Origin of the sequence: Mycobacterium sp. TY814, assembly GCF_030755175.1 — a bacterium.
Lineage (GTDB): Bacteria > Actinomycetota > Actinomycetes > Mycobacteriales > Mycobacteriaceae > Mycobacterium.
In genome coordinates, this window is record NZ_JAUFRY010000005.1 from 173,015 (window position 1) to 230,685 (window position 57,671).

General features: G+C 66.5%; 37 protein-coding genes, 1 tRNA gene and 4 pseudogenes (2 of these 42 running past the window's edge). 13 read left to right on the forward strand and 29 right to left on the reverse strand.

The features are described 5' to 3' along the window. The 5 genes in view from QXH22_RS28815 to QXH22_RS28835 are tightly spaced (at most 43 nt apart) and all read right to left on the reverse strand, a layout consistent with a single transcriptional unit that may run on beyond the window. On the reverse strand, positions 1-1,699 hold the 5' portion of the coding sequence (locus QXH22_RS28815) for an MMPL family transporter (RefSeq protein WP_306240621.1). 524 nt of this gene lie to the left of the window's left edge; the window shows 1,699 of its 2,223 coding nt (coding positions 1-1,699); it begins with the start codon at positions 1,697-1,699; its stop codon lies off the left edge, out of view. A 13-nt stretch (positions 1,700-1,712) separates the two neighbouring features. Then, a complete protein-coding gene (locus QXH22_RS28820) occupies positions 1,713-2,774 on the reverse strand; it encodes an IS630 family transposase (RefSeq protein ID WP_306275894.1) in 1,062 nt (353 codons plus the stop codon). Positions 2,775-2,817: 43 nt separating this feature from the next. Continuing rightward, a complete protein-coding gene (locus QXH22_RS28825; RefSeq protein ID WP_306277696.1) occupies positions 2,818-4,530 on the reverse strand; it encodes an ABC transporter ATP-binding protein in 1,713 nt (570 codons plus the stop codon). Continuing rightward, on the reverse strand, positions 4,524-25,841 hold the full coding sequence (locus QXH22_RS28830; protein WP_306277697.1) for a non-ribosomal peptide synthase/polyketide synthase: 21,318 nt from the start codon (positions 25,839-25,841) through the stop codon (positions 4,524-4,526). Before QXH22_RS28830 ends, QXH22_RS28825 begins: the two co-directional genes overlap by 7 nt. A gap of 30 nt (positions 25,842-25,871) precedes the next feature. Next, positions 25,872-26,096, reverse strand: coding sequence for an MbtH family protein (locus QXH22_RS28835; RefSeq protein ID WP_306240625.1), 225 nt, complete (start codon positions 26,094-26,096; stop codon positions 25,872-25,874). 460 nt (positions 26,097-26,556) lie between these two features. On the opposite strand from QXH22_RS28835, the pseudogene QXH22_RS28840 reads away from it, so the two are divergent. The 3 genes and pseudogenes from QXH22_RS28840 to QXH22_RS28850 all read left to right on the forward strand — a co-directional run. Beyond that, a pseudogene (locus QXH22_RS28840) lies at positions 26,557-26,751 on the forward strand (succinic semialdehyde dehydrogenase); the annotation flags it as partial. Positions 26,752-26,769: 18 nt separating this feature from the next. After that, positions 26,770-27,750 (forward strand): TIGR03617 family F420-dependent LLM class oxidoreductase, encoded by a 981-nt coding sequence (locus tag QXH22_RS28845; RefSeq protein ID WP_306277747.1) that lies wholly within the window; start codon positions 26,770-26,772, stop codon positions 27,748-27,750. Between the two features lie 94 nt (positions 27,751-27,844). Beyond that, positions 27,845-28,594 carry an aldehyde dehydrogenase family protein gene (locus tag QXH22_RS28850; RefSeq protein ID WP_306277698.1) on the forward strand — a complete coding sequence of 250 codons (750 nt, stop codon included), beginning with the start codon at positions 27,845-27,847 and terminating at the stop codon, positions 28,592-28,594. Positions 28,595-28,974: 380 nt separating this feature from the next. Here QXH22_RS28850 and QXH22_RS28855 read toward each other — a convergent pair. After that, positions 28,975-29,733, reverse strand: a pseudogene (locus tag QXH22_RS28855) (AMP-binding protein); the annotation flags it as partial. 124 nt (positions 29,734-29,857) lie between these two features. Between QXH22_RS28855 and QXH22_RS28860 the strand changes: the two are divergent. From QXH22_RS28860 to QXH22_RS28870, 3 genes and pseudogenes are all read left to right on the forward strand, one after another. Then, positions 29,858-30,961 (forward strand): annotated as a pseudogene (locus QXH22_RS28860) (long-chain fatty acid--CoA ligase); the annotation flags it as partial. Positions 30,962-31,060: 99 nt separating this feature from the next. Continuing rightward, a complete protein-coding gene (locus QXH22_RS28865; protein ID WP_306277699.1) occupies positions 31,061-32,194 on the forward strand; it encodes a hypothetical protein in 1,134 nt (377 codons plus the stop codon). A gap of 123 nt (positions 32,195-32,317) precedes the next feature. Beyond that, positions 32,318-32,968, forward strand: a pseudogene (locus tag QXH22_RS28870) (dienelactone hydrolase family protein); the annotation flags it as partial. Here the strand turns inward: QXH22_RS28870 and QXH22_RS28875 are convergent. From QXH22_RS28875 to QXH22_RS28910, 8 genes are all read right to left on the reverse strand, one after another. Next, entirely contained in the window at positions 32,965-33,435 is a 471-nt protein-coding gene (locus tag QXH22_RS28875) for a hydrogenase maturation protease (RefSeq protein WP_306277700.1), read from the reverse strand. The pseudogene QXH22_RS28870 and the gene QXH22_RS28875 overlap by 4 nt on opposite strands. Next, complete coding sequence (locus tag QXH22_RS28880; protein WP_306277701.1) at positions 33,432-34,724, reverse strand: Ni/Fe hydrogenase subunit alpha; 1,293 nt, start codon at positions 34,722-34,724, stop codon at positions 33,432-33,434. Before QXH22_RS28880 ends, QXH22_RS28875 begins: the two co-directional genes overlap by 4 nt. Further along, the gene (locus QXH22_RS28885; protein WP_306240653.1) at positions 34,721-35,479 is read right to left on the reverse strand and encodes an oxidoreductase; all 759 of its coding nucleotides are present in this window, start codon (positions 35,477-35,479) and stop codon (positions 34,721-34,723) included. Before QXH22_RS28885 ends, QXH22_RS28880 begins: the two co-directional genes overlap by 4 nt. Beyond that, on the reverse strand, positions 35,480-36,331 hold the full coding sequence (locus tag QXH22_RS28890; RefSeq protein WP_306277702.1) for an FAD/NAD(P)-binding protein: 852 nt from the start codon (positions 36,329-36,331) through the stop codon (positions 35,480-35,482). Then, on the reverse strand, positions 36,324-37,448 hold the full coding sequence (locus QXH22_RS28895) for a 4Fe-4S dicluster domain-containing protein (RefSeq protein ID WP_306277703.1): 1,125 nt from the start codon (positions 37,446-37,448) through the stop codon (positions 36,324-36,326). Before QXH22_RS28895 ends, QXH22_RS28890 begins: the two co-directional genes overlap by 8 nt. 64 nt (positions 37,449-37,512) lie before the next feature. Further along, positions 37,513-38,505, reverse strand: coding sequence for an NAD(P)H nitroreductase (locus tag QXH22_RS28900; protein WP_306277704.1), 993 nt, complete (start codon positions 38,503-38,505; stop codon positions 37,513-37,515). A gap of 107 nt (positions 38,506-38,612) precedes the next feature. Next, a complete protein-coding gene (locus QXH22_RS28905; RefSeq protein WP_306240657.1) occupies positions 38,613-38,906 on the reverse strand; it encodes a hypothetical protein in 294 nt (97 codons plus the stop codon). A 160-nt stretch (positions 38,907-39,066) separates the two neighbouring features. Then, entirely contained in the window at positions 39,067-40,212 is a 1,146-nt protein-coding gene (locus QXH22_RS28910; protein ID WP_306277705.1) for a cation:proton antiporter, read from the reverse strand. A gap of 106 nt (positions 40,213-40,318) precedes the next feature. Here QXH22_RS28910 and QXH22_RS28915 point away from each other — a divergent pair, with 106 nt between their 5' ends. The 3 genes from QXH22_RS28915 (at position 40,319) to QXH22_RS28925 (ending at position 42,370) form a co-directional block, all read left to right on the forward strand. Continuing rightward, positions 40,319-40,783 (forward strand): TSUP family transporter, encoded by a 465-nt coding sequence (locus QXH22_RS28915; protein ID WP_306240659.1) that lies wholly within the window; start codon positions 40,319-40,321, stop codon positions 40,781-40,783. 113 nt (positions 40,784-40,896) lie between these two features. Further along, entirely contained in the window at positions 40,897-42,048 is a 1,152-nt protein-coding gene (locus QXH22_RS28920) for a sensor domain-containing diguanylate cyclase (protein WP_306240660.1), read from the forward strand. 70 nt (positions 42,049-42,118) lie between these two features. After that, positions 42,119-42,370 (forward strand): hypothetical protein, encoded by a 252-nt coding sequence (locus QXH22_RS28925; RefSeq protein WP_306240661.1) that lies wholly within the window; start codon positions 42,119-42,121, stop codon positions 42,368-42,370. A 101-nt stretch (positions 42,371-42,471) separates the two neighbouring features. Here the strand turns inward: QXH22_RS28925 and QXH22_RS28930 are convergent, their stop codons facing one another. From QXH22_RS28930 to QXH22_RS28940, 3 genes are all read right to left on the reverse strand, one after another. Beyond that, on the reverse strand, positions 42,472-42,819 hold the full coding sequence (locus QXH22_RS28930) for a WhiB family transcriptional regulator (protein WP_371934350.1): 348 nt from the start codon (positions 42,817-42,819) through the stop codon (positions 42,472-42,474). 488 nt (positions 42,820-43,307) lie between these two features. Next, on the reverse strand, positions 43,308-43,796 hold the full coding sequence (locus QXH22_RS28935; RefSeq protein WP_306277748.1) for a pyridoxamine 5'-phosphate oxidase family protein: 489 nt from the start codon (positions 43,794-43,796) through the stop codon (positions 43,308-43,310). 97 nt (positions 43,797-43,893) lie between these two features. Continuing rightward, entirely contained in the window at positions 43,894-44,400 is a 507-nt protein-coding gene (locus QXH22_RS28940) for a hypothetical protein (RefSeq protein WP_306240662.1), read from the reverse strand. Between the two features lie 385 nt (positions 44,401-44,785). Here QXH22_RS28940 and QXH22_RS28945 point away from each other — a divergent pair, with 385 nt between their 5' ends. After that, the gene (locus QXH22_RS28945; protein WP_306240663.1) at positions 44,786-44,944 is read left to right on the forward strand and encodes a hypothetical protein; all 159 of its coding nucleotides are present in this window, start codon (positions 44,786-44,788) and stop codon (positions 44,942-44,944) included. A gap of 10 nt (positions 44,945-44,954) precedes the next feature. Here the strand turns inward: QXH22_RS28945 and QXH22_RS28950 are convergent, their stop codons facing one another. The 4 genes from QXH22_RS28950 to QXH22_RS28965 all read right to left on the reverse strand — a co-directional run bounded on the left by QXH22_RS28950 (position 44,955) and on the right by QXH22_RS28965 (position 49,773). Further along, a complete protein-coding gene (locus tag QXH22_RS28950) occupies positions 44,955-45,746 on the reverse strand; it encodes an SDR family oxidoreductase (protein ID WP_306240664.1) in 792 nt (263 codons plus the stop codon). Between the two features lie 92 nt (positions 45,747-45,838). After that, the gene (locus QXH22_RS28955; protein WP_306277706.1) at positions 45,839-46,912 is read right to left on the reverse strand and encodes a DUF2993 domain-containing protein; all 1,074 of its coding nucleotides are present in this window, start codon (positions 46,910-46,912) and stop codon (positions 45,839-45,841) included. Between the two features lie 53 nt (positions 46,913-46,965). Further along, the gene (locus QXH22_RS28960; protein ID WP_306240666.1) at positions 46,966-47,922 is read right to left on the reverse strand and encodes a glycoside hydrolase family 16 protein; all 957 of its coding nucleotides are present in this window, start codon (positions 47,920-47,922) and stop codon (positions 46,966-46,968) included. A 201-nt stretch (positions 47,923-48,123) separates the two neighbouring features. Then, positions 48,124-49,773 carry an SWIM zinc finger domain-containing protein gene (locus QXH22_RS28965; RefSeq protein WP_306277707.1) on the reverse strand — a complete coding sequence of 550 codons (1,650 nt, stop codon included), beginning with the start codon at positions 49,771-49,773 and terminating at the stop codon, positions 48,124-48,126. Positions 49,774-49,779: 6 nt separating this feature from the next. Here QXH22_RS28965 and QXH22_RS28970 point away from each other — a divergent pair, with 6 nt between their 5' ends. The 3 genes from QXH22_RS28970 (at position 49,780) to QXH22_RS28980 (ending at position 52,590) form a co-directional block, all read left to right on the forward strand. Continuing rightward, positions 49,780-50,802, forward strand: a complete 1,023-nt coding sequence (locus tag QXH22_RS28970; RefSeq protein WP_306277708.1) for a plasmid pRiA4b ORF-3 family protein — start codon at positions 49,780-49,782, stop codon at positions 50,800-50,802. Between the two features lie 89 nt (positions 50,803-50,891). Then, a complete protein-coding gene (locus QXH22_RS28975; protein ID WP_065140125.1) occupies positions 50,892-52,127 on the forward strand; it encodes an IS256-like element IS1512 family transposase in 1,236 nt (411 codons plus the stop codon). Between the two features lie 70 nt (positions 52,128-52,197). After that, entirely contained in the window at positions 52,198-52,590 is a 393-nt protein-coding gene (locus QXH22_RS28980; protein ID WP_306277709.1) for a hypothetical protein, read from the forward strand. A 398-nt stretch (positions 52,591-52,988) separates the two neighbouring features. On the opposite strand, the gene QXH22_RS28985 is transcribed toward QXH22_RS28980, so the two are convergent. The 8 genes from QXH22_RS28985 to QXH22_RS29020 form a co-directional block, all read right to left on the reverse strand. Next, positions 52,989-53,062, reverse strand: a tRNA-Pro gene (locus tag QXH22_RS28985). Between the two features lie 62 nt (positions 53,063-53,124). Continuing rightward, on the reverse strand, positions 53,125-53,592 hold the full coding sequence (locus QXH22_RS28990) for a lipocalin-like domain-containing protein (protein ID WP_306277710.1): 468 nt from the start codon (positions 53,590-53,592) through the stop codon (positions 53,125-53,127). Positions 53,593-53,605: 13 nt separating this feature from the next. After that, positions 53,606-54,376 carry an IclR family transcriptional regulator gene (locus tag QXH22_RS28995; protein ID WP_306244216.1) on the reverse strand — a complete coding sequence of 257 codons (771 nt, stop codon included), beginning with the start codon at positions 54,374-54,376 and terminating at the stop codon, positions 53,606-53,608. A 5-nt stretch (positions 54,377-54,381) separates the two neighbouring features. Beyond that, the gene (locus QXH22_RS29000) at positions 54,382-55,212 is read right to left on the reverse strand and encodes a 3-keto-5-aminohexanoate cleavage protein (protein ID WP_306240670.1); all 831 of its coding nucleotides are present in this window, start codon (positions 55,210-55,212) and stop codon (positions 54,382-54,384) included. Next, positions 55,209-55,559: a cupin domain-containing protein gene (locus QXH22_RS29005; RefSeq protein WP_306240671.1), complete on the reverse strand. Its 351-nt coding sequence runs from the start codon at positions 55,557-55,559 to the stop codon at positions 55,209-55,211. Before QXH22_RS29005 ends, QXH22_RS29000 begins: the two co-directional genes overlap by 4 nt. A gap of 2 nt (positions 55,560-55,561) precedes the next feature. Beyond that, complete coding sequence (locus tag QXH22_RS29010) at positions 55,562-56,392, reverse strand: cyclase family protein (RefSeq protein WP_306240672.1); 831 nt, start codon at positions 56,390-56,392, stop codon at positions 55,562-55,564. A gap of 2 nt (positions 56,393-56,394) precedes the next feature. After that, entirely contained in the window at positions 56,395-57,303 is a 909-nt protein-coding gene (locus QXH22_RS29015; RefSeq protein ID WP_306277711.1) for a 3-hydroxyacyl-CoA dehydrogenase family protein, read from the reverse strand. Further along, positions 57,297-57,671, reverse strand: partial view of an SDR family NAD(P)-dependent oxidoreductase gene (locus QXH22_RS29020; RefSeq protein ID WP_306240675.1) — the final stretch only. It continues 426 nt past the right edge of the window; the window shows 375 of its 801 coding nt (coding positions 427-801); its start codon lies off the right edge, out of view — the gene reads right to left on this strand; its stop codon occupies positions 57,297-57,299. The genes QXH22_RS29015 and QXH22_RS29020 overlap by 7 nt, the downstream gene beginning before the upstream one ends.

Below are 57,671 nucleotides of genomic sequence, written 5' to 3' on the forward strand. Positions count from 1 at the left end.
GCACCGCGCTGCCGGTCAGCAGGAATACCAGGGTCAGGGTGATGACGGCGATGAGCGTCAGCACCACGGGCAGCCGGGAGGCGATCGCGTGCACACTGTCTCGATTGCTCTGTGCCACACCAGTAAGCCACGCCGGTCGGCCCCTCGGCGTCACCACGGCATGCAGCCGGTCCAGCTGCGTGGTGGAGGCGCTGGTGTACAGGGGTGCGGTGGTGCCGACAGTGAGGAATGCGCTGCCGTCCCTGAGTCCGTAGGCCGCCGAGGGTGGGCCGAACCGCCGGCCGTCGACGAACGTGCCGCCAAGCCACGACACCCACTTCACCTCGGGCACCCGCGAGAGCTCGGCAGCGTACGAATCCAGTTCGGCCGCAGACAGATTGGCGACGTCCGGCAAAACGACGGTGACGTCGGGCACACCCCGGTCCGGGAAGTCGCTGCGCAGCAGGTCGCCCACCTGGCGCGCCGAGGCCGAGGGGGGCAGGATCCGGTCGTCCGCGAAGCCCCAGCGCGCGCGGTGAAACGGTGAGCCCAGCAACAGCAGCAGGGCGATGACCGCCAATCCGAGGGGCAGCGCGTGGCGCATCACCATTTTGGACCAGTCGTACCAGGTCCGCCGCTGCCGTGACCCGCTTCGGCCGGCTGTCCCCCAGAAGATCCGGCGCAGCATCGGGCGGACATCCCAGGAATCTAGCCGGCGATCAAGCAGCACAATGGCCGCCGGCGTCACGGTGATCGCTGCCGCTGCGGCGAAGGCCACCACCGCTGTTCCGGCGTAGGCGAAGGATTTCAGGAAGTAGGGCGGGAAGAGCACCATTGTCGACATGGACAATGCCACCGTCATCGCCGAGAACAACACGGTGCGTCCGGCGGTGGCCATCGTGCGGCGCAGCGCGGCCTCCCGGGTCCCGCCGTCGGCCAGTTCGTCCCGGAATCGGCTGAGGATCAGCAGGGTGTAGTCGACGGCCAGCGCCATGCCCATCGCGACCGAAAGGTTCAGCGCGAAAATCGAGACGTCGGTGAACAGTGCGATGGCACGCAGGCTGGCGAGTGATCCCAGGATCGCGAACACGCCGACGGCGACCGGCAGCGCCGCCGCGACCAGCCCGCCGAACACCCAGACCAGCACCAGGAAGCTCAGTGGCAGCGCCACCGATTCCATCAGGAACAGATCTTGCTGAGTCTGCGCGTTCACCTGCCAGGCGACTGCGGCGTCACCGCCGGCCCGCACGGTCACCCCGTCGCGGTCGTGGACAAGTTCGTCGGACAGCCGCATCGCGTTCTGCTGGGCCTTGCCCTCACCGCCGCCGATGGCAGCCACGATCAGCCCAGTCTTACCGTCTTTGCCGAAGAACGCCGGGGCCGCTTCGGGCGGCGCGGTCCACCCTGATTGCACCTCACGCACGTCCGGCGAACTCTTCAGCTGCCGAACAAGATCGGTGCCGAGCGCTTTGGCCTGTGGTCCGTTGGCGCCGCCCGGTGAGGTTAGGGCGATCACCAGCGTCGTGTCACCCTGGCCGAACTTCTGTGACAGCAAAGCGCCGGCCCTGGATGATTCGGAACCGGGATCGGTTCCGCCACCACCCGAGAGGTGCTTGATCACCGGGACGCCGAAGATGGCGGCGCCGACGACGATCAGCAGCGCCGCCGCGATGACCCGCCTCGGAAAGGCGATGGCGAGGTGGCTTATCCGATCCAGCACGGCGATCCCTCCCCTAGTGTCCCGCGTCTGAAGTTTGTTTACGGGCGTGGGGCAGGATTTCGTCGGCGGTCTTGGTCCACGTGAACGGGTGGCAGCGTTGGTTCCAGCCGTCGATGAATGCGCTGATGGCCGTCATGAGTTCTTTGACGCTGTTGAAGGAACCGCGCCGGATCGCCTGGCGGGTGATGATCGAGAAGAACACCTCGACCAGGTTCAGCCAGGAACCCGAGGTCGGGGTGAAATGCAGTGTCACGCGGGGATTCTTGACCAGCCACGTGTTGATGTCGTCGTGTTTGTGGGTGTGGTAGTTGTCGCAGACCACATGCAGTTGCCGGCGGGGGTAGGCCCGCGCGACGGTCTTGAGGAAGGCGAGGAACTCGGCCTTGCCGTGGCGCTCATAGCAGCGGTCGGTGATTTTTCCGGTCGCGATCTCAAGGGCGGCGAACAACGTCGCGGTGCCGTTGCGCTGGTAGTCATGTGTCGCCTTCTCCGGCAGCCCGGGACGCAGCGGCAGAATCGGCTGGGTCCGGTTGAGTGCCTGAATCTGGGACTTTTCGTCCACACACAACACGATCGCCTTGGCCGGCGGATTCAGATACAGCCCGATGATGTCGCGCACCTTGGCTTCCAACTCGGGGTCGGTGGAGAACTTGAACGTCTCACGGCGCCACGGCTTGACCCCGTAGCGCCGCCACGCCCTGGCTACCGTGGCATCCCCGATGTTGAGGTGGCGACCCAGCAGTCGACTCGACCAGTGTGTGACCGCCAACGACTCCGGTGGCGGGTCCAAGGTGGCGGCGATGATCGCGGCGTCATCGACGGTCTTGGGTCGCCCACTGCGCTCCTCATCATCGAGGCCACTGATCCCGTTGGTGGCGAACCGATCCCGCCACTTGATCACCGTTGGACGTGACACCCCAATCAGGCGAGCCGCCGCGGAGGTCCCCGCACCATCGGCGACCGCCAGCACGATACGGGCCCGCTCAACATGTCCAGCAGGGGCAGTCGAGGACCGCGTCCACGACTCCAACGTCGCACGATCTTCAGAACTGATCACCAGCGCAGATGACGGCATACCCCATCATCCCACACTGTAAACTAATTAATGACGCACGACACTAGTGCCGCACGAGTTCGTGTTCGACCAGTTCGCGGTAGACGGGCGTGCACATCAGTTCGGCATGTGTTCCGGTGGCCTGGATGCGGCCCTGTTGCAGAACGAGGATCTGCCCGGCGTTGGTGACGGTGGAAAGGCGGTGGGCTACCACGAGAATGCTGCGCCGGCCGCGCGCATGCAGCAGATTGGCCATGATGTCGTATTCATTGGCGCGGTCGAGATGCGAGGTCGGTTCGTCCATCAGGATGAGCTCAGAACGCGAGAGTAATGCCCTGGCCAGGGCCAGTCGCTGACGTTGCCCACCGGACAGGCTGCGGCCGCGTTCCAGCACCGGGGTGTCGAGTTGTTCTGGCAGACCGGCGATTTCGTCGGCGATGCTCGCCTGCCGCAGCACCCGCCACAGGTCTTCGTCGGCGGCCCCGGGGTCGGCGATGAGCAGGTTGTCGCGAATGGTGCCGTGCAGAACCGGCGCATCCTGCTCCAGGAGACCGAGCCGGCCGCGCAGGTCGCGCAGCGGCATGGTGCGGATGTCCTCGCCTTCCCACCGGACCGTCCCGGCGTCCGGGTCGTGAAAGCGGCACAGCAGCGCAAGGATCGTCGATTTTCCGGCGCCGGAAGGACCGACCAGCGCCGTGATCTCATCTCGTCGCAGGGTGAAGGAAACATCGTCGAGCACGCTTGCGCCCGGGCCGTAGGAGAACGAGACGTGGTCGAATTCGACCAGCGGAGCCGCGGCGCGATCCGGCCGCGTTGTGGCAGCGGCACTCTCGGACGGTGCCGGCGGGTCGCCTTCGGGCAGATCGCGCAGGGTGGCGACGAGATGTTGGTAAGCACCCGCCGCCGTGCGGAAGGTGGCGAGGGCGGCGAAGCCGGCCGTGATGGGAAAGACCGCGTACATGGCGAAGGCGAACAGGCTGACGAAGTGACCCACGGACAGCCCGCCGCCGGCCACCCGGCGTCCGTCGATGACCATGATCGTCAGAAAGGAAGCGGTGACACCCAACCGGATTGCCAAGATGTTGATGGCGGTGGACGATGCCACCCGAACGCCGGCCCGGTAGGCGGCCGCGGCGCTGAGGCCGATGAAGTTCACTTCGCGGTCTTCGGCGCCGAAGAGCTTGACGGTGCGGGCCGCGCCCAGCACCCGGTCCAGCCCGGCCGTGTAGTCACCAAGCGCCACTTGGCGGTTCAATGAGTCACGCTGAATCCGGGACAGAAACGGGCTGCCCGCACCGAACGCGACCGTCATGATCCCGACCACCACACACAAGGTGAGCGCATCGATCGAGAGCATCAGGACGCTCGCGCCCAGCAGCGTCAGGATTCCGAATGCGATGTCGCCCACGGCGCGTGGCATGTCACGTAGCTGGCCGGCGTCGCTGGCGCCGCGGGCCAGCAACTCACCGGTGCGGCCGCGGTCGAGCAGGCCGATCGGCAGGCGCACCACGTGATCGGTGAATTCGGCGCGCAAACGCAGCACGATCTTTTCGCCGGTGCGGTCCAGCCGGAAGTGCCCCAGGCCTTCCAGCGCGAGCTGGCACACCAGGATCACCAGCACCGTCAGCGCGGCGGGCACGTTCAAGGCGCCCGCCGTCACGTTGTCTACGAGCCGGCCCACCAGCAACGGTTGCCAGAGGATCAGGGCCGTCGCGGCGCACAGCAGCGTCATGCTCATCGTTATCGAGACCCAGTGCGGCCGTAGCAGAGTCAGCATGGCGATGCCTCCGGGCCGAGCAATCCGAGTACCTGGAGGTCGGTCGCGTATTTGACGATGACCGGCGGGGAGATGTGCGGAATGTCCGGGTTGTTCTTGTCGGGACCGATCTTGGCTTCCCGTACTGCGGCGCGGAATCGATCGGTCGGCGCGTATGACCCGGACGTCGGTCCGAGCGGCCTGATCGTGCCCGGATCACCCGTCGGCAGCATCGGCAGCACGGAATGCCGGCGCAGCTTGTCCGGCAGCGCATGCAGCCGCGCCTCGAATTGCCGCAGCCACTCCCGGAAGTCGGTGATCCGCCGCAGCGGGTACCCGGCCTCGACAAGCCAGTCCACATATTCGTCGAGTCCGATGCCGTCGTCGTGCGGATTCATCACGTGGTAGGTCTGGAAACCGCCTGCACCGGAGTCGACGATCAGCGCACCGAGGGTCGTGATCGCTTCGGCTACGAATGTGACCGGCAGTCCGTCGAAGTGGGCGCGCTGCCGGTTGCCGTCGGGGTCGGTCGGGTAGAACGATGCCGGCGCGATGCCGGTCGATACCAGGCTCAGCACCATCCGGCTGAACGTGTCCGACAGGTTGAGCTGGCCCGTATACGTGGTGTCCGCCAGGATCATGCCGCAGCGGAATACCGCGACCGGAAGCCCACAGAGGTCGTTGGCTTCGCGCAACAGCACCTCGGCGGCCCACTTGCTGTTGCCGTAGCCGTTGGCCGGTTCGGCGGAAATGGTGCGGCTGGGGCTGACGGCCCGGATATCGGCGTCTTCGGTGAATTCTGTTGGTTCGACCTGTCTGCCCACGTCGGCGGTGGACACATAGGCGAAGGCCTTGAGCTTGGTCGTGACCGCCAGCCTGATGAGTTCTGCGGTACCAATAACATTCGGCCCGAACAGCTCCCGGTAGGGCAGTGCGCCGTTGACCACCGCCGCCGAATCCACGATGAGGTCAACGGTGTCCGCCAGGCGCTGCCAGACGTGCCGGTCCAGTCCGAAGTCGACCTCGGACTTGTCTGCGGCGATGACCTCCAGATGGTCGGCCGCCAACTCTTGGTAGAACCGCAGCAGGTGGGGATCCCCGCTGTCGAAGACCTCGTCCAACCGCCGTCGCGCGTCCTGGTCGGATTCACCGCGCACCAGGCAGATCAGTTTGCCGTCTTTGAGCTCCAGCTGCTGCAGCCACTCCAAAACCAGGTAACGCCCGACGAAACCGGTCGCGCCGGTCAGCAGGACGGTCCGCACCTCGGCGCTCGGACCGGGCAGGGCCGGCGCCGCATTCAGGGTGGACGCGTCGATGAACTTGTCCAGAGTCAAATCGCGCGCGTATACCTTGGTGACGGCCTGACCGTGTACGGCCGCGTAGCGCGGATCGGCTGTGGCGCCGTCGCCTACCAGCCGGCTCAACCCTTCGACCGTGGGCGTATCGAACAGGCTGCGCACCGCGAGCTCGACGTTGAGGGCGTTGTTGATCGCCGCGATCACCCGCATCGCGGAGATGCTGTCCCCGCCCAGGTCGAAGAACGATTCGTCGACGCCGACCCGTTGCAGGCCGAGTACTTCGGCGTAGCAGCGCGCCAGGATCTCCTCCAGCGGGGTGACGGGGGCGCGGTAACGGGCGGTGTCGTGGTAGCTCGGCGCCGGGAGTGCCCGAGTGTCGAGCTTCCCGTTCACCGTCAACGGAATTTCATCGACAGCCAGTACAGCGGCGGGAACCAGGTACGACGGCAGTCGGCCGGCCAGATCGGCGCGGGCGCGCGCCGGATCCGCCGTTCCGGTCAGGTACGCCACCAGGCGCCTGTCGCCGGGCCGGTCTTCGCGGACGGTCACCGCCGCGCATGCGACGCCCTCAAGAGCAGCCAGCGCCGCCTGGACTTCGCCGAGTTCGATGCGGTAACCACGGATCTTGACCTGCTCGTCGGCGCGCCCGACATAACGCAACTGCCCCTGGGCGTCCCAGAAGGCGAGGTCTCCGGTGCGGTACATCCGGGTTCCGTTGCCGCCGAAGGGGCATGCCACAAACCGCGACGCGCTCAGGTCCGGCCGGCGCCAATATCCCACGGCGACTCCCTGTCCGGCGATGTAGAGCTCCCCCACCACGCCGGCGGGCACCGGACGCAACCGTTCGTCCAGCACGAACAGCGCCGCTCCCGGCACGGGCGTGCCGATCGGTGGCGCGCCCGCTCGCAGCGGGGCGCTCCTCGCCGCGTCGACCGTGGTCTCGGTCGGGCCATAGGCGTTGATCATCAACCTTCCGGGCGCCCAACGATCCACCACCGCGGGCGGGCAGGCTTCGCCACCGACAACCAGCGCCATGTTCTCCAGGCCCTCCGGCGAAAGCATCTGGGCCGCAGACGGACTCAGATCGAGGACGCTGACACGTTCGGAAGCCAGCACAGTGTGGAAGTCAGCCGGTGATGCCATCACGTCCTCGGGGACCACCACCAAGCGGGCGCCGCGCAGCAATGCACCCCAGATCTCCCATACCGACACGTCGAAGGCATAGGAGTGACATTGCGCCCAGACCCCGCCACGGGGTAACGCCTCGTCCAGTGAGGCTGCCAGTTGCACGACGTTGTGATGAGTGACGGCAACGCCTTTGGGTATCCCGGTGGTGCCCGAGGTGTAGATGACATACGCGATGTCCTGCGCCGAGGGTGCGGGCAGGGCGGTGCCGGGATAGGCGGCGGTGCCCGGATCTTCGACGTCGAGGACCCTCAGGTCGTAGGCCTCGAGCCGGCCGGCATGCGCTTTGGTGACGGCGGCGATCGGGTCGGCGTCCTTGATCATGAACTCAACCCGCGCCTCGGGCAGCGAGGGATCGATCGGCAGATACGCGGCGCCGGTTTTGAGCACCGCCGCTATCGCCACGATCGCTTCACTGCAGCGGGCGAAGAGCAGTGCCACACAGGTGCCCGGCGCTGCGCCGTGTTCGGCGAGCCGGTGTGCCAATCGATTTGAGGCTTCATCGAGTTCTTCATAGGTCATCGACCGCCCGTTGCAGGTCACCGCTTCGGCGGTCGGCGTGCGTGCGACCTGGGCGGCCAGGGCTGCCGGGATTGACATCGTCGCGACGACGGGCTGGCCTGACGCGGGGTGGTTTCCCCACGCGCTGAGCCGGATCCGCTCCGCGGCGTCGAGCAGAGATATCGACGACAGCCGCGCGGCGGGCGCGGCGGTCATGACCTCGAGAACCCGCTGCAGCCGCTGGACGAGCACTTCGATGCCAGCCGGGTCGAACACATCGGTACGGAATTCCACCGATCCGCCGATCCCCGCCGGTTCGGTTCCGCCGGTGAATCGCTCGGCAAGAGAGAACGCCAGATCCATTCGGGCAGTGTGTGTTTCGATCGAAAGGGGCTCAGCCTGCAGGTCTCCGAGGGCAGCGGACGGCAGCACATTGTTCTGCCAGGCCATCAGCACCTGAATCAGCGGGTGATGGGTCAGCGATCTGGCGGGGTTGAGCCGCTCCACCAGCAGCTCGAAGGGCACGTCCTGGTGGTCGTAGGCGGCCAGGCTGCGCTCGCGAACCTGGCTCAGCAGCTCGCCGATTGTCGGGTCGCCGTCAAGGTCAACCCGCAACACCAGGGTGTTGACGAAGCATCCCACCACGTCGTCGAGCGCCGGGTCACTGCGGCCGGCGATCGGAAACCCGATCGCCACATCGGAACTCGCGCTGAGCTTGGCCAGCAACACCGCCAGGGCCGCCTGCACCACCATGAACCCCGTTGCGTTGTGCATGCGGGCGAGATCGCGCACCCGCCGGTGCAGTGGCGCCGGCCAGTCCACCGCCACACTGGCGCCCCGGTAATCAGCAACCGCCGGGTAGGGCCGATCGGTGGGCAACTGAATCCGCTCCGGCAGGCCGGCCAGCGAACGCTCCCAGAATCTGAGCTGCTCGGCCAGCCTGCTTGCGGGGTCCGCCGGGTCGCCGAGGCAGTGTTGTTGCCACAGGGTGTAATCGGCGTACTGCACCGGCAGCTCCGCCCACTGCGGCGGCTGCTGCGCACAGCGGGCCGCGTAGGCCAGCCCGAGGTCGCGAGCCATCGGCGCCACCGACCAGCCGTCCCCCGCGATATGGTGCACCACGATCGTGAGCACGTGCTCGTCCGGTGCTACCGCGAAAAGCTGTGCCCTGATCGGTATCTCGGTGGTGAGGTCGAAAGCGTGCCGTCCCGCCGCTTCGATGGCCCCGGCAAGCTGCCGGGCCGACCATGCCGTCGCATCGACGGTGCGCCAGGCCAGGTCGGCCTTGTCCACCGGCACGATTACCTGCCGCGGTACACCATCAGACGTCGCGAACACCGTGCGCAGGCTCTCCTGCCGGGCGAGCACGTCCACGAACGCCGCGCCCAACGCGTCCGTGTCCAGCTTTCCATGCAGCCGCAATGCCAGGGGGATGTTGTATACCGCTGAGGGACCATGGAATTGGTGCAGGAACCACAACCGGTTCTGGGCAAAAGACACGGGAATCTCCGCGGGTCGCTCGACCGCAACCAGCGGCTCCCGCCCGGCGCCAGCCGAACCGACGCGCGCGGCCAACTGGGCGACGGTCGGCGACTCGAACACCGCCCGCACGGTCAGCCCGGCATCGAGGGCGGCGTTGACCGCAGCGACCAGACGCATCGCCGACAGCGAATCCCCGCCCAGATCGAAGAACGACTCCTCCACGCCGATCTGCGGCAGTCCCAGTACCTGAGCATGAATGCCGGCCAGGATCTCCTCGAGCGGATTGCCGGGGGGACGAGAAACACCGGCGCCGTAGCCGGGTGCCGGCAGGGCACGTGGGTCGAGTTTGCCGTTGACCGTCAACGGCAACGCCTCGACCACCACGAGCGCGGCCGGCACCAGGTAGGCCGGCAACTGCTGACTCAGCGCGAACCGGACCGCGGCCACGTCGACCACACCGCGGGTCGACTCGGTGATGTAACCGACCAGCCGTTTGTCACCGGGACGGTCCTCGCGGACGATGACCGCCGCCTGCCCGATTCCGTCGAGGCCGGCCAAGGCCGCGCGGATCTCCCCCAATTCGATGCGGTAGCCACGGATTTTCACCTGCTGATCCGCCCGCCCGGCATACACCAGCTGGCCGTCAGCGCCCCACGACGCCAGGTCGCCGGTGCGGTACATGCGTGTTCCCGGCGCTCCGGCGCCGGCGAACGGGCACGCGAGGAAACGCGAAGCCGTCAGCCCGGGCCGTCCCACATACCCGAGCCCCAGCCCCGCGCCGGCCACATAGAGTTCGCCCACCACTCCCGCGGGGACCGGGCGCAGCCAACCGTCGAGCACGAAGAAGCCGAGATGCTGCAGCGGGCCGCCGATTGGGCTGCCGGTGCCGCAGAGATCCTCGGCCACGATCTCCCGGATGGAGGCGTGCACCGTCGTCTCGGTGATGCCGTACAGGTTGAGCAGGCGCGGGGAATCTTGGTTGCCGTCCAGCCATGCGCCAAGCCGCTGCGGTTCCAGCGCTTCGCCACCGAACACCACTGTGTGCAGGTGCGACCGAAGTCCCGGGTGCAGCGCGTCGGCGGTGTGCAGTGCGTAGAACGCCGAGGGGGTTTGGCTCAACACGCTGACCTGTTCGGCAATCAGCACGGCATGCAGGTCTTCCGGTGAACGGACGACGGGGTCGGGCACCACCACCAGCCGCCCGCCGCTGAGCAGCGCGCCGAAAATCTCCCAGACCGAAAAGTCGAATGCCAGCGAATGACACTGCGACCACACCCCCTGCGGCGGCACGCAGTCGCGCAACGACGTCAGCATCGTGACCACGCTGCGATGCGGTATGGCAACGCCTTTGGGAACACCGGTAGTACCGGAGGTGTAGATGAGGTAGGCGATGTCGTCGGATGACGGCGACGGTGCCGGCAAGAAGGCGCGTGTATGTTCGCCGGATTGTTCGTGGGGGGCGTCGACATCGATCACGACACCGGCGAAATCCTCGAGCCGCCCCGCCAGTCCCTGCGACGTGATCGCGGCCGCCGGTGCAGCGTCGGTGAGCATGAACCCGACCCTCGACTGCGGCAGGGCCGGATCGATCGCCAGATACGCCGCGCCGGTTCTGAGCACCGCGAGAATCGCCGCGATCGCCGGGACCGATCTCGAAAGCAATAGAGCCACAACCGTTCCAGGACCGATGCCGTGTCCGGCCAACAGCTGCGCCAATCGACTCGCGGCGTCATCCAGTTCGCGATAGGTCAACGACTCGCCCTCGGCGCACACCGCCACCGCCTCGGGACTACGCGCCACCTGGCCGGCCCACAACGCCGGAATCGACGCTGTCTCGAACGCCGGTTGGCTCAACACCGCCCGGTTGCCCCACTCGGCGAGCCGGGCGTGCTCATCGCCGTCGAGGGCGTCGATCGCAATCAACGGGCGCGTCGGGTCGGCCGTCATCGCCGCCACCAGGCGGTGGAACCGCCCGATCAGCGTGTCGATATCCCGGGCTCCGAACACGTCGGTGTCGTATTGCACGCGCAGACTCAGCGCGGAGCCCGGCACCATCTGAATTGTCAACGGGTAGTGGGTGACATCGCGGCTGACGCTCTGCGTGATGCGCAACTCGTGGGCACCGGCCAGCGCTGCGGTGTTGAGCGGGTAATTCTGGTACACGAAAAGCGTGTCGAACAATGCGTTTTGGCCGGTGATGCGATGGATTTCACTGAGCGCCAGGTGCTGATGCTCGAGGGTGTCGTTGTGGGCGCGTTGCAGCCGATCGACGAGCTCCACGGTGGTGCAGGCCGGGCTGACGGTGGCGCGCACCGGCACCGTGTTGATCAACAACCCCACCATGCTCTCCGCGCCGGCCAACTCGGATGGCCTTCCGGAGACCGTGGTGCCGAACACGACATCGGTGCTGCCGGTCAGCCACGTCAGCAGCTGCGCCCACGCGCCCTGCAGCACGATGTTGACGGTGGTATGGCAGGACCGCGCCAAATCGCCCACCGCCCGGGTTATTTCGGTAGGCAGCGTGAACGCCGCATCACCCCGGGGCCCCGACTGCAATCGACTTCGGGACGCGACCAGTGTCGGGACCTCGAACCCGGCCAGCTGCTCCTGCCACGCCGCGCGGGCAGCGGGGACGTCCCGATCGGCCAACCAGGTCACAAACCGGCGATAGGACACCGGCGGGGCCAGCGGCTGTCCGTGGTAGCCGGCGAAGATCTCGCGCATCAGGATCGGCAACGACCAGCCGTCGAGCACGATGTGGTGGTTCGTCAGGACGAAGCGGTGTTCCTGCTCACCGGTACGGATCAACACCGCCCGGAAACAGGACGAATTCGCCAGATCGCACACGGCTGCGCGTTCGGCGGCACAGAACTGCTCGATCTGCCCGGTCTCGAGTTCCACGTACTGCCAGGGCACCTGCGGATCGGCAGGGATGATCTGCACCGGTTCGTCGAAATTCTCGCTGAATCGGGCGCACAGGTGGGGATGCCGCACCACCACCGCCTGCACCGCAGCACGAAGACGCTCCGGATCGAGGGGGCCGGTGACGGTGAAGGCCAGTTGCACCGCGTAGACATCGTCCTGCGCCGCTCCGGTGTGAAAGAGCAACCCCCGCTGGAGTGGAGTCAGCGGCAACACATCGGCTACGCGGTAATGCCGCTCCAGCTCGTCGATCTGGCGCCGGCTCAACCGGGCCGGGGCGATGTCCGACGGTGTCAGCCCGCCGCCACCGGCCCGGACATGCGCGCAGATGCCGGCGAGGGCGTCCAGCCACAGCTCGCTCAGCCGGTTGACCTGCGCCTCATCCAATGCCGACGGCGCCCACGTCCAGTCGGCCTGCAGCTGCGGGCCGACCACGGTCTCGAGGGTGCCGGCGTTGACCTGCACCGTGTGGGTCAGCGGTATGGAGACGGCGTGCACCGGCACACCGCGCCGCTCCGGCCGCCACCCGGCTGCCGGCAACTGGTTCGACGAAACCCCCTGACGGCCAATGTAGTTGAACAAGATGGCCGGGTCGGGGCCGACGAGGTCGACATCGTCGTTCAGATAACGCAGCACACCGAAGGTCAGCGGATGCGGCAGGGCCCGCAGCTGTTCCTTGGCGTCCTTGATCACCGCGCCCAGGGCGGCGTCGCCGCGGATCACCTGCGCCCAGTCGAGCGCGTCCAGCACCAGTGCGACCGGATACTTGGCGGTGAACCACCCGACGGTGCGGGACAGGTCGACATCCGTGGCGATGTCCTCGTGGCGCCCGTGTCCCTCGACGTCGAGACCGACCGCGGTGCCCGCGGTACCGGAGAATTGAGCCCACGCCAGACCGAATGCGATCAACAGGATGTCTTGTACGCCGGCATGAAACGCTGCCGGCACCGCTCCAAGCAGCATGCGGGTGTGCTCGGCATCCAGCGACACCGACAGGCGACCGGCGGTGGCAACGGTGTCCACGTCCGGTCGGGCCGGCGGCAACGCCGCTGGAACGGCGAGTACCCGCCGCCAGGTGTCCGCCTGGCCGACCACATCGGGTCGTCTCGCGTACTCACCCAGCAGGTGAGCCCACCGCCGGAACGACGTCGACTCCGCCGGCAACTCCACCCGCCGCCCGCTGCGGTGCTGAGTCCACGCGGTAATGAGGTCGCCCAGCAGGATTCGCCACGACACGCCGTCCACGGCGAGGTGGTGAATGATCAACACCAGCCGGCCCGCGCCGGCGACCCACAGGGCACTCACCATCGTGCCCGTGGCCGGCTGCAACCGCGAGCGCGCCGCGATCAGCGCCTCATCGGACCAATCGTCCACCGCCTCAAGACAACTCGATGCATCCACCGAACCTGGTTCGGAAACCGTCGGCGACCACTGCCCGGAAACCTCGTCGACCCGCAGCCGCAGCATAGGGTGCCGGTCCAGTAAGGCCTGTAGCACCACAGCGATGTCGTCCCGGGTGGCACCATCGGGAGCCTGTAACACCATCGCCTGACTGAACTGGTCGATGCAGCCGCCAAGGCCGCGCCACCACCACATGATCGGGGTGGCGGGAACCGGTCCGGTTCCGTCGTCCGCCGCGCCGCCGGCACCGTCGGCGATCGTGGCCACCCGGGCCACCCCCGCCACCGTCTGCTCGACGAAGATGTCGCGCGGCTTGCAGATCACCCCAACGGCGCGGGCCTGCGCCACCACCTGCATCGACAGGATGCTGTCCCCACCCAGCTCGAAGAACGATTCGTCCGCCCCGACCCGCGCCAATCCCAGCACCTGCGCGTAGATGCCGGCCAGCACCTCTTCGATCGCGCCGGCCGGGGCCCGGTAGCGCTGCGTATCGTGGTATTCCGGCTCCGGCAGGGACTTTCGGTCCAGCTTGCCGGAGGACGTGAGTGGGAACTCGTCGAGCACCACGATGTGCGCCGGCACCATGTAGCCGGGCAGTTGTGCGCCCAGCTGCTGGCGCACCGTACTGATGGTGGCGCTGGTGTGCGGTTCGTTGGCGTGGGCGGCGCCATGACGAATCCCGTTGGATGGCAGGTACACATCGGTCAGCGGTGCTGCGTCAGTCAGGAACACGGCGTCCACGGTGCCGGGTTGCGCACCCCAGGTGACCGCGACGCGGTATCCGGCGTCGGCTCCCAGGCGGTGCAGCTGTTCGGGGCTGACGCATTCGGCGGGAACCTGGATGTCCCCCGGCGACATCCCGGCGACGAGGGCCTGCTCGGAAAGGACGTCGGCGATCAGTCCGGCGCGCGGGATGCCGTTGACGCGCACTGCGGTTGGGCGCTCGGACCGCAGCCGGGCGCGTAGCTGCGTGTGGCCACTCCACGACCACACGGGCGCGTCCCGCAGTGACCGCACCGGTGCCGGCGACTTGTGGACGACGACGTCGTAGCGGTACCGGTGGAGTTCGTTGTCCGCCGAGCCGCGTTTGACTTGGATATCCAGCCCGGCCACCGAGGTCCGCTCCGCCGCCCAGGCAGTGAAGAACTCTGGTGCCAAGAGCAATTCGGATTCACTCGTGAAGGCACGGCGGACCCGTCTGCGGATCTCCTCGGTATCGGAGATGGGTTGGGCGAGCGCAACCGAGGTGTAGAACGCGTTCTGCAGCGTGTGGTTGCGGACGTCGCCGATGAACAACGCGCCGCCCGGTGCCAGTAAGTCCATGGCGTTCTCGATGACCTGCGACAGGTATCCCACGTTGGGGAAGTACTGGACGATCGAGTTGAGGATGATGGTGTCGAAGTGGTTGTGCGGCAACCCCGCCCGCACATGGGCCGGCTGGGCCAGCAGGCGGACGCGGTCACGCCACGGGATCTGGTACAGCGAATCCGCCAGGTTGCCGATCGCGACCTCGGACATGTCGGTGGCGACGTACTCCGCACAGTGCGGAGCGATCGGCGCCAACAGCAGTCCCGAGCCCGCACCGATCTCCAGCACGTGGCGCGGCCGCAGGGCCAGAATCCGGGCCACGGTGGCCGAACGCCACTCCTGCATCTGGTCGACGGGGATGGGGGCGCCGGTGTAGCTGCTGTTCCAGCCCCGGAAGTCCATGCCGAACTCGGCCGCACCGTCCGCGGGACTGTACAGGTCGTCGTAAAGGTGTTGCCACTGTTCGACGATGTCCGCCTCGCGCGCAGGATCCCGTTCGGCTGCGATGTCGTGCGCCAGGGTGATGTAGGCGACAAGGTGGCTGCCTCCGGACACGTTGTCGTGCACGGTGACGACAGCCTGGTCGACGTGCGGCAAGCCCAGCAGGGCAGCCTGTATCTCACCGAGTTCGATGCGGTAGCCGCGGAGCTTGACCTGTTCGTCCGCACGTCCGGCGTAGCGCAGTTGACCGTCACGCCCCCACGAAACCAGGTCCCCGGTGCGGTACATGCGTTCGCCGGGACGCCCGAATGGGCACGCCACAAACCGCGACGCGGTCAATGGCGCCCGGCGCCAATACCCCAGTCCCACCGCGCTGCCGGCCACATACAACTCCCCCACCACTCCCGGGGGCGCCGGTCGTAACCAGTTGTCCAGCACGAAGAAGCCGAGATGACTCAGGGGCACCCCGATCGGGCTGCAGTCGGCGTCGACATCGGCGGCGACGATCTCCCGCAGCGAGGCGTGCACGGTGGTCTCGGTCGTGCCGTACAGGTTCAGCAGGCGCGGAGAATCCGGGTGGCTGCGCAGCCATGCCTGAAGACGTCGGGGCTCCAGAGCTTCCCCGGCGAAGAGCACCGTTTCGAGTTGCAGCCGCCGACCGGATGGCGTGGACAGTCCGTCAGCGGTCTGCAGCGCGTAGAAGGCCGACGGCGTCTGGCTCAGCACGGTGACCCGCTCGGCGACCAACAGCGCGTGGAATTCTTCGGGCGCCCGTGTCATCGACTCCGGCACCACCACCAGACGGCCACCCGAGAGCAAGGCACCGAACATCTCGCACACCGAGACGTCGAAGGCAAGCGAATGCCACTGCGACCACACCTGGCCCTCGACGTTCGCGGCGACCGATCCGAGTAGCTCCGTGACGTTGTGGTGCGTCACAGCAACACCTTTCGGGACACCGGTGGTTCCCGAGGTGTAGATGAGATAGGCGATGTCGTCCGGCGTCGGCACGGGCTGCGGGTTTTGCCACCGGGCGCCGGGCGCCGGACAGTCGTTGATATCGAGGACGGGCACGTCGTGTCCGGCGATCCGGTCCGCCAGTGCTGCGGTGGTCAGCGCGGCGACCGGTTCGGCATCCCCGAGCATGAACGCGATCCGGGCCGCCGGCAGCGACGGGTCGATCGGCAGATAGGCCGCGCCGGTCTTGAGCACTCCGATGATCGCCGTGACGGCCTGAAACGAACGCGGAAAAAGCAGGGCCACATACGTTCCCGGTCCGGCACCGTGACCGGCGAGCAGCTGCGCGACCCGACTGGCGGCGTCGTCGACTTCTCGATAGGTCATCGAGTCACCCTGGAAACGCAGCGCCACCGCATCCGGCCGGCAGCCCACCTGTTCCGCCCACAAGCCGGTGATCGTGACCGTCGCCGGCGCTGAGCGACTCAGCACCTCGCGGTTACCCCATCGGGCGAGCCGGGCCTGCTGACCGGCATCGAGGACGTCGACCGATGACAACCGGCGGCCCGGCTCGGCGCTCATCGAAACCGACAAACGTTCGAAGCCCCGGATCAGTTCGTCGATGTCGTCGGTGTCGAACACGTCGGTGTCGAATTCGACCCGGAGTCCCAGTTCGGACCCCGGCAGGGCTTGGATCGTCAGCGGATAGTGGTTGTAGTCGTGCCGCGACATCTCCGAAATGGCCAACCCGGTTGTCAGCGCGGCGGCATCGATCGGAAAGTTCTGATACACGAACAGCGTGTCAAAGAGGATGTCGTGTCCGGTGATTCGGTGGATGTCGCTGAGCGCCAGATGCTGGTGATCGAGAGTGTCGTTGTGCGCACTGTGCAGCTGGGCGAGCAGATCCGCGGTGGTGGTACCTGCCGCGATGGTCGCGCGCACCGGCACCGTGTTGATGAACAGTCCCACCATCGAATCCGCGCCGGGCAGCTCGGCCGGCCGCCCCGAGACGGTGGCGCCGAACGCGACATCACGCTGCCCGGTCAGGCGCATCAACAGCTGCGAGAAGACAGCCTGCAGAACGATATTGACGGTGGTATGGCTAGCCCGCGCCGTGTCGTGCAGGGCCTGCGTGGTCGCCGCGGAGAGCCGCACCAAGGTCGCGCGCCGGGGCCCCAGACCCGAGCGGCCCGGCGGGCCGACCAGCGTCGGCGCACCGAACCCGTCCATCACCTTGCCCCAGGCTGCCTGGGCGGCCAGTCGGTCCCGGCCGGCCAGCCAGGTCACGAAGTTGCGGTACGCACCGACCGCGGGCAGTCGCTGACCGTGGTACGCGGCGAAGATCTCCCGCAACAGGATCGGCATGGACCAGCCGTCGACGACAATGTGGTGATTGGTCAGCACAAACCGGTGCTGGTCTGCACCGGTCCGGATCAACATGGCCCGGAACGCCGGCGGATTGGTCAGATCGCACACGGCGGCACGCTCCTCGGCGCACAGCTGCTCGACCTGGTCGGCGGACTCGACCGCCCGGTACTGCCATGGCAACACGGGGTCGGCGGGGATGACCTGCACCGGCTCGTGCTCGTCGAAACGTGCCGCCAACTGTGGGTGCCGGGTGACGACGGTCTGCACCGCATCGCGCAGCCGCTCCGGCTCAAGCGCACCGGCCACCGCGAAATCCAGTTGCACCGCGTAGAAATCGCCGCCGGTGGTGCTGGCGTGGAACAACAGCCCTTGCTGCATCGGGGTCAGCGGCAGCACATCGGCGACGGCCCCGCGCTGTTGCAATTCGTCGATCTGCTGCTGGTCCAACCGGGCGGGCAGGATGTCCGACGGAGTCAGTCCGCCCCCGCCGTCCCGCACATGCGCGCAGACGGCGGCCAGCGCGTCAAACCACAAGCCGCTCAGCTGTTTCACCTGAGCTTCGTCGAGGGCTGACGGTGCCCACATCCAGTTCGCGTGCAGCTGTGGGCCTGCTGCGGTGTCGACCGTGACGGCGTTGACCTCCACGGTGTGGGGCAACGTCATCGGCAGTCCGGCGTTGCTGTCGGCCGGCCGCGGGCCGAGACACCACCCGTGGGCGACGGACTGCGCGGAGGCGCCCAGCCGGCCGAGGTAGTTGAAACCGATGGCCGGCTCCGGGCCGGAAAGCCCGGCATCAGGGTCGAGGTGGCGCAGCCGACCGTATGTCAGCGGATGGGGCAGGCTGCGCAGTTGTTCTTTGACGGACTTGACGACGGTTCCCAGAGCCGCACCACCGGCCGTCATTTGCTGCCAGTCGACGGCGTTCACCGTCATGGCCACCGGGTATCTGGTGGTGAACCAACCGACCGTGCGTGACAGGTCCACCGCCGGCGCGATGTCGTCATGGCGGCCGTGCCCCTCGACGCCGACGACGATCGGCCTACCGTGTGCTCCGAGGTACTCGGCCCACGCCACTGCGAACGCGATCAGCAGAATGTCCTGCACGCCTACGTGAAACGCCGCGGGGACGGCGCCCAGCAGCAGCCGGGTGGTCTCGGTGTCCATCGACACCGAGAGGTGGCCGGCGGTGCACAGCGTGTCCGCGCCGGGGCGCACGCGCGGCAGCACGGCGGGAACGGCCAGCAGTTGCCGCCAGGCGTCGGCGGTCTCTGCGACCGAGTCGTCCCGGGCGTGCTCGTGCAGCAGCGCCGCCCACCGCGCAAACGAGGTGCCCCCGGGAAGCAGTGCCACTTCACGTCCGGCCCGCCGCTGGCCCCATGCGGTGTTGAGGTCTTCCAGCAGGATTCGCCATGACACGCCGTCGACGGCCAGGTGGTGGATGACCAGCGCCAACTGGCCGACCGCGGCGCACCACAGGCCGGACAGCACCCGGCCGTCCGCGGGATTCAGTCGAGATCTGGCTTCCGCCAATGCCTTCGGCGTCAGCTCGGCCACCGGCTGCAGGCAGCTGCCGGCGGTCACCGATCCCGGCCCGGGCACCTGCCACTCCTGCCCGTGGCCCTGCAGCCGGAGCATGGCGTGCCGGTCGAGCAGGGCCTGTAGCAGTGCCTCGACGTCGGCTGCGGTGACGCCGGCCGGTGCCTGAAACACCATCGTCTGGTTGAACTGATCCGCCGAACTGCCCTGGTCGACCAACCAGCGCATGATCGGAGTGAGCAGCACCGGTCCGATACCCTCATCGACGACATCGGCTGCCGGATCGACGAAACCGGCGACCCGTGCGACACCGGACACGGTCTGCTCGACGAAAAGATCCCGCGGTGTGCACAGCACGCCGGCCGACCGCGCCCGTGACACCACCTGCATCGCCAGGATGCTGTCACCGCCCAGATCGAAGAACGGGTCTTCGGCGCCGACGCGATCGAGCCCGAGGACTTCTGCGTAGATGACGGCCAGGATCTCCTCGACGGCGCCGTCCGGCGCCCGGTAGCGGTCGGCCTGCTGATATTCCGGCGCCGGCAGGGCGCGGGTGTCGAGTTTTCCGTTGACCGTGAGCGGCAACGCATTCAACGGCACCAGGGCGGCGGGCACCATGTAGGACGGCAAGCGCTGCGACAGTGCGTCATGGACCCGCGCCAGGTCGGGCGACCCGGTGAGGTAGCCCACCAGGCGTTTGTCCCCGGGGCGATCCTCGCGCACTACCACCACCGCCTGATCGACACCGTCGATGGCGGCGAGCTGGACCTGCACTTCGCCCAATTCGATGCGGTAGCCGCGGATCTTGACCTGCTCGTCGGCGCGACCGAGGTAATCGAGCTGTCCGTCGCGCCGCCAGCGGACGAGGTCGCCGGTGCGATACATCCGCGCCCCCGGTGCGCCGAAGGGGCACGCCACGAACCGGGCGGCGGTCAGCCCGGCCCGACGCCAGTACCCGGCGCCGACTCCCCGACCCGCGACGTAGAGCTCGCCGACCACGCCGGCAGGCACCGGACGCAGCCATTTGTCCAGCACGAACAGCGTTGCGCCGGACACCGGCGACCCGATCGGCGTGGGACCCGAATTCGGCCGAAGCGGCGCGCTCATCGCCGCATAGACCGTGGTCTCGGTGGGACCGTAGGCGTTGATGACGACCCGGCCAGGCGCCCATCGGTCCACGAGCTCGGGCGGGCACGCCTCGCCGCCCACCACCAATGCGGTCGATTCGAGCCCGGCAATGTCCAGCGTGCCCACCGCGGAGGGGGTTTGGGTGAGCACATCGATGCGCTCGGCCCTGAGCAGGTGGTGAAAGTCGGCGGGCGAGGCGGCCACGTCCTCGGGCACGATCACCAACCGTCCACCGTGCAGCAGCGTGCCCCAGATCTCCCATACCGAGACGTCGAAGGAGTACGAATGCCACTGTGTGGCGGCGAAGCTGATCGGCGCAGCGTCATTGTGCCCGCTGAAGAAACCTGTCACCCGCAGCAGTTGCGTGACGTTGTGATGGCTGATCGCAACGCCTTTGGGCACTCCGGTGGTGCCCGAGGTATAGATCAGGTAGGCCAGATGGTCGGGAGCCGGCATCGGTCGCGGCGTGACCGGACAGGCGTGGATGTCCGGGGCGGCACCATCGATGACGGGCACACCGTGCACCTCGAGCCGATCGACCAGATCGCCGGTGGTCAGCACCGCCACCGGCGCGGCGTCGGTAAGCATGAAATTGATCCGCGCCGGCGGCAACGCCGGGTCGATCGGCAGGTACGCGGCACCGGCTTTGAGCACTGCCAGCATCGCGACAATGGCGTCGGCCGAGCGGCAGAACACCAACGCCACCACCGCCCCCGGATGAGCACCGCACCGGGAAAGCCTGTGCGCCAATCGATTCGATGCCCTGTCGAGTTCGCGGTAGGTCCATGAGCGCTGCCCGCACGTCACCGCCACGGCCGCGGGGGTACGCGCCACCTGCGCTGCCCACGCCTCCGGGATCGACATGGCGGGCGGCGCCGGCTGGGTGAGCACCGCGCGGTTTCCCCAGCGGTTCAATTGGGCCTGCTCGCCGGCTGCGACCAGGTTTACCGACGACAACGGTCGCTTCGGGTAGGTCGTGGCCGCGGTCACGACGGCCTCGAACCATCCGACGAGCGCCTTGATGCTGTCGGCATCGAACACGTCGGTGCGGAACTGGACTGTGCCGCCGATTCCGGTCAGCTCACCGTCGTCGGTGAACCGCTCGGCCAGCGAGAACATCAAATCCATTCGAGCGGTGTGGGTGTCGACCGGAACCGGCGTCAGATCGAGACCGCCCAGAGCGAGGTTGAGGTCGATGTTGTTCTGCCAGGCCAGGATGACCTGGATGAGAGGGTGATGAGTCAGTGAGCGGACCGGATTGAGGCGTTCGACGAGCACCTCGAACGGCACGTCCTGGTGTTCGTAGGCGGCCAGGCTGCGCTCGCGCACCTGGGCGAGCAGATCAGCGAAAGTCGGATTGCCGCAGAGGTCGACCCGCAGCACCAGGGTATTGACAAAGAATCCCACCATGGGGTCCAGGGCCGGATCACCGCGACCCGCGACCGGAAACCCTACCGCCACATCGCGACTGCCGCTGAGTTTGGACAGCAGCACGGCCAACGCGGCCTGAACCACCATGAAACTGGTCGCACCGTGGGCTCCGGCGACATCGCGAACCCGCCGCGCCAGCGGAGCAGGCCATTCCAGGACCACCTGGCCCCCGCGTTGTTCGGCCACCAGCGGATAAGGCCGGTCCGTGGGCAACTCCAGCCGCGGCGCCAGGCCCGACAGTGCCTCCTCCCAGTACCGCAGCTGCCCCGCCAGCAGGCTGACCGGATCGGCCAGATCACCGAGCGTCTCGCGCTGCCAGAGCGTGTAATCGGCGTACTGGAATGGCAGCTCGGCCCACCCCGGAGCCCGGCCGGCGCAGCGTGCCGCATAGGCCACACTCAGGTCCGCGGCCAGGACGCCGATCGACCAGCCGTCGCCGGCGATGTGGTGCACCACCACCACCAGGATGTGTTCCTGATCTGACAGCGTGAAAAGCATTGCACGTATTGGGATTTCGGTCGCCAGGTCGAAGTGGTGGCGTGCCGTCGCAGCGACTGCCGCGGTGAGCCGGTCCGCCGGCCACGCGGCCGCATCAACGACTTGCCAGCCGAAATCCGCCTGCCGCGGCGCAACGATCGTCTGACCGGGCACTCCCTGGATCGAGGTGATCACCGTGCGGAGACTCTCGTGGCGGCCTACCACGTCGCTCATCGCCATGCCCAGCGCATCGACGTCCAGCGGCCCCCGCAACCGCAAGGCGGCAGGGATGTTGTAAACCGCGGACGGCCCCTGGAATTGATCGATGATCCACAGCCGGTTCTGGGCGAACGACAACGGAATTGCGGCGGGCCGCGGTACAGCGGCGAGCGGGCTCAAGCGGTTGCCGCCCACGCCGATCCGCGGAGCCAACTGGGCAATCGAGGGCGCGTCGAAAAGAGTGCGGACCGCCAGGCCGGCGTCCAGGGCGCTGTTGATCGCCGCGACCACTCGCATGGCCAACAGCGAATCGCCGCCCAGGTCGAAGAACGACTCGTCGACACCGACCCGCTCGAGGCCGAGTACATGGGCGTAGATGCCGGCGACGATCTCTTCGATGGGCGTGGCCGGAGCCCGGTAGTGGTCGTCGTCGGTGTACGTCGGCGCCGGTAGTGCCTTGGTGTCGAGTTTGCCGTTGATGGTCAGCGGCAGCGTCTTCAGAGCGATCACCGCGGCCGGCACCATGTAGGACGGCAGGCGCTCCGCCACGGCCGCGCGTACCCGCAGCGGATCCAAACCCCCAGCAGCCGACTCGGTGACGTAAGCCACCAGACGTTTGTCGCCGGGGCGGTCCTCCCGGACCGTCACCACGGCCTGCTCCACGCCGTCGACCTCGGCCAACGCCGCGGTGATCTCACCACACTCGATGCGGTAACCCCGGATCTTGACCTGCTCGTCAGCACGCCCGACATACACCAGCCGGCCATCAGTACCCCACCGCACGAGATCCCCGGTGCGGTACATACGTATTCCTGGCGCTCCCACGCCAGCGAACGGACACGCCACGAATCGCGAACCCGTCAATCCCGGCCGACCCACATATCCGACGCCGACGCCGTGCCCGGCGACGTACAACTCACCCGCCACCCCGACCGCCACGGGACGCAGCCACCGATCCAGCACAAACAAGGCAATGTCGGGCAACGGCACCCCGATCGGGCTGGTGATGGCGTCGGTGTCGGGTTCGGCGATCTCGCACACCGAGACGTGCACGGTCGTCTCGGTGATCCCGTAGAGGTTCAGCAGCCGCGGCAGTTCCGGGTGGTGGTGCGACCATGTGGCCAGACGCTGGGGCTGCAGCGCCTCCCCGCCGAACACCACAGCCTGCAACGCGAGCCGCTGTCCGGGATCGCGGTGCAGCCCGTCGACGGCCGCCAGGGCATAAAACGCCGAAGGGGTTTGGCTGAGGACGCTGACCTGTTCGGCGACCAGCAGAGCGTGCAAGTCGCCGGGAGAGCGCACCACGTCGTCGGGCACGACCACGAGCCGCCCCCCGTGCAGCAGTGCACCCCAAATCTCCCATACCGAGAAGTCGAAAACCAGCGAGTGGCACTGCGTCCACGCCGGCCCCGGCGCCAGTTCCAGATAGGCGTCCAGCGGAACCATCAGCCGGGTGACGTTGTGATGCGTGATGGCAACACCTTTGGGAACCCCGGTGGTGCCCGAGGTGTAGATCAAGTAGGCGATGTCCCCGGGAGCCGGCCCGGACCAATGCGTGGGTGACCGCGGTTGCAGGTCATCGAAATCCAGGTCGCTCAGATCGATCGTCGGCAGTTCACGTCTGCTCAGCATGGCGGCGAGGCCGGTGCTGGTGACGGCTGCGCAGGGTGCAGCGTCGTCAAGCATGAATTCCAGCCGCGCGCGGGGCAGCCCGGGATCCAGCGGCAGGTAGGCGGCGCCAATTTTGAGTACCGCCAGGATCGCCATCACGGCGTCGGCCGAACGTTCCGTCAGCAGCGCCACGACCGCGCCCGGCCCCGCCCCACATTCGGATAGCAAGTGCGCCAGGCCGTTCGAGGCCTCGTCGACCTCGCGATAGGTCCACGACCGGCCACGGTAGGTGATCGCGACGGCCCCGGGTGTGCGAGCGACCTGGGCGGCCCACGCCGCTGGAATCGACTGCGCGTGCAGCAGCGGCCGGGTCAGTGTCGCCTGGTTCCCCCAGTTGGCCAACCGGGCATGCTCGCCGTCGGCCAACAGGTCCAGCGTCGACAAGCGCCGGCCCGGGTGGGTGGTGACGGCCGCCAGCACGGTTTGCAGCCGTGCGATCAGCGACTCGATCGTGGTCGCCTCGAACACATCGGTGCGGTACTCCACGCATCCTCCGATGCCGTCGAGTTCGCCACTCTCCGCGACCCGGTCGATCAGGGAGAACGCCAGATCCATTCGGGCGGTGTGGGTGTCGACCGGTATCGGGGTGATCTGCAGCTCACCCGCGACGAGACCGACGGTAGGGTCGTTGTTCTGCCAGTTCAGAATCACCTGGATCAACGGGTGATGGGTTCGCGAGCGCGGCGGGTTGAGCCGATCGACCAGCACCTCGAACGGCACGTCTTGGTGCTCGTAGGCGGCCAAACTGCGCTTTCGCACCTGGGCGAGCAACTCCGCGAACGTCGGGTCGCCGTCCAGATTGACCCGCAGCACCAGGGTGTTGACGAAGAAGCCGACCAGGGCGTCGAGCGCGGGGTCGCCGCGGCCGGCGATCGGAAATCCCACCGCCACATCGGAACTGGAGCTCAGTTGGGATAGCAGCACGGCGAGGGCCGCCTGCACGACCATGAAGCTGGTGGCGTTGTGCTCGCGGGCGAGCTCGTGTATCTGCTGCTGCAACAGGGCCGGCCAGTCCACGCGGACCTGCTCGCCCCGGTGGTCCGCGACAGGCGGATAGGGCCGGTCGGTGGGTAGTTCCAGCCGCTGCGGCATCCCCGCCAGGGCCTCTTCCCAGTAGGCCACTTGAGCGGCCAGCGGGCTCTCCCGATCGGTCAGATCACCGAGATTGTCCCGCTGCCACAAGGTGTAATCGATGTACTGGACCGGCAATTCGGTCCACTCAGGGATCTGCCCGGCGCACCGCCTGAGGTACGCCGCGATCAGGTCGCCGGCCAGCACACTGATCGACCAGCCGTCCCCGGCGATGTGGTGGACCACCACTACCACTACGTGGTCCTGCTCGTTGAGCCGGAAAAGTCTTGCCCACAGCGGTATTCCACTGGAAAGACTGAATGGGTGACGTGCCGTCTCCCTGATGGCGTCATCCAGCCGCTCGGCCGGCCAGCCAGTCGCGTCCACCACCTGCCAGCCGAAGTCGGCGCGCGCGGCCGGGATCACGACCTGTCGGGGTATGCCGTCGACAGCGGGAAAAACCGTGCGCAGGGCTTCGTGGCGGCGAACCACATCGGTCAGACCGATGCCCAGCGCCCGTTCGTCGAGTTGTCCGCGCAGCCGCAACGCGACGGCCCTGTTGTATACCGGTGACGCGCCCTGCAACTGGTCGATGAACCACAATCGACTCTGCGCATACGACAGGGGCACCACGGCGGGCCGCGCAACGGCACGCAAGGGTTTGAGTCGTCCCGAATCGCCCGCGATGCGCGACGCCAGTTGAGCTATCGTCGGCGCGTCGAACAGCGCACCCACCCGCAGATCGGCGTTCAGGGCGGCGTTGATGGCGACGATGACCCGCATCGCCGACAGCGAATCACCGCCGAGATCGAAGAACGACTCGTCGACACCCACCCGCTCCACGCCCAGCACCTGGGCAAAGATGTCGGTCAGAACCTGCTCGACCCGGGGTCCGTCGGAGTCGTTGCGCTGTAGTTCGCCCTCAAGTGTTGTCATGGCGCCGCCGGATCTCAGACGGCAGGGAACTCAGCGGCCCGCGTCCTGCGCCAATCTGTCGCGCAAGCTTTTCGGTCGTATATCGGGCCAGTTCTGCTCGATGTATTCCAGACACGCGGCCCGGTCCGAGAGGCCGTACACCACGCGCCAGCCGGCCGGCACGTCGGCGAATTCCGGCCAAAGGCTGTGCTGCTCCTCGTCGTTGACGAGTACGAAGAAGCGACCATTGTCGTCGTCGAATGGGTTGGCACTCACTCGTACTCCTAACCGCCGAGCGGGAACAAATCATGGGCAGAACCGACAGCGACGTCAACATAGCACCAGCAACCTTTGATTCGGGGCCAGACGGAGCGGCGATATTCAGCTCGGGCCGGCTGGGTTTCCGGGCGCGTCATCGGTGTCCACCTCCGAGTACTCAGGACCGGGCCAGTCCGGTCAATTGCGCGTCGGATGGCCCGCTACCGATCCCAAGATCCGCAACCATCGGACACCACATACGATGCGCACCAACGCTTGCCACAAGTTCACGAAGTTCTTGCGGAATTCTTGCGCTCAAATTCACTGACGATCAGCCGTTTTGGGAGCCTTCGACACCGCGGCTGTGACGCATCGTCACGTGCCTGCCCGGTGCGGTTGGCCGGGCATTTTTCGGTGCGGTGTAACAGCGGGCACCGGCGGAGGTAGCGTTCGACCCGTGCAGGTCGACGCGATGACTATGGTGATCGAGAACCGCGACTTCCTGATGGACCTTCTGCAGGCCGAAGCCGGCAAAGCACGGTGGGCGGCCCAGGAGGAAATCGTCGACCTGATGGCGAACGCGAACTACTACGTGCGCGTCACCGCCAAGCTGCTCAAGCCGCAGAACGTACAGTCGCTGCTGCCCGCGATCGGCAAAACCACGGTCTGCTTCCCGCTACCGTTAACGCAGATCGGCGATACCGCCAGACGTACCGAGGCCGCCGGCTTCTCCGGCCTGCTGTTCACCGAAACCGGCCGCACCGCCTATCTGAACGCCGCCGTGGCCTCCCAGGCGGCTCCCGGCCTCGAGTTGTCGACCGGCGTCGCCGTTGCGTTTCCGCGCAGCCCGTTCGTTACCGCGGCAACAGCATGGGAACTGCAGGAAGCGACCAACGGCAACTTCCGTCTCGGTCTCGGCACCCAGGTTCGCACGCACGTGGTCCGGCGATACGGGATGGCATTCGAACGACCGGGGCCCCGCCTGCGCGACTATGTGCGCGCCGTCAAAGCCTGCTTCAGCGCGTTCCGCACCGGAAAACTCGATCATCATGGCGAGTTCTACGACCTCGACTTCATCACGCCGCAGTGGAGCGCCGGCCCCATCGACGCCCCCGATCCCAAGGTCGACGTCGCTGCAGTCAATCCCTGGATGCTGCGGATGGCGGGCGAAGTGGCCGACGGGGTACACGTCCATCCGCTCGGCGAACCCGGCTATCTCAGCCGCCACGTCACACCCAACGTCGCCGCGGGGGCCCGCAAGGCAGGACGCGACACATCCGAGGTTTCGGTGATCGTGCCGGTCATGACGATCGTCGGCGACACCGACGAAGAGCGCGACCGGGAGCGTGAAATGGCGCGAGCGAGCATCAGCTTCTACGCAAGCACGCCCAACTACTCCTTCATCCTGGACGAGGCCGGGTTCGAGGGCACCACGGCCCGGATCCGGGAAAAGCAGAAGGCCGGCGACTTCAAGGGGATGGCAGCCCAGATCACCGATGACCACCTCACGGTATTTGCCACCGAGTCGACCTGGGACGGGTTGGCGCACGCCCTCGTCGACAAGTACGAAGGCACCGCCACCCGACTCGTCCTCTACAACGCCCTGAGCGACCCCGACCGATTCGAGCGGTATGGAGAAGTCGCACAACGGCTTTCCGGTGGCCGCGCCTGAAAGCAGAACGCCGGGCCACTGACGCAGAACACTCCCGCTGTCCAGACCGATAGGCTGAGGTCACAGATGCGCGTGTTCTTTGGAGGGTAGCGATATGCCTGCACCGTCAGCCGAGGTTTTCGACCGCTTGCGTCAGCTTGCCGCGATCAAGGACATCGACGCACGTCCAACCAAGACGATCGACGAGGTCTTCACCGGCAAACCACTGACCACGATCCCGGTTGCCACGGCCGACGATGTCGCCGCCGCCTTCGCCCAGGCACGTGCGGCGCAGTTCGAATGGGCCAGGCGGCCCGTCACCGAGCGCATCGACATCATCCGGCGGTATCGAGACCTCGCCAAGGTGATCGCCGGCGGCAAGGCTCGGCCCGACGTCGGTCCCCTGTTCTACGAGCCGACCGTGCTCACCGACGTGACGCCGGAGATGGAGTGCGCGGCCAACGAGACCTTCGGACCGCTGGTTTCGATCTACCCGGTCGCAGACGTCGATGAGGCCGTGGAGAAGGCCAACGACACCGAATACGGCCTCAACGCGAGCGTGTGGGCGCGCACGCCGGCCGAAGGCCAGCAGATCGCCGCCCGGTTGCGTTCGGGAACGGTGAACGTCGACGAGGGTTATGCCTTTGCCTGGGGCAGCCTCAGCGCACCCATGGGCGGGATGGGCCAGTCGGGTGTCGGCCGGCGCCACGGTCCCGAGGGCCTGTTGAAGTACACCGAGTCGCAGACGATCGCCACTGCGCGGGTGTTCAATCTCGATCCACCCTTCGGCCTTCCGTCAACCCTGTGGCAGAAGTCGCTGCTGCCCATCGTGCGCACGGTGATGAAGCTGCCCGGGCGGAACTGAACGAGAAAACTGCAGACAACCCGCGCGAAGACTGCCACACAGGCCCCACACGACACTAGAGTGCTGTGGGTGGGCAAAGACGCCGAAGCGAAGGGCTGGGGCCGCTGGCTGGCCATCGCGGCCTCGCTGGTGCTCGCCGGTGGGATGATCTATGCCCAGGACACCACGCACACCATTCCCTGCTGCCCCGACAGCCCCTCGGCCGCGGCAGCAGCTCCGCCAAGCCAGACGGCCGCGCCGGCGGTCGCCGCGCCGCAAATGGCCAGTGCCGCGGAGGTGGCGATGCTGGCCGGCAACGCGCCGGTGATGGCGCAGGATTTCCAGATGGCGTTACCCGCCGGCATCGCCCCCGAGGGCGGCCTGCAGGTCAAGACCATCTGGGCAAGCATCACCTTGCCGAAAGAGTGGGCCAGCGGCAGCCACAGGAAGTTGAGATCCTCAGGGCCAAGCACATTCAGCGCGTCGATGGCCGCGGCGGTGTAGGTCCAGGCCTCGTGTGTCAACCGGACGCCTTTCGGCCGTCCGGTCGTCCCGGAGGTGTAGATGAGGCTGGCCAGCCGGTTCGGTCCGACCTCCGCGATCCGCGCGTCGACGACGTCGGGGGACCGGGCGAGCAGTTGCCGGCCCCGACGCTCGAGTTCGTCCAGCGTCAGGACCCAGTCGCCGTCACCGTCGCCATCGATGATCACGACGTTGGCCACAGCGGGTAGCGCACTTCGATGTTCGAGCAGTTTGTCGACCTGCGCCTGGTTTTCGGCGACTACCACGCGGCTTCCCGAGTTGGCGACGATATAGGCGACATCGGTGGCATTCGTCGTCGGGTACACGGTGGTCGTCGCGGCTCCTGCACACATCACCGCGAAATCGACGAGTACCCACTCATAGCGGGTCGAGGACGCGAGCGCGACCCGATCTTCCGGGGCGATTCCCAACGCGATCAGTCCGGCCGCGATGTTCTGCACTCGCTCGCCGACCTGTTGCCATGTCACGCTCTCCCAGCCGCTGCCGCGTGGGTACCGGAAAGCTTCGGCATGCGGGGTCGCCGCGACGCGGCTGCGGAACAAGTGCGCCACCGAGGGGGCGCGCTGCTCGATCTTGCTGAGGTCCGGCCTCTCCAGTGAGGCTAGCGGTGTGTTCATGGCGCTCATCCGTGCTTTCCGAGCCGAATACCGTCTATCGACGCTACGACGACGGCATCCGGGACGCGAGTGACTTAAGTCCCTTCCGGCCTGGTCATCTGGCCTCACTCAGACATCACCCAGGCTGGCGCTGCCGCTGCAGATCGGATTTCCCACCGCCATCGACGGAAGGGTCGAACGGATCGTCGACAATCTCGCCGCCGTGCGCCCCACCGTCATGGGCGCGGCGCCACGCATCTTCGAAAAGGCGCATGCCCGCATCGTCAATATGGTCGGTGAGCAGGGCGGGTTGAAGAAGAGGATCTTCGACTGGGCCATTACGGTCGGCTTGAAGGTTTCCGAGACCCGGCAAGCAGGCCGCAAACCGTCCTGGGCATCCTCGGTGGCTTACCGGGTCGCGGACCGCTTGGTGTTCTCCACGATTCGCGAGCGTTTCGGCGGACGGGTGCGATTCTTCGTCTCCGCCGCCGCGAAACTGGACCGCAACGTCGCCCAGTGGTTCGACGCCGTCGGCATCGTGGTGCTCGAGGGTTACGGGCTGACGGAGACGGCGGCGGCCTCATTCATCAACCGGCCCAACGCTTACCGGTTCGGAACTGTCGGGTGGCCTTTCCCGGCGACGGAGGTGAAGATCGCCGAGGACGGCGAGATCCTGCTCCGTGGGCCCGGCGTGATGACGTCGTACCACGATCTACCGGACGCGACCGCCGAGGCACTGGACGACGAGCGCTGGTTTCACACCGGCGACATCGGCGAGATCGACCCCGACGGATTCTTGCGGATCACCGACCGCAAGAAGGACATGTTCAAAACCTCCCAGGGCAAATACGTGGCACCCTCAGCGATCGAAGTGCGATTCAAGGGCCTCTGCCCCTATGCCGGCGAACTCATCGTGATCGGGGAAGCCAAGCCGTACTGCGTGGCACTGGTGACCCTGGATGGTGAAGCCATCACGGAATGGGCCCAAAAGCACGGTCTGTCCGGTAGGTCCTTGGCGGAGATCGCGCGCGACGGGCAGACCCGCGAGCTGATCGCGGGTTACATCGACACGCTGAACTCGGAGCTGAATCGCTGGGAGCAGATCAAGAAGTTCGCCATCCTGGACCGCGAACTGTCGATCGAAGCGGGCGACCTCACACCGAGCATGAAACTTCGCCGCAAGGTGGTCATCGACAAGTGCACAGATCGCCTCGCCGAACTCTATGAGCCGGTCACGGCAGGGACTTAAGACCCCGATCGGAGGGCTTACGACTCTGCCACCGCCGGTTCGCCTTTCATACCGTTGCGGGCGAACACATGCTCAGCCGCACTAACAGAAGGGGATCTCATGCTCTCAGAACACCTGCGGTGGCTGACGAAAATAGCGGGTCCGTTTGCGTCGGTCTATTTCGACGACTCCCACGATGCCGCCGACGCGGCCGGCCAGCTCGAGGCCAAGTGGCGCGACATCCGCGGGCAGGTCGAGGATCTGGGCGCCAGCACGGGCGTACTCGAGAGGCTCGAGGAGGCGATCCTGCACCACCAGCCTGCGGTGGGACGACGCGGCCGTGCGGTGATCGTCACCCGCGCCAAGGTGCTGATCAACGAGCAGTTGATCAGCCCGCCCCAGTCCACTGTCATCCGGTTGTCCGACTACCCGTACGTGCTGCCACTGATCGCGCACGAAATGCGGCGACCGACATACGTATTCGCCGCGGTCGACCACACCGGTGCGGATGTGACCCTGTACAAGCGGCGGACCACCAGTTCGACCACTGTTGAGGGCAGCGGCTACCCGGTGCACAAGCCGGCGACCGCTGGCTGGAACGGTTACGGCGACATGCAGCACACCACCGAGGAAGCCATCCGGATGAACTGCCGCGCAATCGCCGATCACCTGATTCATCTGGTCGACGAAGCGGACCCCGAAGTGGTGTTCCTCAGCGGGGAGGTGCGTTCCCGAGCCGATGTGATGGCCGAACTCCCGAAGCGGGTGACGCAGCGGGTGGCGCAACTACACGCCGAAGGGCACCGTGGCGACGTCAACTACGCCGAGATATATCGGCTCACCACACCGGAGTTCGCTCGGCGCCACGACCTGGAGATGGCGGACATCGCGGAGCGGCTCGAGGCCGAAATCGGCCGTGGCTCAGGTTTGGCGGCCGACGGCCTCGCCGCGGTCTGTGCGGCGCTGCGCGAAGGCGATGTCGAGACGCTCATCGTCGGTGAGATGGGCGACGCGACCGTCGTCACCGGTGCAGCGCTGACCGCAGTGGCGCCCGACGCTGACGTGCTCTCCGACTTCGGCGAACCGGTAGGCCGCATTGCGCGGGCCGACGAGGCGCTGCCCTTCAGCGCTATCGCCGTGGGGGCGAAACTGGTTCGGGCGGAGGGTCGGATCACACCCACCGACGGTGTCGCCGCGCTTTTGCGTTACGCGGCGAACGACCGACTTGCCAGCACCTCCGACTCGCGACCGTGACATTCACGACCCCGGCGCCGCCGCTGCCCAAGAGGGGAACTTCGTCGCTGAGCGAAGTGACTTGTGGCCATGTCGCGCTACGGCAGAACGATTGACACTCGACTCATGAGCGAGTTCAAGAAGCCACCGCTGCGTGACGAGGAAATTGTGGTAGCCGTCAGGCGGGTTTCGGTGGCGGGTCATCTGACCATTCCCCAGCAACCCAAGGGTGTGGTGGTATTCGCGCACGGCAGCGGGAGCAGCAGGCACAGCCCCCGCAACCAGTACGTCGCGCGGGTTCTCAACGATGCGGGTTTCGCGACGGTGCTTTTCGACCTGCTGACACCGGATGAGGAACGTGACCGCGCCAACGTCTTCGATATCCCGCTGCTGGCTTCCCGCCTCGTCGACATCACCGGCTGGCTTGCCGCCCAGCCCGACACCGCGGCGCTGCCCGTCGGCTACTTCGGCGCGAGTACCGGCGCGGGCGCGGCGCTGGCCGCTGCCGCCAATCCCGGGGTCAAGGTGGCGGCTGTCGTGTCTCGCGGCGGCCGGCCCGACCTGGCGGGCGAGGCGTTACGCCACGTCCACTCACCCACCCTGTTGATCGTCGGTGGGCGCGACGAGATGGTCCTGGAACTCAACCGCCGAGCGCGTGCGGCCATGCCTGCCGAGTGCAAAATCGCCGTGGTGCCCGGCGCCACCCATCTGTTCGAGGAACCCGGCACCCTCGAGCAAGTGGCGATGCTGGCACGTGGGTGGTTCACCAACCACCTCAACCGACCGGAAAGCTAAGCCGAAAGCTCTGTCACACGGCTGATTTCGGCGACGGCCAGCGCGACTACCTCGGGGATGGCCCGCTCGACCGGCTGGCTCAATCCGAGACCATGACCGGTGTCGGCGACGTCGACGGCAAATATCTGTAGCTCCTCCGGTACCCGACCCATTGCGTGGCCGAGCGCGTAAGCGCCGCCGATATCGATGCGGTGCGAGCTCAGCCGATTCGGGGAACTGAGCACGTCATCGAGGTTGCAGCAATGGATACGGCCCGCCATCGGAACGCGCGTGACCGCCGCGTCGACGATGACGGCCAGTCGCGCGCCCGACCAAAAGTCAAGCAGTGTCAGCGGATCCACGATGCCGGTCACCACTTCGACGCCGGGCAGCGCCAATTCGTCGAGTGCCCGGGCGGCGGCGATGCCGACCCCGTCGTCGCGCCGGTACCGATTTCCGAGGCCGATCACGGCGACTCGGGCGCTCACGTGCGCCGGACCGTCAGCGTCAGGAAGTGGGTCGAGCAGGAGATGCAGGGGTCGTAGTTGCGGATCACCCTCTCACACAGCGCGGTGAGTGCAGCGTCCTCCAGGTCGAGGTTCTCGGAGATCACCCGGCTGAGGTCGGCTTCGATAGCCGCCTGGTTCTGCGAGGTCGGCGGGATGATGGTCGCCGCGGATACCTGCCCGTCCGCGGTGATGTGGTACCGGTGGTAGAGCAGGCCCCGGGGTGCTTCGCTGACCCCGTGCCCGATTCCGGCGCGGGCCGCCACTTCGACGAACGGCCGCGGCGGGCGCTCATACTCGTCGATGATCCGCAACGCCTCCTCGATCGCGTAGACCACCTCTACAGCACGAACGATAATGCTGCGGAACGGGTTTCGGCACTGACCCGCCATTCCGGCCCGACGGGCCGCCTGGGCCGCTACCGGTGACAGGGCCCCCGAGTTCAACGAATACCGGGCCAGCGGTCCGGTCAGGTAGCGACCGCCATCCAGCGTCGCGTGCAGCGCCGTGGAATGCGGCACTTGCGACTCGACGACGTGCTGCATGAAATCGGCCACCGCAAAAGGCCGACCGGGACTGCGCGCGATGGTCCCGTTCTCGATCGCGTAGCGACCGGAAGCGGTGAGCGCCAACATCTCATGGTCCAGTTCGAGATCGGGGAACTCGAATCCGGATACCCATTCCACGGTGGCCAGTGCGTGGTCCATCGCGGTGCGCAATTCCTGCGCGATGGGATTGAGCTCGAAACGGGTTGGCACCGAATAGAACCCACCGAGTCGCAGGTTGATCGGATGGATGGCCCTGCCACCGACGAACTCCATCAGGCGGTTACCCGCCTTTTTCAGCGCCAGTCCGCGTTCTACCACGTCGCGGTGGTCGCGGGCCATGCTGACGATGTCGGGATAGCCCAGGAAGTCCGGGGCGTGCAGCAGGTAGATGTGCAGGACGTGGCTGTGGATCCATTCGCCGCAGTACAGTAGCCGGCGCAGAGCGACGATCTCGTCGTCGATCTCGGCCCCGCAGGCATCTTCGATGGCGTTGCAGGCGCTGAGCTGATACGCCACCGGGCAGATGCCGCAGATCCGCGCGGTCAGGTCCGGCGGTTCGCTGTGCGCGCGTCCCCGCAGGAACGCTTCGAAAAACCTTGGCGGCTCGTAGATATTGAGCTCGACGGATTCCAGTGCGCCGTCTTTGAGCGTGACGTTGAGCGCCCCTTCCCCTTCGACGCGGGTGAGTGTTCCGACCCGCAGGGTGCGGTCCGAGGACGTCACTGCTCGCTCCGTTCCGCTGCGAATCGTGCCACGTTGAACGTGGAGAACACCCGCTCGACATCGGTCTCCGACATTCCGTCATGACGCAGCAGCGGAATCAGCGTCGCGGTTTTCGGTGCGGCAGAGGGACCGAAGCACCCGAAACATCCGCGGTGGTGCCGAGGGCACAGCGCCCCGCAACCGGCGTGCGTGACGGGGCCCAGGCACGGTATGCCGTCGGCCACCATGACGCAGGTGACGCCGCGCAGTTTGCACTCCGTGCACACCGTCTTCGCCGGCAACCGCGGCTTGCGTCCGACCAGCAGGGCCGCCAGCGTGTCAAGGAGCTGACCGCGGTCGATGGGGCAGCCTTGCAGCTGATAGTCGACCTTGACATGGGCTGAGGCCGGCGTGGAAGTCGCCAGCGTGTCAATGTATTCCGGTTTGGCGTAGACGACCGACGCGAACTCGGTGACGTCGGCGAAGTTGCGCAGGGCCTGGACTCCCCCGGAGGTGGCACACGCGCCGATGGTGACCAATACCTTTGACTGGTCGCGAATCTCACGGATGCGACGTTCGTCGTGCGGGGTGGTGATCGAGCCCTCGACCAGCGAGACATCGTAGGGCCCCGCGGTCGTCGCGCTGGATGCCTCGGCGAAGTTGGCGATCTCGACCTGGTCGGCCAGGGTCAGCAGTTCGTCCTCGCAGTCCAGCAGGGTCAGCTGACAGCCGTCGCAGGACGCGAACTTCCACACCGCCAGTTTGACTCGGCTCATCTACAGCTCCTTCACCTGCATCAGCGGGCCGGCCACGTCGTAACCGACGACCGGCCCGTCGCGGCACAGCAGCAGCGGGCCGAGCTGACAGTGGCCGCACCAGCCGACTCCGCATTGCATATTTCGCTCCAGAGACACCCGAATATCCCGCGCGGCTACACCTTTGGACATCAGCTCCGCCGCACCGAATCGCATCATCGGCTCCGGCCCGCACAAAAAGGCACTGGTGCGCTCGGCATTCAGAGTGAGGCGGCGCAAGGGTTCGGTGACCAGCCCGACTTCCCCTTCCCAACCCTGGGTCGCCGCGTCGGCGATCAGATGCAACTCGATTCGCGGATCATCGGCCCACGTCTTCAGCTGGTCGACGAAGACGAAATCGGCCGGCGAGCGGGCACCAACGACGAGCATCACCTTGCCGTAGCGCTCGCGGTGCGCCAGCGCACCCAGGATCGCCGGCCGCAACGGGCACAGCCCCACGCCGCCGGCGACCATCACCAGATCGCGGCCCTCGGCATCGGCCAGCCCCCAGCTGGTGCCGAACGGACCCCGAACCCCGACCAAGGTTCCCGGCTGGGCGTCGTGCAGGGCACGACTGACCGCACCCACCGCTCGCACCGTATGGGTGATGGATCCGTCCTTGACGGTCGGGTCGCCACTGATCGAGATCGCCGCTTCGCCGACACCGAATGCGTAGAGCATCATGAACTCTCCGGGCTCGGGCGATCGCACCGCCCGGTCGACCGGCTCGAGGCACAAAGTCGCCGAATCCGGGCTTTCCACCACACGACTACGGACCCGGTACGGCAGGGGGTCCATCGCTGAGACGTGCGGCGTCGTGGTCCAGTCACTCATCGCCGGCCATCTTGTTCATCTCGGCGGTGATGTCGATCCCCGTGGGGCACCAGGCGATGCAGCGCCCGCAGCCGACGCAACCGGACATACCGAACTGGTCGTGCCAGGTACCCAACTTGTGCGTCAACCAGTGCCGGTAGCGCGAGGCGCCCGATTGACGGACGCTGCCCCCGCCGTGAATGAAGGTGAAGTCGAATTCGAAGCAGGACGCCCACTCCCGCCAGCGTTCTGCGTGATCGCCGGTGAGGTCGGTGACGTCTTCGGTGCTGGTGCAGAAACAGGTGGGGCACACCATGGTGCAATTGCCACAGGTCAGGCAGCGGCCGGCCACCTCTTCCCACTGCGGCGACTCGCGCGCGTCGAGCAGCAGGTTGCGCAGGTCTCCCTCCGGCATCTGGCGACCCATTCGGTGCGCGGCATTTGCGACTTCCTCTCGGGCGCAACTGCTTTCGCTCTCTGTCGCCGCCCGGTGCGGCACCGCCGCCAATATCTCGGCGCCCTCCGGAGTCCCGACGTCGACGACATATGATGCCGCACCGACTCCGTCGGTGCGCTCGGTCAGAGCCAGGTCGTATCCGGGCCCCGCCGCCGGCCCGGTGCCCATCGACGCGCAGAAGCACAGCCCGCCGGGCTCCGTGCAATTGACCGCGACCACGAAGATCTGCCGCCGCCGGGTGACGAAGGCGTTGTCCGGATACGCGCCGGCGCCCAGCACGCGGTCGAGCGTCGCGATGGCGGCGAGGTCACAGCCTCGCACTCCCAGAAACGCATAGCGCGGCGTCTCCTCGGGTTCCTCCACCACACTGCCGTCACGAGCGCCGGCCCAGATCCGTTGCCGGGGCGGGTGCAGGAACTGTTTCCACGACTGTGGTCCCGCTGAATGGCCGAACGCTGCCTGGTCGTCACGTCGGCGCACTCGGTAGTGCCCCGGGCTCACCTCGACACCCCAACCGTGTGGCAGGTCGCTCGCCGAACTCAATTCGGCCAGCACGATGGCGTTGTCGCGCAAGGTCGGGCCGATGACCCGGAATCCGCGGGCAGTCAGCACGTCGACAAGACCGTGCAAACCCGCGGTGTCCAGGAGTCCAGTGCCGACGTCTCCCCCGTCTCCGGTCATCAACCCATCATCCGTCCACTTCGGCGGGGGCTGTCAACCGTCGACAGCCGTTATTCACGACCACTTACCGGGCGTCCGCAGCAGCCAACCACTCCACCGTGTCCGACAGCGCGCGCCGGGGCGTCGCCGGTAAGGGGTCCGCGTTGATGGGGGCCCATCCGACGCGGAACAGCATCTGGGGATAGTTGTTGTTGCCGAACACATCCGCACGTACGGCGGCGCGCGTTTCCTCGATCTCCAGCGGTTCGGTGACCGGACAACTCGCCAGCCCCATTGCCGTCGCGGTCAGCAGCACAACGCTGCTGGCCTCGCCGGCACGCAACCGGGCCAGTCGGTCGTCATTGCGGGTGCCGAGCGCCAGGATCACGCCGTTGTCGTCTTCTGCGTGGACGTCGGGCGGCATGGCCAGTGCGGCGCCTGCGAAACGACGGCCGGATATCCTCGCGGCCGGGTCCGGCGCCGGCGCGTTACGGGCGGGGACTCCCGAGTTAGACGCGTGCCGGCCGCTCCAGGCGGTCAGTTCCGCCAGGTAAGCGGGATCGGCCGCGTGTTGTGACATCGACTGCAGTACAAAGGTATTCAGCATTTCCATCGATTCGACCCGGTGCAGCGCAGCCCCCAAGCGGGCCGCCCGCGCAGCCATCAGCGCCACGTCACCTACGGGAACCGGCCAGAAGCTGTAGTGCCGCCGGTCCGTTCGCCGCCGCGGCATCGCGGCGGCCAGCACAATGTCGCGCTGATCAGGCACCTGCGGAATCACTTCGATCGCGGCCAGATGGCTGGGATCGGCCGGGTTGGGCAGCCGGGACACCTTGGCCTGCCACCCGACGGCCGCCAGCGCGGTGACGCAATGATTCAGCGCGGCACCGCAACTGAGGATCAAGTCGCGCCCGTCCGGATCGGTGTGGGGCAGTTGACGGCTGGTGTCGGAGTAGAGATGGAGGCTGGACGTGTGCACCCGCCAGCGCCACGGCTGGGTGTTGTGTACCGACGGCGCCCGAGACGCCAGCGTGAGAACTGTCCGGATTGTGCCTTCATCCGGGAAGCGTGCGCTCATCCCTTGCGTTCCTTTCCACCTATGTCCTGTATCCACAAAAGCGTGACGAACCCCGCCGGGACGAGGGCACGGCGTCCTCATTCGACGGGACTTTGTGCCTTTACTGCTCAAGCGGCCGCGGCAATGGTGACCTCTACGGACAGGTGCTCACCGACGGCATAGACCGCCGCCCAGTCGCCCGCCTGCGCCGCCCGCGCCAGGTCGTCTACCAGCGGGCTTTCCACGCCCAGCTCGGCGAGCCACCCTGAGACCGTCGGCGCGATCTGGTGACCCGGCACGTCGACCGTGCGTCCGTCATGAAGCCGGTCGGTGACGTGGTACAGGCTCACCGGCGATATCGCCGGCCGGTTGAGCCACCCCAGGGTCAAGTGGTCGGTGGCCAATAACCAGAATTTCGTCATTGCGGCCTCCTCGATCAGCCTTGGGTCAATCTGACCAGGAGCGCACCGCGGCATATAGGGCCCAACGGAACCGGTCCGCAGTGCTTCGGTCGCCGCGTGAGCGTGCCGAAGTCCCAGGCGCGCGGGCCCTTGGTCACGGATGCCCGGGAGTCGAATGTCCTTAGCTCGGCACGCCGTGTCGCCGCGCCGCCAGCCGGCCCGCGATCGACGTGCCGCCGATAGTGATCAGGGCACCGAGAATCAGGGCTGCGGCCTCGCCCCCCGCGAACAGGTGGCGCTCCGTTCCGATCGTCGCTGCCGCGACCGGTACACCGAGTTGTGCCCCGGAGAGCACGGCGAGTGTCAGCGGCTGGCCGAGGAATCTGGCAGCGCAATGCGCTATCAGCGCGCCTGCCCCGAGGCCCACTCCCAGGAGGACGAACCTGGGATTCGCGATCAGCTCGCGCACTTGCAGGGACGCGCCCAGCCATACGAAGAACAACGGACTGAAGAACCCTTCGGTGATGCCGAACAATTGGCGCGCCAGCCGGCGTGGCTCGCCGACGGCGGCGACCGCCAGGCCGAGGGCGAAGCCTGACAACATGATCGAGACCCGGGTGGCGACGGCGACCGACGCCAGCGCGAAGAGCAGCAGCAGGCTGGTCCGCAATTCCAGTGCGAGCCGGTCCTTTTTGGAGTGGACGTGCACACGGCGCAACAGCCCCCGGCGGTCGAACTCGCGCAATAGTACGAAGATCGCCACGGCACAGCCGGCGATCGACAGTGCACTCAGTGCCGCGATCAGCGCCCGATCCGGCTCAATCGCCAACGGCAACAGAAGAATGCACGCACAGTCGGCGACCGCGATCTGCGCGGACACCAGAACAACGGCAGACGCCCTGGACTTCAGGGACTGGATTATCGGCAATGCCAGCGCCGCTGACGACGACGCCATCAACACCGCGTACAGCGCACCGTGACCATTGTGAAACTCGAAGGCGAGGAGCAATCCCAGCGCCGTCGCGACGGCAGCCACCAAGCCGGCGCGTGCGCCGGCCAACGGCAATGCGGCGCGCAATTGCAGGCCGCGGACCGGAATCTGGGTCCCGACGACGAACATCACCAGCGCGAAGCCGATATTGGCGAGAAACTGCAATGTCGCGTTGCCCACGTCGATGATTCCGAATCCCGAGTTGCCGACCGCGAGTCCGGCGAGCAATTCACCGATGACCACCGGGATCCGCAGCCGGGGAACGGCGGCCAACAACGGACCGGCAAAACCGATGGCGGTCACCAGCGCCAGCGTCGAGAAGCCGAAACCCTGCACGTCATCCGACCTTCGACTCGACCCGCATCAAGATATTTTGCACGGGTCCGGGGTCGGCATGGCGTTGGGCGGCCAGGTGAGTCAAACGGTGGTCCGATGAACGGGTTTGCCCGATACCGTCCTTCTTCCCCTTGGCATTTGGCTGGTGGCACGCCGTCAGGCACCGAGGCAGGCAACCCTCCGCCAGCTGTCATCTCGCTCAATCGGCTTGCTGGGCCTGGCCGTTGGGATCATCGGCGGCATTTACGGAATCGGTGGAGGGTCACTGCTCAGCCCGGTTCTGATTGCCCGCGGTCTGCCCGTCGCAACGGTCGCACCGGCCGCGCTGACCTCGACACTGGTCACTTCCGTCGTCGGCGCGGCCACCTACACCGTTCTGGCCACCACTGCGCACGGCTTGGACATCGCACCCGATTGGTGCGTCGGGATCGTGGCCGGAGCAGGCGGCCTGATCGGTGGCTATGTGGGCGCCGCCATCGCGCCGCGCGTGCCCGAAGGCGCATTGCGGGCAACCCTGGGGGCACTCGCGGTGATCACCGCCGTCGTCTACGCGTGGCAGGCACTGATCTGAGCGACTCAGCTGACGGTGAAATCAAGGGCCATAATCCGATCGACCGGTGTAGCGTACAGCCCTGACTTGTCGGCCGAGTTTTCGATAGCGGCCGGTCTAGTACGGAGGTGCCCATGCACGCCGAGTTGTCCGAACCGGCGCCCTCCCACACGTCCACCGCTGAATCCGCGGCGTCGGATTACATCGACGGTATGGAACGCCTGTTGCGGGCGGTTCAGGAGTTGTCCCTGGCCCGCAGCCTCGGCGATATCCAGCGCATCGTCCGGACCTCGGCACGGGAGCTGACCGGCTGCGACGGCGCGACATTTGTGTTGCGCGACAACGACAAGTGCTACTACGCCGACGAGGAAGCGATAGCGCCGCTGTGGAAGGGCAACCGCTTCCCCATCGAGGCCTGCATCAGCGGCTGGGCCATGCTGAACCGGGATGCCGCGGTGATCCCCGACATCTATGTCGATTCGCGCATTCCGCAGGGCATTTACCGGCCGACCTTCGTCAGGAGCCTGGTGATGGTGCCGATCCGCCGGCTCGACCCGATCGGCGCCATCGGCAACTATTGGGCGCACCAGCACCAGCCTTCCGATCAGGAAGTGCGCCTGCTGCAAGCCTTGGCCGATTCGACCTCGATCGCCATGGAAAATGTGCAGGTTTCCGGCGAACTGGAACAACGGGTACGCGACCGCACCGCCGAACTGGAGAAGGCCAACGAGGAAATCCGCCGGCTTTCGGTCACTGACGAACTCACCGGGCTGAACAACCGCCGCGGTTTTTACCTGCTCGCGGACCAGGCGCTGCGGGCCGCGCGGCGTCATCGCCGCAACTGTGTGCTCGCCTTTCTCGATCTCGACGGACTCAAGCGGGTCAACGACGAACTCGGCCACGATGTCGGCGACATGCTCATCACCGATGTGGCCCGGGTGCTGCGCACCACGCTGCGCGAGTCGGACATCATCGCGCGCATCGGCGGGGACGAGTTCCTGGTCCTGACCACCGAGAACGAGGGCGATCCGGTACGGCTGAAAGAACGCTTGGTCGAGGCGTTCCAAAGGTTCAATCAAACAGGCGAGCGGCCTTATCGGCTGTCGGCCAGCATCGGGCTGGTGCAGGCGCCCGCCGCCGACACCGCATCGGTCGACGAATTGTTGGCCCGCGCTGACGAACTGATGTACGCCGAAAAGAAGGCAAGCATCAAGGCACGCCTGGCGGGATTGATCGGACCGGATGCCACGTCTGCGCTGATGCCGGAGCTGAGCCGGCGCAGTTAGGTTCGGCCGGGTCCGGATGGAATGCGCGCAATGGCGAATATCCGGTGACGACGATCAGTACGATCAGCCAATGGTCAAAATCTTGTTCGCGGCGCTGGTAGCGGTCGGCTCCTTCGCGCTGGCACCCGCGCCGGCCGCGCACGCCGACGTGTGCGGCGACGTGGGAGGTCGGCACGTCTCGGTGGGCGGGTGCACAGACCCCGCGGCGAGGGTGGCGACGGCCAGCGACGTCGAGGCCGCCAGCCAGGCCGCAAACGGCCAGCCGCCGTGCTACACCGCCGAGGGCGTGCCGTATTACACGCCCAACGGCGACCCCTGCTAATCGACAGCGGGAGATCTCACGCCGTCGATCTTGCAAGGGTCGGGCCACCGGCGGGTACGCACGCAGTCAGCACGCCGGTGGCGCAGCCACCGCGCAAACAACTAGCCCGCGAACCGTGTGTTCTGTTTGTTGAAGAAGTCCGCCCACGACATGACGTCGGGGTGCTCTTTGAGCAGGGCCCGGCGACGCCGCTCGGTGAGGCCGCCCCACACGCCGTACTCAACCTTGTTGTCGAGCGCGTCCGCGCCGCATTCCCGCTTCACCGGACAATTCCGACAAATGGTCGCGGCCTTCCGCTGCGCTGCGCCCTTCACAAAGAGTTCGTCGGGATCGGTGTCGCGGCACAGAGCGTTTCTGACCCAGGCACGATCTTCGGCGGTCATTGCGCGCGGATTGCTGTTGGTAACCGCCAAGCCCAATTGCCGAGTGGCCGTTCGCATTTCTGACAACAATTTATGCCCTTCCTACTCGCCGCAGTGTGCATCCGCCAACCGAGAAACCGTCTCGATATTTCGAGCTCCCCGAATTCTTCGTCAGGACGGCCGGCTGCTCTGACAGCAAATTAATGCCGGCCGGCCGCGTGCACATCGTGACCGGCCGCCAATGCCACAAAGCCTGGTTGTGCGGACGCCACAAAACGGTGCCGTCACCTCCGACCGCCCGTCTGTCGATCACGTTTTGGTCTATCGCGATCGGTGCGGCAATCGTTAACACCGAGCAGAACGGGGTCGTCTACAACGACGGGCTGCAGGACATTTTGATCTGGACGTCAAATGTTCCCGGCTCCGCGGCGCCTGGCGAGGTGCCGACCTCCAGCCCGGCACCGGGTGCGCCTCCAGCCCCGGCGTCGTAAACATCTCCGCACACGCCTCCCTGGGTCGCGCCGCCTCGTGACTCAGGGAGGTCTTTTTCCTGAAAGCTTCTCAAGCCACGGCTATCAGGGCAGCTCATCGTCCAAGTTGGCGAGAAAATCGGGCAACCGGCCGGCGCCGAAGTCGTAGAACCGTGCCCACACCGGCTCGATGGAGATTCGCACCATCCGCTTATACGTCGAGCGCACATTGCGCTCGAACTCGGCGAGTTGGATTCCGTCCATCTGCCTTCGCGCCGCCGCGAGGTACTCCTCGGTGACCCCCTCGACCGTTGTCAGCGTGGCGAGCCCGCGCACCAACAGGGCCTTCGCCTCTGCAGGCGTGGAGCCGCTGTCTATCGTCAGCGCGACCTGCGGGCGCGATGCGAGTGCGCGGGCCTTCGGCGCGGTGGATGCCGTTGAGACGATGATGCGGTCACCGGTCCAGGAGAACCCGACGGGAATCACTCGCGGGAAACCATCGTGGCCGTTGTAAGCGAGGCGAGCCATCGACCCCGCAAGCAACTTCTGGGCACCGGGATGGCCGAGTTCGCGGGCCGCCTCAGGATTGTTCAGCACACCGGCAGACATACCCGGTCAAGGACAAACCGCACGTGGACTGCATCCTCCTCAACCGCGCTGGAGAAGCCCGGTCCTGGTCGAAGGGGTGGTCTCAATCGTTTTCTGTCGTCACCGGGTTGGGGGTCACCGGATTCGTGACAGCAGGAAGGTGCCCCGGCCACGCCGGCAGCTCCGCATTCGGCTCCGAAATCGGCGATACCTCCAGCGGTACGCATTTCTTCGGTGTGAGCCCGTTTTTCCACGCACCGGGTGGATTCGGCGCGGCCGACAACGAGCCGTCCGGGCAGCGGAATGAGCACGAGCCCTCGACCGCACCCAGCGGAGTGATGACTTGGGCGGTGAGGAAGAAGATATTGACGCCACCGACGCCTTGAACGGCACCGCCCCCGTACTCGCAGTGCCAGCGACTTCCGTTTTCCTCGATTGGGAAGTCACACCAGTAGTGGTATGCGCCCATCTCCATGCCGGAGCCCCCTACCCCCGGATAGTCACACAAACCGGGGCCGGGTACGTTTCCGCCGATATCCGCCTGGGCCACTGGGACGCTCATACTGAGCCACGCAGTTGCCGCGATGCCGAAAATGGCGAATTTCTTCACTCATTCACCTCTTCAAACGAGAACCGCCGCGTGATGGGCAACTGCGTTTGCAAGCAAATTGACCATGACGCCCTTTGCCACACGTCTCACAGTCTCTCGCCTGAAAACTCATCCCGTTGCCATAACTGGGAATAATCCCTGATGACAGTGCCCGGCCTTCGGTTTGTGCGTGCAGATTTCCCGTCGCGGCCGAATTGTCGAGCGGAAAATACTGGCATGAGAGCGGTTTGGCGGGGGGTGCGGCGGACGGTCCGGGCGCGGCCTGCCATAGCGTCGAAGATCGGCAGTGGCCGCTGTCGCGGTGAAGCTGCGACGATGTACAACAGCCCCCGATGGTCCGCGGAGCCCGCCGCGCCGTCACGTCATGACAGAGAGAATCGCGTCAATGCCCGCCGAACCCTCACATCCACCAGCCGCGGCACCCAAGCGGCCGCGGGTCCACGTCACGCCCGAGGAGCTGGAGAGATTCGGCGACGAGGAGCAGGTGCGCGCGGCGTGGGACGAGAGTCGGCTCCGTGACGAGCAGCCGCCGCATCACCGTTAGCCATACCGTTTCACTGCAAAGTGCGCTGGTAGCGGCGCATGCCGGCAATCCACCGCTCGTAATCGGCGCCCTTCTGCCGGTACATGGCCAACACCTCCGGGTGCGGCAGTACCAGAAATGTCCGGTCGGCAATGGCCTGAACCACGAGCCCTGCCACCGTCTCCGGGGTGACCACCGCCCCGGCACTGGTGACGGCGGCGCCGGCCATCCGCATCTCCGCGTCCGGCGATTCGGACATGCCGCGCAGCATGGGGGTGTCCACACCCATGGGGCACACGCAGCTGACACCTATTCCCTGGTCGCCATATCTGATGGCCAACCATTCGGCGAAGCCGACGGCGGCGTGCTTGGTGACGCTGTAGGGCGCCGCACCGAGCTGGGTCAGCAGGCCGGCGGCCGAGGCGACGGCCACGAAATGTCCCGCTCCACGCTCAAGCCATTGCGGCACAACGGCTTTGGCCGCCCGGATGTGGGCGCGCAGGTTGATGTCGATGATCCGGTCCCAGGCGGCTTCGTCGTCGCCGAGGCCGAGTTGGCCGTTGATGCCGGCATTGGCAACGTAAATGTCCACCGGCCCGAAGGCACGGCGTGCGGTGTCGAGCAGGGTTTCGATGCCGTCCGTGCTCGCGGCGTCGGCGGCTGTCCCCACGCCCCCGATCAGCGCCGCGGTCTCCGCCGCGGAATCCGCGTCGATGTCGCCTGCCACCACCGAGGCACCGGCCGCCGCCAGTGCCGCCGCAGTGGCCCTGCCAATGCCCGAACCCGCTCCGGTGACAACCGCCACCGATCCGTCGATCTTCACGGGCCCATGTCTACCGCATCGGTTGGGCACGAGGCGCTGCCGGCTGCCGGAACGGACGCGTGCCGTTCAGGTGCTTCCTGGGATGGGCCGGATCAGAATCCGCTGAAGCAGTCCTGACCGTTCTGCGACGAGGCGGGGATGGTCGCGTTCGTGGTCGAGAACGTCGCTTCCAGGCCGGTGTCGGTGACCTTGACGGTGTCGGCGTGGATGCCCAACGGATAATTCTGGGTCGCTTTGGACGTCAGACTGTCCAGGTTCTCCTGCACCGTGTTCGTCGACATCTTCGTGCCCAGGGCGGTCAGGTTGACGACCTGCAGCGACAGTCCGTTTTTCACGATCTGCGGCTTGACGGTGACGCTGTCGAGCATCCCCTTCAATTCGATGGTTCCTTCGCCGGGATTGGTGGTGACCTTGCTGGTCACGAAGCTGCCCAGCACCGGGACGGCGTCTTGGACCGACTGCTTGATGCCGTCCGATGACCAGGTGATGGTGCCGTTCACTGCGCCGATGGTGCCCTTCGAGCCGCCGGCGTCGCTCAGTCGCAGGTCCTTGATGTCGATGCTGACCTTCATGCCCTTGGCGCTGCGCACCTGGTTGCCGGCGGTCTGCACGGAGATGTCCGGGTAGGTGCTGCTGATGTACTGCCACAGCATCGGTGGCATGGCGGCGAACGACACCGTGGCGCTGTCCTCCACCTCACAAGCCACGGCGCTCGCCACCTTGTTCCCGGCCAGGTGCCGAACGAGCAACTCGGCCCCGACCACGAGGGCCAGGACGACGGCCAGCACGATGGCCAGAATCAGAGGTTTCTTCGGCCGTCGGCGTGGTGTTTTCGCCGGCGCGCTCTCGGGCGGCGGTTGGGTGGGCAGGCGGGTCGTGGCCTGTTCCGGCGGACCGGACTGTTCCTGTGCGGGTGGGCGGGCCGGCGGAAACGGCGGCCCGGCGGCCGGCGGGCGGCCCGGCTGGGGAGGCTCTGGACGACGGGGTGGCTGCGGTGGGTTCTGCCGCGGTGGCGGCGGGTAGGGCCGACCGCCCTGCGGGATCCGCTGAGTCGGTGATCCCGACGGAGGTGGTGGCGGGGGCGCCGGCCGCCTGCCGGGTCCGGGCTCGGTGGGACGGTTCCATTCCGGCGGGTTCCCGCGGGGTGGCCCTTGCGGCGTTGTCACCACAACCATGGTGCCCTAACAAGCTGAATGTGTCTGCGGCGGAGCCTTGCCGATCAGCCCTTTGTGGACACCGAGACGTAGTCGACAAGCATCGGCTGTCCCGAAAGGGTGGCGCTGGTCGGGCCGCCTCCGAATGCGTCCGGGAAGCCTCCGCCCATCGCCACGTTCAGGATGACGAAGAACCCGTGGTGGGTGGCGTTGTTCCAGGCGGTGGCGGGGACCTGGTTGGAGTTGACGGTGAAGTAATTGTTGCCGTCGAGGTACCACCGCAACTGTTCGACGCTCGTACTGCGGTCCAGCTCGATGGCGTAGGTGTGGAAGCTGGTTTGCGCGCCCGTCACCGGTCGTTCGCCGGAACCGATTCCGGTGAACTCGTTGAACGGCCCGCCGGGAGCGGTGCCGCCGTGCACCGTGCCGAACACCGAACTGCGCCCGTTGATGCTTTCCATGATGTCCAGCTCGCCGATGCTGGGCCAGTTGCTGGCACCGACGGGCCGTGCCGCGTCACCAAGGGCCCAGAACGCCGGCCAGTAGCCGGGCCCGTTGGTGGTGTTGACATTGGGCTGCTGAATCGACGCCTCGATGCGCAGCACTCCGCCGGAAGGCGCCGCGAAGTCGGTGCGTTGCGTCTCGATCCGGCCCGACGTCCAGTTGCCGGCGGCGTCCCTGATCGGCTTGATCGCCAGGTGGCCGTTGCCGTCGAGGTAGACGTTGTTGGTGCTGTTGGTCATCGACTCGATCTCGCCGGTGCCCCAGTTTGTTGCTCCGCCGGGATAGCCGTGGCCCAGATCGTAGAGCCAGTTCGCGGTGTTGACGGGTGAGCCCGCGGAGCCCGTGAAGTCGTCTCGCCAGATCGTGGTGAATCCGCCACCGCCCCCACCGCTTCCGCTGGCGCCCGTGCCGCCTGTGGCACCCGTGGCCCCTGTTTGGCCGGCAGTGCCGAACAATCCGGCCGCACCGCCGGCCCCACCGAGGCCACCGGTGCCGCCGGGTCCACCGGCGACCGCCACGCCCGCGGCATTGACCGGGCCCCAACCGCGAGCGCCGGCTGGTGATGAAGGTGTCCACGGCGGCGAAAGCGCTCGGCGAGCGCTGGGAAGAAGTGCGGCGGTAGCACGCCAAAAATACGGCGGTTCCCCGGATTGGCAATGCCCTAAGGGTGGGATTAACGCGGCGAGTGCTCACCGCGCCCGCCCGGCGAGACAGGTCGCTCAGAGCCCCTTCCTTTGGAGCGCCTTCATCAACGATGGGCGCCTGCCATAGTCTTGCCGGACTTTTGCGATGTAATGCACGAAATCAGCACTGCGACCGCCTCTTTCATACAGCTCGGCCATTGTTGCCAGCGTCGCAGCAATGCCCGGGTAGAGCTTGGTGTTCGGATACCGCAGGTCTTTCTCGAGCGACTGCCGGTACAGATCTGCAGCCGCTACCGGCCGGGCCTCGGCCCCTTGCGCGGCGAGTTCCTTCCACGCCCAGCCCGGACCATAACGCTCGGCGGCCTCCCAGGCGGCGTCTACGTCTTCCTCACTGAGGCAGAGCTGGACCAGAACCGCCCCCGCGCCGGGGCCTGCAGCTAATCCCCGCGCGTGGTCAAGCGCCCAGGCGCGTTCGGTTTCGGCGCGATCGTACGTGGCGGCGAAGTCCAGCAGCACTCGATACGCACGGACCGAAGGCTGCCGGACGAAGTCGGCACGCAGAACGGCGATCGCATCGTCGATGCGGCCAATTCCCCGGTATGTATCGGCGACGTCGGACGGGTTCAGCCAATAGTTATTACCGCCGCCGTGGCTGCTGGTGCGCCCTTCGGCAACAGCCTGATCGATCCATGTGACTACCTCTGCGTCACGTCCGGCTGCCCGCAAGCGGGCGATGATCGCACCGTACTGCGGGTGTTCCCGGTCGTTCAAAAGGTCGACAGCGCGGTCGATATCGCCATCGTGATCGGCGAGTTCCAGCAACATGGTGTTGGCCTCGAGCCGGCTCCGGTAGTCACGACCTGCGTGCTGGCGGTCCAAGTCCGCGACCGCCGCGCGGTAGATCGCAAGCGCATGGTCGTCGAACGCGTCGATGAAATCCGCGAGGATCAGCGTCGGCCATCCCGGCGAGGTCGCCCGGAAAGTCGCCAGCCATCTTGCGAGTTCGACACCGTCTGGTTCACCCAGTCGACACGCTTGCGCGTACAGGTCGGCAGCCCGCTGGCATTCATCGGCAATCACACCCGACGAATCGTCCGCCTGCCCAGTGATTGTGCGTAGCAAAGTCAGCGCGGACAGCAGGGCCGGTCGCACGACTTCCGCGGACCCTCCATTGAGGTGAATTTCGAGTTCGTCGAGCACTTGGCAGCCCGCTTCCGCGACGACGTAGGACTCGCGGTAGTCGACGAATCCGCGGAATTCCAGGGCGTTTCGCACAACGGCCTCGAACTCGGCTTTCGCGGTCGTGTCGTCACCGGACGCGGCCGTGGCGCGAACCTCCAACATGCGGCGCACTTCGCCGTCGCGGTTGGCGAGGGTCATGACGAGCTCGCGAAGCTCGTCGATGTCCATCGCTTGCACGGTCGCTTCCAGCGCCGATGCCGCCCCAGTGGCCTCGGCGACGGCGCCGCTGTCTATTACCGCGAGACCGACTGCGACCAGGTGCTTGCAGAAGTGACCGTCGGCGGCGTGCGGGCATGTGCAGAAACCATCAGGTTGCGGACCGGACCACTCGAGCTGGACCACGTAGACCCGCTTGGCTTGGACCGACGCGCAGGCTCTCCCGGCCGTCGCTCGCAACCCTCGGACGTACCGGACATAGTCTTCACCCCGGGCATAGCTCCGGTCACCGGCCACCTCAAGCAGCGCCTTCTCCGACAACGGCATACCAACATGGTGCCCGATCGACTCCGCGACACCTCTAAGGTGAGCAGCATGGTCGAGCGACCGTACCTGCGCCTGGTGCCAGAACCCGTGTCGCGCCCGGATCTGCGTCGCGCACGCCGGGGCGACGCCGCGGTCTACCGGGTGCGGGTTCACCTCGACGACAGCGATCCGACGATCTGGCGACGGTTGGACCTGCGTTCCAACATGACGCTGGACCTGCTGCACCAGGTCCTGCAGGTGGCGTTCGACTGGACCGACTCGCACCTGCATCGTTTCTCACTCGGCGGCGGCGCCTTCGACCGCCACAGCCAGCTATTCCTATGTCCGTACGACGTGGACAACAAGGAGTGGCCCGAAGACGACGACGGCCTGCCCGCCGCCGAGACTCGACTCGACGAAACCCTCAGTGAGCCCGGCGATGTCCTGCACTACCTCTACGATTACGGTGACAACTGGGAGCTGACGCTACGTCTGGAACAAGTCTTTTCCGCCGAGAGTGACTGTCCCGCGGCGGTTGTCGTCGACGGTGAGCGAGCGGCTCCGCCGGAAGACTGTGGGCATTTGGTCGATGTGGACAGCCTCGCCGAGGTGCTCCCTGACCCCGCGCTGTTCGAGCCGGAACGGGTCAACAAGGGGTTCGGCGACGCGTATTTCGTGCTGCGCGAGGCAGGCATCGACGTGCGCCTGGTCGACCTGGTTCATCGGCTCACGTTCAGTCCGTATGGCGACGACCTGACGAAGGCGGCGCTCACCTTGGCCGGTGCGCGACAGTCGGACACGGTCGCTGTTGCCGACAATCTCCGGGCGTATCAGTGGTTTCTGGACCGCGCCAAAGACGGCGGCATTCCGTTGACGACCGCCGGATACCTCAAACCGGCTGACGTCGAGGAAGCCTCGAAAATCGTTCCTGTAATGAATGATTGGGTCGGCAAGAACAACCGCGAGATCCAATGCTATCCACTGTTGCGGTTCCGCGAAGGCGTGCGGTTGCGTCCACGAAAGTGGTGTACGAGTCGGGCCGTGAGGTGAGGACCGGCGTGTCGTAGCCGGCTAGTAAAGGGTCATCGCGTGATTCTTCGAGAGACCGACCAAAGTCACTAGAGCAAAGGATCGACGCGATGACCGCTGCCCACGATATCGACCTACCCGCACTGTTGGCTGAGCGACTCACCACCACCCACCCTGATGTGTTGCGCGAACTGCTGGCTACCTTCATCCACACGCTGATGGGCGCCGAGGCTGACGCGCTATGCGGCGCGGCCTACGGTCAGCGCAGCAGCGAGCGGACTAACTCTCGTAACGGTTATCGGCATCGCCAGTTCGATACCCGGGCAGGCAGTTTGGATCTGGCGATTCCCAAGCTGCGCCAGGGGTCCTACTTCCCGGACTGGCTGCTGGAACGCCGCAAACGCGCCGAGCGGGCCCTGACAACTGTGGTGGCCACCTGCTATCTGCTCGGGGTCTCGACCCGGCGGATGGACAAGCTGGTCGAGACCCTCGGGATTACCGGCTTGTCGAAGTCGCAGGTGTCGGTGATGGCCAAAGAACTCGACACTGCCGTGGAGGCTTTCCGCACTCGGCCTCTTGATGCCGGCCCGTATACGTTCATGGCCGCCGACGCTTTGGTACTCAAGGTCCGCGAGGCCGGCCGCGTGGTCAACGTGCACGCGCTGATCGCGGTGGGCGTCAACGCTGAGGGCTACCGCGAAATCCTGGGCATCGACGTCACCACCGCCGAAGACGGTGCGGGCTGGTTGACGTTTCTGCGCTCGTTGACCGCGCGCGGCCTGTCTGGGGTGGCGCTGGTCACCAGCGACGCCCATGCTGGACTGCTCTCAGCGATTGGGGCCACCTTGCCCGGGGCGTCCTGGCAGCGCTGCCGCACCCATTACGCCACCAACCTGATGGCCATCACCCCCAAGAGCTCCTGGCCCTGGGTCAAGACCCTGCTGCATTCGGTGTTCGATCAACCCGACGCCACTTCTGTTGCTGCACAATATGACCGGATCATCGACGCGCTTTCCGACAAGCTACCCAAGGTCGCTGATCACCTCGAAGCGGCCAGGTCCGACCTGCTGGCCTTCACGGCTTTTCCTAAGCAGATCTGGCGTCAGATCTGGTCCAACAACCCCCAGGAACGACTCAACAAAGAAATCCGCCGCCGCACCGATGTCGTCGGGATCTTCCCCGACCGCGATGCTCTAATCCGCCTCGTCGGCGCTGTGCTGGCCGAACAACACGACGAATGGGCCGAGTCACGGCGCTACCTGGGTCTCGACGTCCTCAGCAAATCCCGCCTGACCACCACCACACCAGCAGAACAGGAGGACAACCCCGCGGCACTAACCGCATAAGTCACGACATCGAAGAATCACACGACGACGTCGTACACCACGTCCCTGGACTTGACCAGGCGTGCAGTCGTTGGGACTGCTGCGTAAGCACAAGGGCACACTGTTGCTGACCAAGGCTGGCATAGTTGCCCAGCGTGACGCCGACAAGCTGTGGGAGCATCTGGCCGGTCGGTTGATTCCCAAGTCCGAAGAGAAGTTCGACGCACAAGCAACCATGCTGATGCTGGCCTTTGCGTCGGCTTCGGCCGGTTCCGAACTGCCGTTCGACAAGATGACAGCGCTGCTGGCCGATCTCGGCTGGCGCTACTCCGACGGTCGGTCTCTCTCGGAATCGTCCCTACGTCAACTCGCCATCTACCAAATCCTGCTCAACGTGACCGACCAGCCCGTCACCCGGGCACGGCGGAATATCGTGAGCCCTGCCGCAGCAGCACTGGCGCGTAGGGCGCTCGGCGGGAACTGAAGGCATAAGCAATGCTGAGGACGACCCAGAAGTCGTTGGCCGGCGCTTCGCGAAGCGCGCCGAGCGGTCGCCGAATGGCGCCGGGCCAGGTCCCCCAAACGCCGACAACCTCGCGATAGCTTGCTGACCCGCGCATGACGCTTATAGGACTCACAGTGCCACCACCCCAATTGACCAGCGGACAAATTCGACACAAGGGCAGCGCCACCGGCTGAGCCGGATGACGTGCACAGGCGCGCGCAGCGTGCACGGCGTGCTGTCGAACTGGCCGAACTCCCCTGAATGAGCCTGTCGAGCGCGCCGCCAGCACCCTTATGGTCCCCAGAATGGGCTGAACGACACGCAACAGTTGGGGTTAAGAATCTGCGGTATCGCAGCTCAAGGTCTACTTCTCTGCGTCGGGCTGACAGGATTTGAACCTGCGACCACTTGACCCCCAGTCAAGTGCGCTACCAAACTGCGCCACAGCCCGGTGCTGCCGATCCGTGAACCAGCAGCAGGTCGACAGCCTACCGCAGCCCCCAACCCGCTCCGCTAGGCCACCTGCGCGTCGCCCGCCGAGGCCCGCCGCCACAGCAGCGACGAGTACACCGTCCGCCCGTCGGGCAGGGTCAACTCCGACGACAGGGTGAGCTGGTCACCGTCCAGGTCGCTGTGCCGCAGGTGGAATTGGCCCAGGTAATTCGGCACCAGGGACAGCGTCGCCTGGTGGCGGATGTCGCCGGTGTCCTCGTCGACGAAGTACCGCCCGCTGTAGGCCAGATATCCCAGCGCCGCAGCGGCCGCCTGCTCCGTCGTGCCACCGCTGGCCACCGGCCGGTCGTAGTTCGGCCGGCCCGCGGACTGGATCTGCGCCGACATATAACCGTCGGGCGTGTACATGATCAGACCCTGGGCATCGTCACCATGCGGGTACCTGGGCGGTCCGTCGGGACTGTCCCGCTCCACGTAGGAAACCAGACTCCAGGCTCCGATAAGACTGTCCTGCAATGACTTTGACATGTCGAAAATCTCCTCAGTAGCGGGTGCGCGACCGGGTGTCGACCTTCGACACCCACGCCCGCAGCACCCGGGCGAGTTCGGCCTCGCGGCCGTAGAACCGCTGTGCCGGAACCGGCACGCTGACCGCGACCAGCACATCGCTCACGCCGTGCAGCACCGCGCCCACCGCGCAGATGCCTTCGGTCTGCTCTTCACAGTCATAGGCGACGCCGTCGGCCCGGACGCGATCCAGTTCGGCACGCAGTGCCGCCTGATCGGTGATGGTGTTCGTGGTCAGCTGCACCAGCCGCTTGGGCATGGCCTGAGCCAGCTGATCGGCGGGCAGCGCCGCCAGCAGAGCCTTGCCGTTGGCGCTGCAGTAAAGCGGGAACGTCTCCCCCACCGCACTCACCGCCTGCAGACGGTGCGGCGCGACGACCTGGTCGATGAACGCTGCGCGGTCGCCGTCCAGGATCGACAGGTCCACCGTCTCGTTCAAGCTGCGCGACAGCTCGGTCAAAAACGGGTGCATATCGGTCACGACACCGAGTCGCACCGTGTTGGCCATCCGCGCGATCTCCGGACCCAGCCGGTAGGGCCCGCGGCCACCCCGGCGCGAGGCGACCAGTCCCTCGTCTTCGAGCGCGTTCAGAATCCGGCTCACGGTCGAGCGGGCCATGCCGACCCGCTCACAGATGTCCGCCTGATTCAGCCCGCCCGGATGGGACTGCAGCACCCGCAGAATCTCCGCGGCCCGGGCAATGACCTGGATGCCGCCGCTGCGGGCCTCGGAGTTGTCAGGCAACGCTGTCACCGCAGAACTCCTCTCCCGGCCGGCAGCTGCAGCACGGCCTCGGCTTCTTCGACGGAGGCCAGCGTTAGGTCCAGGGCCTGCGCCAGACGCGTCGTGCGCGAGACCAGGGCCAGATTGCTCGGCGCCAGCTCACCCTTGCGCAAGTACAGCGTGTCCTCCAGACCTACGCGCGCATTGCCGCCCAGGGCCAAGCCCATCGCAGTGAGCTCAAGATTGGCCCGACCGATCGCGATGACTTGCCAGATCGCCCCCGGGGGAAGCCGGCGCACCATGGTGAGCAGATTATCGGCGGTGGCGGCCATGCCGCCCTGCACCCCGAGCACGATGCTGAATTGCAGCGGTTCGGCCAGCAGCCCTTCGGCCCACAGCCGCAGACACGCCTCCAGATGACCGGTGTCGTAGATCTCCAGCTCGGGTTTGATGTCCAGCTCGGCCATGCGTCCGGCGAGCCGGCGCACAGCAGTGGGCGGGTTGCGAAACTCCCCGGCGCCGAAGCTCATTGAGCACGGGTTGAGCGTGGCCATCCGCGGTCGCAGCTCCACCAGCTTCTCCCGTTCCTCGAACGGCACGCTGAGGCCAACTCCGGTCGACATCTGGATCAGGATCGGGCAGCGTTCGCCGATCAGATCCATCGTCCGTCGCGCGATGTCGAGATCGGCTGTCGGCCTTTCGTTTTCGTCGCGAAGATGGATGTGAGCGACGGACGCGCCCGCGTGATATGCCTGCTCGACGGCGGTCGCGATCTCCTCCGGCGTGGTGGGCAGGGCCGGATTGTCGGCTTTGGTGGCGATGGGTCCCGTCGGTGCGACGGTGACGATGACGCTCATGACCGGGCCCCGTCCGGATGCGCGATGGTGACGAGCAACAGTGCCTCGTCATCCGAGCGATTCAGGATCGACCTCGTCTCGCCCTTGGCCAGGTGCATGCTGTCGAGCCGGCCCAGCACCGTCTCCCCTTCGTCGGTGTAGATGACCAGCTCGCCGTCGAGCACGACGTACACCGTTTCCTCTGGGGCGGCGGACTTTTCGGCCATGCCGCCCGGGTGGTAGAGCGACACCCCCACCCAGAACCGCTCGGTGGTCCCGGCTTCCAGGCCCTGCAATCGCGAGGTGCACACGTGGTGATGCGCGGGAGCCACATACGTGGGAGCATCGCAGACGCGAGTCACGTTCATCCTCAGGCCGCCTCGCCCGTCTCGATGCGGTAGCTGCCGGTGGGATCGACGATCGCGACCAGACGCACGATGCAGCCGTCGCCGCCCACCCAGCGCCATGGGAACGCCGCGAAGGTGACCCGCTTTCCGGTGACCTTGTCCAGGTCGCCGCCGACATTTTCGAAGCCGTAGATGCCCTTGGACAGGATCGCCCGATGGCACGGTTCCCACTCCGGGAAGTCGTCGAGTACTTTGCGCCCGGTCAGCTGCTCGTATTCCGCCACCGCCCAGGGCAATAGGCCGCCCTGCGCTTCGGCCGGACCGTGCGGTGCGATCGCGGTGGCCAGCGGGTGATCCAGCGCCTGGGTGTCGGTGCCCACGGCCTTGACGCCCTTGGCGGCGAACCATTCACCGGCTTCTTTGTAGAAGCCCGGCGAGTAGGCGTAGTACTCGGCGCTGTCGGCGTACTTGTGGTGCCAGCCGGTGTTGACGATGACGATGTCGCCGGGCCGGATCTCCGGTGTGACGTTCTCCAGGTCGTCGGCGGTGACGACGCCCCACTTGTCCTTGGGAATCGAAACCACGACACCGGTGCCGAAGAATGCGCTCAACGGGATCTCTTCCAAGAACGGCGTGCCTTCGACCACGTGTGCGGGGGCGTCGATGTGGGTGCCGGAATGCATGACGGTGGTGATCTTCTGGGTCAGCACCCGGCTTTTCGCCATCCCGTGCAGCCGCTCGATCTTGACGTCCTCGAAGTAGGGCCATGCCGGCACGCCGTGCCCCCACGGGTGCGAGAGGTCGTAGAACTCCAATGCTGATTCGGCTTTACCGAGGGGCCAGGTGAATTCCATGGCTATGACATCCTTTCTGTGTTGAGTTGCTGACTGATGTGCCCGGCCAACCGGGCGGCCGTCTCTTCCCGGGCGCCTGGCGGCCAGTCGAGAAATCCCCGGCCCGTGCGTGCTCCCAGGTGGCCCGTGTCCACCAGCTCGCGCAGCAGCGGGCTGGGATGCGGGTCGCTGTTGATGTTCGGGATCACGGCGTCATGGATCGCCAGCGTCAGGTCCAGGCCGATGTAGTCGGCGTTCTCGAGGGGACCGAGCGCGGCCAGACGCAGCCCGATGGTGTTGCGCACCACCAAATCCACCGTCTCGGCGTCACAGATGCCCTCGGCCACCAACGCCATCGCCTCGCGCCACAGCGCATGTTGCAGACGGTTGCCGATGAATCCCGCGACGTCGCGACCGACCCGCACCGGCAGCTTCCCTGCCTGGTTCAGCAACGCGACGATTCGGTCGACGGTGTCGGCGTGCGTCCGCTCGCTGGGGATGACCTCGACGACCGGGATGAGGTCGGGCGGATTCCAAAAGTGCGTGCCGATGACGCGGCCGCCGTCTTCGACCCGCTCGGTGACGGCGCCGATCGGCAGCACGGAGGTGTTGGTGGCCAGGACCGCACCACGCGGCGTCAGTCCGGCCAGGCGCTCGAAGAGTTCCTGCTTGACAGCGAGGTTTTCGACGATGGCCTCGACCACCAGGTCGCAATCCCGCACCGCCGCAGCCAGATCGGCGGTGGCAGACACCGAACCGCGCTGCGCCCCGGACACCTCGTTTGCCTCTGCGGCTGCGGCAGCGAGGATTTCGGCGTTGGTGTCGGTGATGACGACGTCGAGTCCCGCCGAGGCCAGCACACCCGCGATGCGACGGCCCATCAGGCCGGCGCCGACCACCGCCGCACGGGTGAAGCCGGGCGAGCTCAGCATGCGGTGTACCCCCCGTCCAGATACATCACCTGGCCGGTGTAGAAACTAGAGGCGTCACTGAGCAGATAGATCAGGGCGCCGACGAAATCTTCGGGTTCTGCGAAGCGTCCCAGGGGGATTCGGGCGAACATGGTTTCCCGGGTGGTGCGTCCTTTTTCATCGTCGGCGTACATCCACTCGGTCAGTTCGGACCGGAATACCGTGGGGGCAAGGGCGTTCACCCGGATGCCGTTTGTGCCCCACTCGGCGGCCAGCGACTTGGCGAGCAGATCGGTTCCCGCTTTGGACGGACAGTAGGCGCTGTAGCCCGCGCTGTGGCCCAATGCCCCACGCACGGAGGACACCAGCACGATGCTGCCGCCGAGCCC

Excerpts from the sequence above, each read along its gene's own strand:
- QXH22_RS28885 (WP_306240653.1), bottom strand. The coding sequence starts at position 35,479 with ATGAGCCGAGTCAAACTGGCGGTGTGGAAGTTCGCGTCCTGCGACGGC.
- QXH22_RS28945 (WP_306240663.1), top strand. The coding sequence starts at position 44,786 with ATGCCCGCCGAACCCTCACATCCACCAGCCGCGGCACCCAAGCGGCCG.
- QXH22_RS29000 (WP_306240670.1), bottom strand. The coding sequence starts at position 55,212 with ATGAGCGTCATCGTCACCGTCGCACCGACGGGACCCATCGCCACCAAA.
- QXH22_RS29010 (WP_306240672.1), bottom strand. The coding sequence starts at position 56,392 with ATGGAATTCACCTGGCCCCTCGGTAAAGCCGAATCAGCATTGGAGTTC.
- QXH22_RS28905 (WP_306240657.1), bottom strand. The coding sequence starts at position 38,906 with ATGACGAAATTCTGGTTATTGGCCACCGACCACTTGACCCTGGGGTGG.
- QXH22_RS28965 (WP_306277707.1), bottom strand. The coding sequence starts at position 49,773 with ATGCCGTTGTCGGAGAAGGCGCTGCTTGAGGTGGCCGGTGACCGGAGC.
- QXH22_RS28865 (WP_306277699.1), top strand. The coding sequence starts at position 31,061 with ATGCTCTCAGAACACCTGCGGTGGCTGACGAAAATAGCGGGTCCGTTT.
- QXH22_RS28825 (WP_306277696.1), bottom strand. The coding sequence starts at position 4,530 with ATGCTGACTCTGCTACGGCCGCACTGGGTCTCGATAACGATGAGCATG.
- QXH22_RS28820 (WP_306275894.1), bottom strand. The coding sequence starts at position 2,774 with ATGCCGTCATCTGCGCTGGTGATCAGTTCTGAAGATCGTGCGACGTTG.
- QXH22_RS28990 (WP_306277710.1), bottom strand. The coding sequence starts at position 53,592 with ATGTCAAAGTCATTGCAGGACAGTCTTATCGGAGCCTGGAGTCTGGTT.
- QXH22_RS28900 (WP_306277704.1), bottom strand. The coding sequence starts at position 38,505 with ATGAGCGCACGCTTCCCGGATGAAGGCACAATCCGGACAGTTCTCACG.
- QXH22_RS28970 (WP_306277708.1), top strand. The coding sequence starts at position 49,780 with ATGGTGCCCGATCGACTCCGCGACACCTCTAAGGTGAGCAGCATGGTC.
- QXH22_RS28895 (WP_306277703.1), bottom strand. The coding sequence starts at position 37,448 with ATGACCGGAGACGGGGGAGACGTCGGCACTGGACTCCTGGACACCGCG.
- QXH22_RS28925 (WP_306240661.1), top strand. The coding sequence starts at position 42,119 with ATGGTCAAAATCTTGTTCGCGGCGCTGGTAGCGGTCGGCTCCTTCGCG.
- QXH22_RS28830 (WP_306277697.1), bottom strand. The coding sequence starts at position 25,841 with ATGACAACACTTGAGGGCGAACTACAGCGCAACGACTCCGACGGACCC.
- QXH22_RS28890 (WP_306277702.1), bottom strand. The coding sequence starts at position 36,331 with ATGAGTGACTGGACCACGACGCCGCACGTCTCAGCGATGGACCCCCTG.
- QXH22_RS28850 (WP_306277698.1), top strand. The coding sequence starts at position 27,845 with ATGCCTGCACCGTCAGCCGAGGTTTTCGACCGCTTGCGTCAGCTTGCC.
- QXH22_RS29015 (WP_306277711.1), bottom strand. The coding sequence starts at position 57,303 with ATGCTGAGCTCGCCCGGCTTCACCCGTGCGGCGGTGGTCGGCGCCGGC.
- QXH22_RS28975 (WP_065140125.1), top strand. The coding sequence starts at position 50,892 with ATGACCGCTGCCCACGATATCGACCTACCCGCACTGTTGGCTGAGCGA.
- QXH22_RS28920 (WP_306240660.1), top strand. The coding sequence starts at position 40,897 with ATGCACGCCGAGTTGTCCGAACCGGCGCCCTCCCACACGTCCACCGCT.
- QXH22_RS29005 (WP_306240671.1), bottom strand. The coding sequence starts at position 55,559 with ATGAACGTGACTCGCGTCTGCGATGCTCCCACGTATGTGGCTCCCGCG.